This is a genomic window from Achromobacter sp. DH1f, assembly GCF_000633435.1.
Taxonomy (GTDB): domain Bacteria; phylum Pseudomonadota; class Gammaproteobacteria; order Burkholderiales; family Burkholderiaceae_B; genus Achromobacter; species Achromobacter deleyi.
The window spans coordinates 1-57,671 of sequence record NZ_AYMF01000040.1 but is presented as its reverse complement, the minus strand read 5'-3'; the positions used below and the strand labels follow the sequence as shown (position 1 = coordinate 57,671).

General features: G+C 59.6%; 48 protein-coding genes and 2 pseudogenes (1 of these 50 running past the window's edge). 24 read left to right on the top strand and 26 right to left on the bottom strand.

The window, feature by feature from the left end; translation table 11 throughout:
* The 3 genes in view from U858_RS0130575 to U858_RS35250 are tightly spaced (at most 11 nt apart) and all read right to left on the bottom strand, a layout consistent with a single transcriptional unit that may run on beyond the window.
* A protein-coding gene (locus tag U858_RS0130575) for a lytic transglycosylase domain-containing protein (protein ID WP_025140911.1) crosses the window boundary here: on the bottom strand, positions 1–136 show its start. The gene continues 449 nt to the left of window position 1, outside the view; 136 of the gene's 585 nt are visible here — the first part of the coding sequence; the start codon lies at positions 134–136; its stop codon lies beyond the left edge, outside the window.
* An 11-nt stretch (positions 137–147) separates the two neighbouring features.
* A complete protein-coding gene (locus U858_RS0130570; protein WP_157838882.1) occupies positions 148–732 on the bottom strand; it encodes a hypothetical protein in 585 nt (194 codons plus the stop codon).
* Entirely contained in the window at positions 722–1,012 is a 291-nt protein-coding gene (locus U858_RS35250; protein ID WP_198529770.1) for a hypothetical protein, read from the bottom strand. The genes U858_RS0130570 and U858_RS35250 overlap by 11 nt, the downstream gene beginning before the upstream one ends.
* 251 nt (positions 1,013–1,263) lie before the next feature.
* On the opposite strand from U858_RS35250, the gene dnaG reads away from it, so the two are divergent.
* Positions 1,264–3,030 carry a DNA primase gene (dnaG, locus tag U858_RS34505; RefSeq protein WP_025140908.1) on the top strand — a complete coding sequence of 589 codons (1,767 nt, stop codon included), beginning with the start codon at positions 1,264–1,266 and terminating at the stop codon, positions 3,028–3,030.
* A 40-nt stretch (positions 3,031–3,070) separates the two neighbouring features.
* Positions 3,071–3,490: an H-NS family nucleoid-associated regulatory protein gene (locus U858_RS0130555; protein ID WP_025140907.1), complete on the top strand. Its 420-nt coding sequence runs from the start codon at positions 3,071–3,073 to the stop codon at positions 3,488–3,490.
* A 4-nt stretch (positions 3,491–3,494) separates the two neighbouring features.
* Here the strand turns inward: U858_RS0130555 and U858_RS0130550 are convergent, their stop codons facing one another.
* Genes U858_RS0130550 through U858_RS34500 form a run of 5 tightly spaced genes read right to left on the bottom strand, consistent with a single transcriptional unit; the run spans position 3,495 to position 8,571 of the window.
* Positions 3,495–5,369 carry a hypothetical protein gene (locus tag U858_RS0130550; RefSeq protein ID WP_081821786.1) on the bottom strand — a complete coding sequence of 625 codons (1,875 nt, stop codon included), beginning with the start codon at positions 5,367–5,369 and terminating at the stop codon, positions 3,495–3,497.
* A gap of 31 nt (positions 5,370–5,400) precedes the next feature.
* The gene (locus U858_RS0130545; protein WP_025140905.1) at positions 5,401–6,117 is read right to left on the bottom strand and encodes a hypothetical protein; all 717 of its coding nucleotides are present in this window, start codon (positions 6,115–6,117) and stop codon (positions 5,401–5,403) included.
* Positions 6,118–6,119: 2 nt separating this feature from the next.
* Positions 6,120–7,541, bottom strand: coding sequence for a hypothetical protein (locus tag U858_RS0130540; RefSeq protein ID WP_025140904.1), 1,422 nt, complete (start codon positions 7,539–7,541; stop codon positions 6,120–6,122).
* Positions 7,541–7,885: a hypothetical protein gene (locus U858_RS0130535; RefSeq protein ID WP_157838881.1), complete on the bottom strand. Its 345-nt coding sequence runs from the start codon at positions 7,883–7,885 to the stop codon at positions 7,541–7,543. Before U858_RS0130535 ends, U858_RS0130540 begins: the two co-directional genes overlap by 1 nt.
* Positions 7,886–7,941: 56 nt before the next feature.
* Complete coding sequence (locus tag U858_RS34500; protein ID WP_025140902.1) at positions 7,942–8,571, bottom strand: hypothetical protein; 630 nt, start codon at positions 8,569–8,571, stop codon at positions 7,942–7,944.
* A 724-nt stretch (positions 8,572–9,295) separates the two neighbouring features.
* Here U858_RS34500 and U858_RS0130525 point away from each other — a divergent pair.
* From U858_RS0130525 to U858_RS0130510, 4 genes are all read left to right on the top strand, one after another.
* Complete coding sequence (locus U858_RS0130525) at positions 9,296–11,047, top strand: hypothetical protein (RefSeq protein WP_025140901.1); 1,752 nt, start codon at positions 9,296–9,298, stop codon at positions 11,045–11,047.
* Positions 11,048–12,083: 1,036 nt separating this feature from the next.
* On the top strand, positions 12,084–13,490 hold the full coding sequence (locus U858_RS0130520) for a replication initiation protein (RefSeq protein WP_025140900.1): 1,407 nt from the start codon (positions 12,084–12,086) through the stop codon (positions 13,488–13,490).
* A gap of 153 nt (positions 13,491–13,643) precedes the next feature.
* Complete coding sequence (locus U858_RS0130515; RefSeq protein WP_025140899.1) at positions 13,644–14,843, top strand: ParA family protein; 1,200 nt, start codon at positions 13,644–13,646, stop codon at positions 14,841–14,843.
* On the top strand, positions 14,840–15,877 hold the full coding sequence (locus U858_RS0130510; RefSeq protein WP_081821781.1) for a ParB/RepB/Spo0J family partition protein: 1,038 nt from the start codon (positions 14,840–14,842) through the stop codon (positions 15,875–15,877). The genes U858_RS0130515 and U858_RS0130510 overlap by 4 nt, the downstream gene beginning before the upstream one ends.
* A gap of 1,109 nt (positions 15,878–16,986) precedes the next feature.
* On the opposite strand, the gene U858_RS0130505 is transcribed toward U858_RS0130510, so the two are convergent.
* On the bottom strand, positions 16,987–17,823 hold the full coding sequence (locus tag U858_RS0130505; RefSeq protein WP_025140897.1) for a hypothetical protein: 837 nt from the start codon (positions 17,821–17,823) through the stop codon (positions 16,987–16,989).
* Between the two features lie 1,056 nt (positions 17,824–18,879).
* The gene (locus U858_RS35815; protein ID WP_156333525.1) at positions 18,880–19,047 is read right to left on the bottom strand and encodes a hypothetical protein; all 168 of its coding nucleotides are present in this window, start codon (positions 19,045–19,047) and stop codon (positions 18,880–18,882) included.
* Between the two features lie 102 nt (positions 19,048–19,149).
* Between U858_RS35815 and U858_RS0130485 the strand changes: the two genes are divergently transcribed.
* From U858_RS0130485 to U858_RS0130460, 6 genes are all read left to right on the top strand, one after another.
* Positions 19,150–19,539 carry a hypothetical protein gene (locus tag U858_RS0130485; protein ID WP_157838880.1) on the top strand — a complete coding sequence of 130 codons (390 nt, stop codon included), beginning with the start codon at positions 19,150–19,152 and terminating at the stop codon, positions 19,537–19,539.
* Positions 19,540–20,460: 921 nt separating this feature from the next.
* Positions 20,461–20,757: a hypothetical protein gene (locus tag U858_RS0130480; RefSeq protein ID WP_025140893.1), complete on the top strand. Its 297-nt coding sequence runs from the start codon at positions 20,461–20,463 to the stop codon at positions 20,755–20,757.
* 25 nt (positions 20,758–20,782) lie between these two features.
* The gene (locus U858_RS0130475; RefSeq protein WP_025140892.1) at positions 20,783–21,424 is read left to right on the top strand and encodes a hypothetical protein; all 642 of its coding nucleotides are present in this window, start codon (positions 20,783–20,785) and stop codon (positions 21,422–21,424) included.
* Positions 21,421–21,810: a hypothetical protein gene (locus U858_RS34045; RefSeq protein ID WP_025140891.1), complete on the top strand. Its 390-nt coding sequence runs from the start codon at positions 21,421–21,423 to the stop codon at positions 21,808–21,810. The genes U858_RS0130475 and U858_RS34045 overlap by 4 nt, the downstream gene beginning before the upstream one ends.
* 134 nt (positions 21,811–21,944) lie before the next feature.
* Positions 21,945–22,763 (top strand): hypothetical protein, encoded by an 819-nt coding sequence (locus tag U858_RS34495; RefSeq protein WP_025140890.1) that lies wholly within the window; start codon positions 21,945–21,947, stop codon positions 22,761–22,763.
* Positions 22,756–23,946, top strand: a complete 1,191-nt coding sequence (locus tag U858_RS0130460) for a site-specific integrase (protein WP_025140889.1) — start codon at positions 22,756–22,758, stop codon at positions 23,944–23,946. The genes U858_RS34495 and U858_RS0130460 overlap by 8 nt, the downstream gene beginning before the upstream one ends.
* A 421-nt stretch (positions 23,947–24,367) precedes the next feature.
* Here the strand turns inward: U858_RS0130460 and U858_RS0130450 are convergent, their stop codons facing one another.
* From U858_RS0130450 to U858_RS0130435, 4 genes are all read right to left on the bottom strand, one after another.
* Positions 24,368–24,739, bottom strand: a complete 372-nt coding sequence (locus tag U858_RS0130450) for a hypothetical protein (protein WP_025140887.1) — start codon at positions 24,737–24,739, stop codon at positions 24,368–24,370.
* 27 nt (positions 24,740–24,766) lie between these two features.
* A complete protein-coding gene (locus U858_RS0130445) occupies positions 24,767–24,991 on the bottom strand; it encodes a hypothetical protein (RefSeq protein WP_025140886.1) in 225 nt (74 codons plus the stop codon).
* A gap of 400 nt (positions 24,992–25,391) precedes the next feature.
* Positions 25,392–25,700, bottom strand: a complete 309-nt coding sequence (locus tag U858_RS35810) for a hypothetical protein (protein WP_157838879.1) — start codon at positions 25,698–25,700, stop codon at positions 25,392–25,394.
* Between the two features lie 94 nt (positions 25,701–25,794).
* On the bottom strand, positions 25,795–26,433 hold the full coding sequence (locus U858_RS0130435; RefSeq protein WP_157838878.1) for a hypothetical protein: 639 nt from the start codon (positions 26,431–26,433) through the stop codon (positions 25,795–25,797).
* Positions 26,434–27,463: 1,030 nt separating this feature from the next.
* Between U858_RS0130435 and U858_RS0130430 the strand changes: the two genes are divergently transcribed.
* The 5 genes from U858_RS0130430 (at position 27,464) to U858_RS0130410 (ending at position 32,442) form a co-directional block, all read left to right on the top strand.
* On the top strand, positions 27,464–28,762 hold the full coding sequence (locus tag U858_RS0130430; RefSeq protein WP_025140884.1) for an MFS transporter: 1,299 nt from the start codon (positions 27,464–27,466) through the stop codon (positions 28,760–28,762).
* 165 nt (positions 28,763–28,927) lie between these two features.
* Positions 28,928–29,743, top strand: coding sequence for a fumarylacetoacetate hydrolase family protein (locus tag U858_RS0130425; protein WP_029954562.1), 816 nt, complete (start codon positions 28,928–28,930; stop codon positions 29,741–29,743).
* A gap of 2 nt (positions 29,744–29,745) precedes the next feature.
* Positions 29,746–30,159 (top strand): nuclear transport factor 2 family protein, encoded by a 414-nt coding sequence (locus U858_RS34490; RefSeq protein WP_025140882.1) that lies wholly within the window; start codon positions 29,746–29,748, stop codon positions 30,157–30,159.
* A gap of 52 nt (positions 30,160–30,211) precedes the next feature.
* Positions 30,212–31,216 carry an ornithine cyclodeaminase family protein gene (locus U858_RS0130415; protein ID WP_025140881.1) on the top strand — a complete coding sequence of 335 codons (1,005 nt, stop codon included), beginning with the start codon at positions 30,212–30,214 and terminating at the stop codon, positions 31,214–31,216.
* A gap of 122 nt (positions 31,217–31,338) precedes the next feature.
* Positions 31,339–32,442, top strand: a complete 1,104-nt coding sequence (locus U858_RS0130410; RefSeq protein ID WP_029954561.1) for a hypothetical protein — start codon at positions 31,339–31,341, stop codon at positions 32,440–32,442.
* A 31-nt stretch (positions 32,443–32,473) separates the two neighbouring features.
* On the opposite strand, the gene U858_RS0130405 is transcribed toward U858_RS0130410, so the two are convergent.
* Positions 32,474–33,460 (bottom strand): LysR family transcriptional regulator, encoded by a 987-nt coding sequence (locus U858_RS0130405; RefSeq protein WP_025140879.1) that lies wholly within the window; start codon positions 33,458–33,460, stop codon positions 32,474–32,476.
* Here U858_RS0130405 and U858_RS0130400 point away from each other — a divergent pair, their 5' ends adjacent.
* Positions 33,461–34,231, top strand: a complete 771-nt coding sequence (locus U858_RS0130400) for an SDR family oxidoreductase (RefSeq protein ID WP_025140878.1) — start codon at positions 33,461–33,463, stop codon at positions 34,229–34,231.
* On the opposite strand, the gene U858_RS35235 is transcribed toward U858_RS0130400, so the two are convergent.
* The 3 genes and pseudogenes from U858_RS35235 to U858_RS35230 all read right to left on the bottom strand — a co-directional run bounded on the left by U858_RS35235 (position 34,228) and on the right by U858_RS35230 (position 40,266).
* On the bottom strand, positions 34,228–35,379 hold the full coding sequence (locus U858_RS35235) for an IS3 family transposase (RefSeq protein WP_115597047.1): 1,152 nt from the start codon (positions 35,377–35,379) through the stop codon (positions 34,228–34,230). The genes U858_RS0130400 and U858_RS35235 overlap by 4 nt on opposite strands.
* A 254-nt stretch (positions 35,380–35,633) precedes the next feature.
* A pseudogene (locus U858_RS34030) lies at positions 35,634–37,037 on the bottom strand (IS1182 family transposase).
* Between the two features lie 331 nt (positions 37,038–37,368).
* On the bottom strand, positions 37,369–40,266 hold the full coding sequence (locus tag U858_RS35230; protein ID WP_081821778.1) for an autotransporter outer membrane beta-barrel domain-containing protein: 2,898 nt from the start codon (positions 40,264–40,266) through the stop codon (positions 37,369–37,371).
* Between the two features lie 620 nt (positions 40,267–40,886).
* On the opposite strand from U858_RS35230, the gene U858_RS0130380 reads away from it, so the two are divergent.
* Positions 40,887–41,300: a hypothetical protein gene (locus U858_RS0130380; RefSeq protein ID WP_025140876.1), complete on the top strand. Its 414-nt coding sequence runs from the start codon at positions 40,887–40,889 to the stop codon at positions 41,298–41,300.
* 208 nt (positions 41,301–41,508) lie between these two features.
* Here the strand turns inward: U858_RS0130380 and U858_RS0130375 are convergent.
* The 3 genes and pseudogenes from U858_RS0130375 to U858_RS35225 form a co-directional block, all read right to left on the bottom strand.
* Positions 41,509–42,650: pseudogene (locus tag U858_RS0130375) on the bottom strand (IS3 family transposase).
* 295 nt (positions 42,651–42,945) lie between these two features.
* Complete coding sequence (locus U858_RS35805; protein WP_157838876.1) at positions 42,946–43,761, bottom strand: helix-turn-helix domain-containing protein; 816 nt, start codon at positions 43,759–43,761, stop codon at positions 42,946–42,948.
* Between the two features lie 61 nt (positions 43,762–43,822).
* A complete protein-coding gene (locus tag U858_RS35225) occupies positions 43,823–44,932 on the bottom strand; it encodes an EAL domain-containing protein (protein WP_081821776.1) in 1,110 nt (369 codons plus the stop codon).
* Positions 44,933–45,153: 221 nt separating this feature from the next.
* Here U858_RS35225 and U858_RS0130365 point away from each other — a divergent pair, with 221 nt between their 5' ends.
* A complete protein-coding gene (locus tag U858_RS0130365; protein ID WP_255358831.1) occupies positions 45,154–45,720 on the top strand; it encodes a recombinase family protein in 567 nt (188 codons plus the stop codon).
* Between the two features lie 1,042 nt (positions 45,721–46,762).
* Here the strand turns inward: U858_RS0130365 and U858_RS0130360 are convergent.
* The 5 genes from U858_RS0130360 to U858_RS0130340 are packed head-to-tail and all read right to left on the bottom strand — an operon-like array spanning position 46,763 to position 50,946.
* On the bottom strand, positions 46,763–47,800 hold the full coding sequence (locus U858_RS0130360; protein ID WP_025140873.1) for a tripartite tricarboxylate transporter substrate binding protein: 1,038 nt from the start codon (positions 47,798–47,800) through the stop codon (positions 46,763–46,765).
* A 46-nt stretch (positions 47,801–47,846) separates the two neighbouring features.
* Entirely contained in the window at positions 47,847–48,605 is a 759-nt protein-coding gene (locus tag U858_RS34020) for an SDR family NAD(P)-dependent oxidoreductase (RefSeq protein WP_029954553.1), read from the bottom strand.
* Entirely contained in the window at positions 48,602–49,309 is a 708-nt protein-coding gene (locus tag U858_RS0130350; RefSeq protein ID WP_025140871.1) for an SDR family NAD(P)-dependent oxidoreductase, read from the bottom strand. Before U858_RS0130350 ends, U858_RS34020 begins: the two co-directional genes overlap by 4 nt.
* 9 nt (positions 49,310–49,318) lie before the next feature.
* Positions 49,319–50,212: an oxaloacetate decarboxylase gene (locus tag U858_RS0130345; RefSeq protein WP_025140870.1), complete on the bottom strand. Its 894-nt coding sequence runs from the start codon at positions 50,210–50,212 to the stop codon at positions 49,319–49,321.
* Positions 50,213–50,232: 20 nt separating this feature from the next.
* Complete coding sequence (locus U858_RS0130340) at positions 50,233–50,946, bottom strand: GntR family transcriptional regulator (protein WP_025140869.1); 714 nt, start codon at positions 50,944–50,946, stop codon at positions 50,233–50,235.
* A 298-nt stretch (positions 50,947–51,244) separates the two neighbouring features.
* Between U858_RS0130340 and acnA the strand changes: the two genes are divergently transcribed.
* The 4 genes from acnA to U858_RS0130320 are packed head-to-tail and all read left to right on the top strand — an operon-like array spanning position 51,245 to position 57,046.
* Positions 51,245–53,929 carry an aconitate hydratase AcnA gene (acnA, locus tag U858_RS0130335; RefSeq protein WP_025140868.1) on the top strand — a complete coding sequence of 895 codons (2,685 nt, stop codon included), beginning with the start codon at positions 51,245–51,247 and terminating at the stop codon, positions 53,927–53,929.
* 16 nt (positions 53,930–53,945) lie between these two features.
* Positions 53,946–55,307 carry a dihydroorotase family protein gene (locus U858_RS0130330; protein WP_025140867.1) on the top strand — a complete coding sequence of 454 codons (1,362 nt, stop codon included), beginning with the start codon at positions 53,946–53,948 and terminating at the stop codon, positions 55,305–55,307.
* A gap of 20 nt (positions 55,308–55,327) precedes the next feature.
* Positions 55,328–56,050: an isochorismatase family protein gene (locus tag U858_RS0130325; protein ID WP_025140866.1), complete on the top strand. Its 723-nt coding sequence runs from the start codon at positions 55,328–55,330 to the stop codon at positions 56,048–56,050.
* 3 nt (positions 56,051–56,053) lie between these two features.
* Positions 56,054–57,046 (top strand): GTP-binding protein, encoded by a 993-nt coding sequence (locus tag U858_RS0130320; RefSeq protein ID WP_029954551.1) that lies wholly within the window; start codon positions 56,054–56,056, stop codon positions 57,044–57,046.
* Positions 57,047–57,671 lie beyond the last annotated feature (625 nt).

Genomic DNA, 57,671 nt, shown 5'->3' with positions numbered 1-57,671 from the left:
GGATTCGGGCAGGCAAGGCTATCCGGGTAATGGCTTCTTTGCTGGATTGCGCGTCCGCGCCCGCCGCCGACAAAGCCAAGCCGCAGATGGCTAGGTAGCCGGCAATCCGGGCAGGAGAAATGCAATTTCTGGTCATCTGCTTCGCTCTCATGACGAGAAGAGGTACGCCCAGCGGTCCGGGTGTGAGAAGAATTCACGCGCGGAAAGCAGCCGCCTCTCGTCGATCTGTGTTTGCCATATCGCGTGATGAACGAACAAGCTCAGTCCGAGTGTCGTGATGGCCAGCCCGACCAGCGCCATTGCAACCGCTACGTAGTGGTGATGGCCGAGGGTCAGCACTCCAAAGACAGTCACAGCGAAGAAGAGAATCGCGAGCAATAGCGCGACGAATTTCGCCCGAACGACTGCCGTTCTCTGCTGTTGAAGGCCGGCCTTAGACCAACCATTGAGTTTGTATAGACGTTCAAACGCTGCCGCAGCGTCCGGCGCATCGACGTAGTTCGCGTCGCCGCCCGGGTCGGCACCTCCAGCGACGGATCTACCCAAGCGCCGTAAAGTGTCTTTCAGGCGCTTTGCGGACTTTCCTGCCTCCAGGTAGGGACGCCCGACCGTTCGGGCAGACCAAACGACGGACCGAGTAAAGCGGCCTCGCCGCTTCGTCCGCGCTGCCGTCGATGGCGCCGTCTCTGCTTCTGCACCTGTGACGTCGGTCTGTTGGCCTTCAGTCGTCATTGCGCTCGGCCTCCAGGGCTGTAGCCAGACGCATCAGAGCCGACGGCTTGCACAGGTCGGAATATGTCATGGCCTGGTCCAACCGAGACTGCCAGGCGCTGGACAAAGACAAGGCGGGAAGGAGCCGTGGGCGCCGGGCCTCGACGAGCTGCAGCACCTGCAGGATCGCCAGGCCGGAGAGCTTAGGCAGAAGCCAGCTGTCGACTTTCTTCAGATAGGCGGCCAGCCGCACGTCCGACATGGCATCTTTGGACGCCAGCCATTCGGCGAAGCGCTCCACTGCCCTCGCTTCGATACCTGTTCGACCCAGCGGAGGCGCGGTTCCGAAGAGGATCGACGCCAGTTGACCGCTAAAGCCACCCGGGTCTGCAGAATGTGTCGTACGAGGGCGGCTGGCGCTCGAGGATCCGGTCGTCATTCTTTTATTGCCTCCGGCTCATGATATTTCAGTATGGTTGATTATACTTATTCATTCTTTAGGAGCCGGGCAAATTGGCAATAATCAAGAGTCAGACTAACGCCGAGAGTCGATTGATCCCCAAAGCTGTCATCGACCAGGTCACCCAGCGGGCCAATGAAAATCTCGACCAGGTCATCGGCGAAGTGGTCGCCCTGCGCAAGGCTGGGAGCACCTCCGTAGGCCTATGCCCGTTCCACAACGAGAAGTCTCCGTCCTTCAACGTCATGCCGGGCAAGGGATTCTTCTTCTGCCACGGGTGCGGGGCCAGCGGCGACGCGGTGGGATTTCTCAAGGACTACTTCGGTACACGATTCCCAGACGCCATACGTGAACTGGCTGCAAGATTCGGCATATCAATCCAAGGTGGATCTCAAGCCTACAGCGTGAGTGGGCGCACCTCCGGGCCGCAAAGGCCTCTATCCCAAGGCGCCCCGCAGGATGCACCGCCTGTTGTCTCCCCGGAACGCCGCCAGACGCTGACTGCAGCTTTGGACGCCGCCCTGGCGTTCTACCGGGCGCCCGCTCAGCGCCAGCTACCGCTATCCAAAACGCTCGAAGCCTGGGCAGCGAAACGCCAGTTGACGGCTGAGTCCATTGACCGTTTCGAGTTGGGCGTCGCGCCGGCCAGCTGGAATGGCTTGCTGGCAGTGTTCGGCGATGCATATCGCTCGGATCAGGCGCTACTGGACGTCGACCTACTTCGGGAGCGGGAGGGCAAGCCAGGCCAGCGGTACGACACGTTTCGAGATCGGATCATCTTCCCGGTCCGAGATAGCGACGGAAATCTCGTTGGCTTCGGCGGGAGACGCCTGGCCGAAGGCGAGAAGGACACGCGTAGCCCCAAATATCTGAACACCGGCACCACCGACATCTTCCACAAAGGGCACCTGCTGTATGGCCTGCATCAGGCCCGTGCAGCCATCAAAGAGCGGGAACACGCCATCGTTGTCGAGGGCTACATGGACGTGGTCATGCTCGCCCAGTGGGGCTTTCCGAATACTGTTGCCAGTATGGGCACAGCTTTCCGCGGCAGCCATTTGAATCTGTTGCGCCAACACACATCCGAGGTGGTCTATCTGTTTGACGGGGACCACGCTGGCCAACGCGCGATGTGGACTGCAGTGAAGGAGTCGCTGCCTTTCGCAGACCGCGTCAACTTCCGCTTCATCACACTAAATGGACAAGATCCTGACGAATGGGTCCGGGCGGTTGGTCCCGAAGCCGTGCACCAGGCGGTGTTGCAGGCCGAATCCCTCGGAGCCTACTTTCTCAGACGTGCCCGGGAAATACTCGAAGAGGATGCCGCCGGCGACGAGTCTCCCCCTATCGCAGTCGAGGGGCTCAAGCGCTCCGTTGGTCAGGCCAGCGTCGATCGCAAGCGCGAGTTGACGGCACTCGTCACGCTGGTGCCCGAGGGGTCGAGCTTGCGTCGATACTTGGATCGGGAGCTGCGCCAAATATTCTCACCGGGTACCGGCCGCCCCCAGGAGGAAAGCGAAGCAGGAAGCGAACTCGACACGCTACCGCCGGAGAAGCGGCTGGCGGTGGCGGCGATGCTCCGGCCCGATCTGGCGCTCAAGGCCCGGCCAGCTCTTATTGCGCTGCTGCCTCAAGGACACCCGAAAACACCTGGTGTGCTAGCCCTTTATGACCGGGGCATCGCCCGCGGCAATAGCGACGCTGAGTTGCTGACGTCTCGTTCGACGTCAGACCTATCCTGGGCGCGTGTTACGCTAGTGAAGACACCAGAACTTTTAACCGAGTTGCTCGCGCCCGCGGTGGACACCGATCAGGTCGTGCAGAATAGACAGCAGGACCGCTCTACTCCCAGCAGTTGACACACGGGTCGCGCGGCACCTCTATTCAAGCTCAACTGCAATGATTAAGCGCGCCCTCTCCCTCGATAAAGTAGCCAAAGAGCTGGCGACCCTGGATGCTCAACGCGAAAAGCTGATCCGTGAGCAGCACGCCGCCATTCTTCAACACATCCGGGTCTACGCAGCGAAAGCGCTCAGCTCTGGCATTACCGCCCAGCAACTCATCGACGAGATAGGCTCTCTCGCCCGCAAAGACAAGCAATCGGCCGATGGCAAGCCTCGTCGCGGCCGCCGTCCTCTGGGCATGACCAAGGTCATGCGGCAATCGATCTCCAAGCGCCCCGTACCGAATAAGTATGCTTCCCCCACCGGCGAAACCTGGAGCGGCTTGGGCCGGCCTCCGGCTTGGATCGCCGGTTACAGCAAGGAGGAGCGCGGCCAATTCCTCATCAAATCGACCGGCGACTCCTCACCCGAGTAGAGAATCAGCCACGCTCTCGGCCATACGTTTCTGGCGCCGCGGGGGCGTCAGGGCGGCCGGCTTGCAGATCATCGTCTGTATCCAGCAGTGCCAATTGCGCCATAGCTTCGTCTCGCGACATCCCCGCCTTGGATGCGTGACTGGCATCGCCATCCCCCGCGACGGCCTGCTCCGAAACCGCGCCAATGCCTTCCGCCTCCTCCCCACTACCCTGCGAGGGGAAACTGCCAGGCTCGGGATCCGGATCCGACAACACTTGCGTGAACAGCTCTGATGGGGCCGTTCGTTCCTGGGCCGGCGCTGGCGCCGATGCTTGCCGCGACGGGACCGGCGGGGGCGAGTCCGTCTCGTTTCGTACATCGACGCGTGGCGCCTGACCTGAGCTGGCCGGCGCCTCCGGAACACCCTCAGCCTGACGAGGCTCAGCGGCGATGGGGCCGGTTGGCGACTCGACGGCGCCACCGCTTTGGTGTTGCTGCTCATGCATCGAGCGGATGGCCGCGTCGACCTCATCGTCGTCGGGTGCCGATCCCATACGCTCCAGCGCAAGAGCCTGCCGCCAATCCTTGCCCAATAAGTCAGTCAGCGCACCGTCCATCTCACGCAACAGCTGTTCCTGCAGAGGCGAGTCCGTCGAGCACTGGTAAACCTCGCGGGCCGACTCGGTCACAGCGGTTCGAAGCAGGTTCAACTCATCCAGGTGCGGCTGGTAGCGCGCAGTGATATCACGGACTTCTTGCGCAAAGGCGGGCGAGATGTCCTGCGGTTGGATAACCCCATTCTGCAGCAGGAGGGCTGCGGCCGTATGGCCACCAAACGAAGCACATTGGCCCGCGTGGCGCGCGAGTCGCAGATTCAAAGCTCCACCGTACGCGGACAGGTGGTCCTGAACGAGGCGGGCGCGATCACGCAAGCAATTCACCACCGCAGACATGAACACCGCAGTTTGAAGCGCCGAATTGTCTCCCACGGCCTGCATTCGGTGGCGGACGTGCTCGTCCTCGGCCAGGCGGATCATCGCGGCAGAGACCACGTCAGCCGTGGTCTTCTCCGCTTCCCAATGCGCCGCCATGCCTTGAGCATCCACAGCACCAGCAGCCTGATGTCGCTCTCCAAAGCCATCGGCATAGGACGGCTGAGCAACCCCGTCGGCCGCGTCAGCCACGCCGTCGGGCATGGCGGCATGGGCCTGTTGCGCTTTGGCGGTCTGATTCTGGGGACGCTGATCAGCGGCCGGCGCCGCGGCTGCTTGGGCCCCGCTCGGTGCAGACGAATTGAAACGCACTCCCCCGCCAGCAAAGCGACTTTCGTCGCGCTGCGGATCCTCGTTATCGGGGCCTCCCGGCCGGTTGTGAATTCCCAGCTTCTCGAACAGCAGGCGAAGTATCCGCATGAGCGCCTGCATCAAGCGCATGATCACGTTCGGATGCACCGCACCCAGCTGCGGCGTCGCGGCGATGGAGCTCTCGACCTTGCGCGCTACTGCCTCCGCTTGCTTTGCTGCCCAGAATTCTGCAAGTCGACGCGCTGTGGCTGCGTCGCTCGGTCGCTTGATACGTTCGCCCAGCGGCGGCTTACCAGGTTGCGCCCAGGAGGAGCCGCCGGCGGCTTGACGCGACGCATCTTCAGGGCGCGGTGATTCGCTACCGATCCCGGCCGTTGAGGGACCCGAGCTATGAGCGCTCTCGGATTGCCGGGCCTGGTCGGCATTACCTCCAGCAGGGCGCCGGCGTGGTGGCACCTGCCAACGTACGCCCGAGTCCGTCGAGCTGTTGCTTGCCCTACCCTGCGTTCCACCCGCATCGCGATCGGGTCCGTCCTCTCTGACGATGTCCGTCTCGTCGGGCACGCCCTGCGCCCCTTGGTTGTTCAACAACATCATTGGCTCCGTGTAAAAGCCGGACAGCAGCCTAGGCGTCCGGTGTGTGTTCCCGCAGAAGATTGGCGACGATCTCGCGTGCGGCCGCACGGCTCACCGGATCGATCATGTCAAGAAGTCGGCACAGCTCAGCATCCCCCCGTCCCAGCCCGTTCGGGGAGGGGTGGCCAGCGACAGCCGTAAACGACGGTTCGGCACGTGAACGGTGCCCCTGCTGCTCACCCGCATTAGGGCGCATGAGTTTCTGCTTCGCATCTCCGAACCGTAGTGCGCTCTCCGCCAGTCGGCTGTTCAGGACTGCATTCAGTTCCACCCTCCACGTGTGCATGCACAATGCAAAGCAATTCTGGATTGGGTACAAGATGCAGCCGCTGCTGGCGGTGGTCGGGAAGTGGCTTGCCATCCATGCCTCTGCGCTGTCACCGTCGTCAAACGGTCCGTAAATCACGTAGGGACTGTGACTGTCTCCCGAGGGCATGGCACATACAGCAATGGTTCTGCCCAAGATTGCGCGTTCATCGCCGACCCACTGGACCTCGGTGATTGAGTGCTGTTTGCGATCGAACTGCTCGTCAAGTGCAGCCCAACCTCGTACGTGATGCACCGTCGTGCCCGGCACAGCCACGAGCAGCGCGTCGCTCACCAGGTCAAACGGACTCGGCAAGCGATTGCCGTCGATCATCGCCCGACTGTTCTTCTGAACGAGGTACAGGCGCACGAAAAAAGGGCTGTCAAAGGGGATATGCACGTTCAGCCCCCCCGAGAGCCGTCACCAGGCCGCAAGGAGCGTTGACCACCCTGCTCCCGATCGCGTACAGCGTCGGCCAGGCGCCCATACTCGTCATACATCGAGTCGAATCGAACGTTCATGCCGCTGGCCTGCGCATATTCGTGCAGGCGCGCCACTTCGGCCAGGTTGCGCTGCGCCTCCTGTCGGGCGATTACGGGATCCTGGCTGTAGGTAGCCTTGACGGTCGGGTGGTCCGCGGGGATCGGTTCCCCAGTTAGCGGAACAAGGCTCACGCGGAAGCCCATTCTGCGAGCCGCATCGCCCAGTCGCGCCATATCGCTTGCGTCCAGGGAGAGCCCATCCCGCGAATAGCCGGGACCGCTCCTAACGCCTGAGTGTCGCTGAGCACCGTCAGGCCTGCGCGCCGAGGGACCTTTCGGACCATCCAATAAGCGTTCAGCGCTGCGGCCCAGGCGCGCAAGGTCAGAGATTGACCTGCCTACCTGGTCAACCCTGCGAGGAGCGCCATACCCCTCCCCGATGCGCTCCATGCCGCGGGCTACAGATGAGCCTGCGTTCAGCAGGCCCGTTGCCCCACGCACCGCTGCCTGGGTTCTGGAGTCACCAGTGGCATCTGCCACCACGCGCGCCACTGAACCAATTGCCGAAACCCAGCCGCGATAGTCGCCCCCCACCTTTAACAAGAGGCCGCTGTCCACGAGCGACGAAGCGATACTATGATTGGCCAGATACTCCCATTGAGCCTGGACGACGTTGCTATAGAGGCTTTTCCTGTGCTCCTGCACGACGCCGCTGTAGAACTCTCGCGGGTCATCCCGCTGCGCTGCCGCGGCGTCCCATCTCACAATTTGGTCTCGCCATCCGTCGCGGGCCTGGCAATAGGCAGCAACGCCCAGTTCCAGACTTCTACCCGACTCGGCCGCCCATACCGTTACCTCGGCATAGGCTTGAGCGAGCCCACGAAGTGCTTCCGCCCGCATGGCGGTCGTCGAGCTTTGCCACCCCGAGGTGTAGCGGTACGCGCTGAGCAGCAGTTTGTGGTCAATATCGCTTAGACCTGGGGAGCAGAGCGCAAGCGCTTCGACCAGCTGCTGATCGGGTTCATCCGCCTTCGCCCCGGAGACCGGCGTCGGCGCTGCGTCAGTCAAGCTCCCAATATACGGGTCGGCGTGAACGGATTGGCCATTGAGGCTCACCTGCAAAACGGCAATGTCGCCCGCGCCCTGCCCTGCACTGTCGACGCTGATTGAAGCGGCGACCGCGGATAGGCCGAGCACCATTAGGCGACGGCCAAGTGCTGATCCGTCTCGTACAACCTCGCCCTTGCTCTCAATACGCAGTTCATGTCCGCCTTGCGTCGCGTGCTGCAAAAATGCCCTCGTTCGCGCCCCCAGGCCGGCAGCAACGTCATTGATGTCCATCAGATGCCCCCTGCAGTTTGGTGAACCAGAACGCCTTCCCCGACAGGTGCGTTCGACTCAGGATCGAGGTAGACCACCAGAAGCCCTGCGCCGAGATAGGACGCTACATCGCTGTCTACGTCCTGCGTTGTCTCCGTCAGGCCATCTTCAGCAGTCCAGAACAGTGCCCTCCCGTCGTAGCTACCAACGAGGTTTTCGCCACGGCCAGGCCGATACGCGATCGCGACAGCAATTTCGTCTGCAGCCCGCCATATCTGAATGTCTATAGGGCCGGTCTCTACTGCGGTTCGCGCTGCGCGCAGATCTGCGAGCGCGCGTTCGAAGTCGGCGGGGAGTCGGTTCAAAGATGAGTCCATATCTGCCTTAGATTGGTCGGAGCTCGGGTTACTTGATCGGCCGCTCAACCTGAGCAGGACTCACGAGGGTAGGCGGCCGCGGCTGTCGGAGCGGCTTCGGCCCGTGGCGCATCATGGCGAGGCTGCATGACGAGTGCGTCGTGATAGGTTCTAACGCCTCGGTCTCTCAGACGTTCGAGATGCGTCGGATAGAGTTCATTGAACCGCTCCATGAAGCGGTCATATGACTGCTTTGGCGTCCAGAATTCGAAGGTCCGCTCGCCATGAAATATCGCCCGTTCCTCGAGCGCCTGGAGCTCGGTGTCGACAACTTTTATCTGTGGGGAGTGATGATGGGGTGGTAGGTCGAATCGAGTCCGAATGGCAAGCGTAATGCCGGCCGCCAGTTCCACGTACTGGGGCAACAGCGCCTTTACAGGCGATGCAAGGTCTCTGACGTACGCTTCCTCCCCGTCGTGCAACAGCCCTTCGAACTGCAGCTCCGCCGGGAGCAATTCGCTCGCCATTACGCAGTGTTGAGCGACGCTGAGGAACTCATCGGCCGGTAACTGTCCGTTCCAACGACATTCCTTCGATAGGCCGAGGGCAATGTCCACGATGTCGACGTGTCGTGGATCAGGATTGGCGAAGTCTAGTGGGTAACGACTTCGAGTTCTCGCAATTGCCTTTGCCATAGCAGCCCTTTCCGATAGGCAACGCCTGGTTAGCCCCGGGGCCGCTCTCGCGGAATGTCGAGGCGAGTCTCTCGCGCTGCCTGCGCTTGATTCTGTTGTTGGTGCAAGGCTTCGGCGGCCTGCACGGCCGCAGCCAGGAACAACCGGCCACGCATGAAGGGGCTGTCCTGGCGAATAAGCGTCGCAATAGGCGGACATGCTTCGGGCGCCGGAGGATTGTCTAAGGCCCCGCTCATGGCTACCTCCTGAAACAGGCGTGTCGTAGAGAATGGACTCGCGACCACCGGAGCCAATAGCAGTCGATCGAGCAACGCGCGCAAGCTCTCCGCTTGTTCGCGCGAAGTCACTACGGGGCTACCGCCAGTACGCATCAATGTCCGTCCTCGTCCAGCAAGGGGGCGCGCCGGCCTGCTGTGCCGCCCACCCAGTCGTAAGTCCTGCACAGCGCGCTGACTCTGACAAGCCGGAGTCAAGACCGAGCGAGAACCCGTTTGGGGTGAACTCTAAGTGGCGCTTCCCTTGCATCAGTGTGGCCTGCCCCTCTCTGCCGCCGAGCACACGACAGCCGAGGAAAAGGCGACTTTTGTCTAAATTTCAGTATGAATTGCAATTATAGTTCATCCTGAAAGTTAAACGCGGTCGCCGGACTGAATTCGCGACTGCACCGAGCGCCGCGCGGTGAAGCCCCTTGCTTCCGCGATCGCCTTAAATGGAGCCATAGGGAATGACCGCCCCACACTACCGCTATCTGAATTCCGATGTCCACCCGCGCTTGACGAGCGTCTTGGCCGACAAGATCCGCGATCTGCAGCCGCGAGCGCCGGCAAGCCAATGGATCAGCACTCTCCGGGGCCTAACGCAGAAGGGGGTCAAGCAGCGGGAAATTGAGGAGGCCGGTGTCTTGGAGTGGCTGGCCTCCCAAGGCAACCATCCCATCGGCCGTGATGCCTTGCTCAACAAGCTGGCGCTGCGTCCAACCATCAAGGAAATTGACCTCCGAGCGGCACATTTCCGCAGCTACGTTGTGCCAGGCTACGACGAGTACCAGGAAACGCTCTACTGCTTAAACTCGCCGCGTAACAACATCGAAGACCGGTTGGACGAGATTCGGTACGAGCTCGAGGATCTGGACTTCAACCATGAACGACTCATCCAGGACCCTCAGCTGGTTTTTCAGCTCGACCACGAGCGACGCGCTTTGTTGGCCAGCAGGGAATCCGTGCCCGACTTCGACCACCACCATTTTTCGGGCGTGATCGATCCTACAACCGGTACCAAGATCAAGAATCTGCTGGCCCACGCCCGGACGTCGCGCCGGGACGATCTCTTCTTCATTGATGAGATCCAATCAGACTGGGCGCAACGCCGACGGCTGTCGGGTCCGTCGGGAAGAATTCCAGACGGACCGTTCATCAAACACACTGACAGCTGGGCCGGCCTGGTGATACGTCGCTTGATGCAGCGTGCGGCGGATGACCCCCGGATCCAAGGTGTTGCTTGGATCAATGCGAGCCTTCGCAACGGAGGAAGAGTCGGAGCCAACATAGATGATGGACTTGATGATTTCTATCTGGGAGTGCTTCCCACGCTCGCCAACAAGGCGCTCAAGGGTACTGGCGTTTCAGTACGTGCCGCTGACGTCCAGTTCAAGAACGGTGCCATACATTCCCTGCCCTACTTCCCCATGACCACCGAAGTGCGGGCGAAGCTCCAAGCGGCACAGCCTATGTATAGCTTGGACCTGCTTCCCAGGTCGACGTTGGCACTTGGCCAGGATATGTCCCACAGCGAGATGATCCGCGAGGCCCGGGAGATGCTGGGCAGCACCGTTTCTGTGCGGTTGGTCGGAAAAATCATTCGCGCAGCTAATGGCGAGGAAGAGGAAGCAGCTGCTCGCCAGCTCTCGAATCTCATCGAGATATCGACCCGGACCCGAAGCGCCGCTAGAGCGTTCAGCCATGAGGCCTTCCACTATGCTTCGAAGCAGTTGATGTCAGCCCATGAGGCGGCATCCATCCGCGATGCGTTCGAAGATGGGAGTCCGCTGAACAGTCGGGTGCGCACGGCCATGGTCGCCGCGCGCATGTCGCCGCAGGCGATCTCGCAGTGCTCGGATGCTGATGAAGCCGCGGCGCACGCATTCTCTCTTTGGCGAGAGCAACGCTTCCATTTCGATGAGCGAGCACATGAGTTCGAGGGGCGGACCGGTCTGGACAAGACCGTCGGTCGCCTATTCAAAAAAATCGAGAATGCATTTCAGGCGCTTGGACAGTGGGCCCGACGCGTTGTCGGTGAGGCACCGCGCAACCAGAGCGCCAGAATTAGCGAACGGCTGTTCGAAGCCTTACGCGACGGGACATTGCAGCGCCGGCGAGCGCAAACGGAGATCCACGCTGACGTTCGGTCGGCCACCTTTGACAAGGTCATCGCCCAGACGAGTAAGTCGGCGCGTGAAGACCGCACGCGGCCACGCTGAAGCTTCTGGCTGTTGGTTTCTGTTCAGAGAACATGGCGCCGCGAAAGCGGCGCCTTTTTTTGGCGCGGCAACTAGGATCACGCCACGACTCGCTTCGGTGCTACGAGTCGGTTCGACGACATCGAACAAAGTACCCAGAATTGTTATTGGCTTCCATCGACTGCCATTCAGCGTCATTCATTGGCCGTGTATGCCCGTGAAAGGTACCCAGTTTTGTGCGGATCCTGGGATGGACTGGTTGGGCAAGAGGATAGAACCCCAATTTTGAGTTTGGCTCACTGCCGTTCTGGTCCTTTTACCCACGGCCGTCTTCAATGGTCTGGAAAGGTACCCAGATTTGTTCGATGTTTGGCTCCGAAATGCTCAGCCCATCGCAGGTCGCAGAGTGATTCCAGCCACTTGCCAGTCGTCACGATCCAAAGTGACTAAAAGTGCCCGATATGCAAATGTGTCCCGACTCGGTACACCGATCTGACTTGTCGCTTTGGGTACAAATCTGGGCACCTTCGTTCCACAGGCACGATATGCAGTACAAATCCGGGCACTTTTGGTGTGCAAGACCGGTTGATAGCAGGGGCGAAAGAGCGTAGATGTTATCCCCATCAAAAAAGGGTACCTTGGCTCGCCAATACAACAATAAAGGGCACTTTTCTGGAGGAAGAAAAGGCTCTATCTCCTTTATCCATGCGGCTTTGCGGGCAGTTTGAACAAAATCGGGTACCTTGAATCCGTCTTCGGACATATTCAGGCACCTTGCCGGGACAAAGCCATGGACCTAGACACATTTTTAGGTACCTTTCCCAACAATACAGGGCGCTTTGAGTACGGTGTGAGGCACCTTCGCCAACTAAGTGTTTGAAAAACAAGAGATCTTGCATCCCTGTTTGTTGGTGGGTCTGTATATATTAAAAACCTACTGACGGAGAAAAACCCACCCAAAGCTCCGTGCTACGCCTAGCGAAAAGTACCCAGAATTGTTTTGACTCGATACCTTAGAGCTACGATACTCGCAGCAATCCGCAAACCCCCACCGACCATGATCACCCCAGTCGACAAGTCTGACCAGGCGCCAGACACGCAACCGAAAAATGACGGCAAAGCTATGCAGCTTGCCATCTCGTTGTTCAGTGAGCTTGAACAGCATGGTGCTACTGCGGAGAGCCTGCCTGCCTCGGTGGGGTTCCACAAGAACAATCTGTTCATCAACATCGTTGACCTTAGCCTGGCCGCTCGCCGTGCAATAGACGTCCTTTACTTCATCACAGCTCAAGATCCAGAGTACAAGTCGACCTACCGGATTGAGTTGGACGTTTTCAAGTGGCTGATGGGCTATAGCAGCAACAATCGAAAGCACCTGCAGTCTGTCTTGCGCGAAGGTCAAAAGGCTGCTGTACAAATCGAGGCACCATCGTCATCGGGAAAAAATGACGACCCTTGGGCCTCAATACCCATGCTAGGCCCCGTGGGCATTGCTGGAGGCAAGGTCTATTTCGAGATCAACCATCGTCTCCAGGCAGAAATAAAAAGCCCCGCTGCCAGTCACTTTTTAAGCCTGCGCTACATCTTCAAGTCGATACACGCCAAAGTGCTGTTCGACCGACTCCAATTGCACATTTCCAAGGGGATGACCAGCTGGATCCCTCTGGAGGAACTCAGAACGTGGTGGGGCTTTGCCTCGGACGAATACGCCGAATTTAAGAAGATGCGCCAGCGGGTGATCGAAAAGGCGGTTTCGCAGATCAACGAGGTGACTGGGCTGAATGTGTCCTACGACACAAAAAATGTTCCCGGATCCAAACGGGTCGGAAGTATCCGATTTCACATCAAAAAGACAGACGATTTCGACGCACCTCAGGCGTCGATGATTGCCCTCAAGGCCCAGTACGAAGTCCTGCGCAACGAATTCGGCCTCAATGGCGCACAACTGGACGAAATCGTCAGCAACCGAGATAAATGGGACGATAAGCGGATCGACAATGCGATCGCCTACACCAGGCACCAGCTCCAGCAGGGCAAAGTCAAGCGCAACGTCGCCGGCTATCTCATGAAGGCGATTCGCGATGAGTACACGCTAGGCACTGCGCAGATATTTCTTGAGAAAAAAGGATCAACCGACACCCAGCTCCCGGTCCCGGACCTTTCGCCACTCGCCCAATCCCTTGCAGAACAAGACAAGCATCGGGAGGAGGAAGCCGCGCGTTTGACAGCCCTAGCGAAGGTTGGCTTTGAGGCATATCTGGGGATGCCAGCCAATCTGCAAGCCGACATGTTCGATCAGTTTGCCAGGTCCTTGCCCGCCAAGACTCTATCACTCCAGCTACGCATCGAACCTCTGGCCATGGTGGGCTTGCTCGACAGCAATCCCGACGTACGAATGCAATTCGGGAATTTCGTAGCGTCTCGCCTCGCCACACCTGCTCGCCGGCGGCGACTCATACCGTAGGCAACCTCACGCTTGCTCGGTCGCACCTCCGAGCAATTGTCCCGTTGGCATCGCCGATCGCGTTTGCCTCCTAGTGACGCAATATCGCCTTTTCAGAAATTCGACACCGCGTATAATCTTCGCGGAAAAGTGTCTAATTTTATGGAGAATGCGATGGCAACTGGCCCGCAGGTGAAAATTGACCGCAGAGTGAATTTGGTCCAGATCGCCGATTTCGCGCGGCGTATCGAAACCGTTACCAAGGAGTTGCGAGAGCAAATCCTGGCGCCGCGGCCGCGAAAAAAACCACCAACTTTCACCTCCGCGCAGGTCGCCGACCTGTGCGGTATCGATCGGGCTCGGCTCAACTACTTGCTAAGCAGGGAGGGCACCACCCTTCCCCAAGGAGAGGTCAGGGGCAATCGAAGCCGAATCTTCACCCTGGCCGAAACTCGCCAATGCGTTCAGCAGTTGTCGGCTATCGAAGCATCTCCTCTTCTCGCTGGGAAGCCTGGTGCCGCGAAAGTCGCCGTTGTGGCGAATTTCAAAGGCGGGTCCACTAAGACCACGACAGCAATGAATATTGCGCAGGGCCTTAGCCTGTTGGGCAGGAAGACGCTCTTGGTCGACCTAGATCCTCAAGCATCGGCTACTGAGTTGTGTGGGTTGTACGCGGAGAAAGACGTTCGCGAAGAGCACACGATCTTGCCGTTCATTTATGAGCGCAACGTCGCAGACCTTGAGGCTGTTATTCAGACGACCTACTGGGATGGCCTCGACCTCATTCCGGCACATACCGCGCTGTTTTCTGCTGAGTTCCACTTGCCAGCAATGACGGCCCGCGACAGCACCTTCAGGTTTTGGAATGTTCTTCGCGAGGGCTTTGACCATATCCGCGACCGATACGACTACATCATCCTCGACTCAGCACCATCCCTTTCCTACATGACGATCAACGCGTTGATGGCCGCAGACGCCATGATCATGCCGCTTGTACCGGAGAGCCTAGATTTTATGAGCTCTGTGTCTTTTTGGAGTTTGTTCTCCGATATGGGCACTACCTTCGTCGAACGCGGCGAAGACAAGACATTCGATTTCATTTCAGTTCTACTTTCTCGAGTAGATCGGGGAGCTACTTCTGCAGCTCCAGTGGTGCGCTCTTGGGCGCAACGCGCATATGCCGATTGGATGCATACGATTGAAGTGCCGGCGAGCTCAGTTGCGAGCAGCATTGGCTTGGGGCTTGGCACAGTCCATGATCTGTCGAAAGGCGATGTTGACGACCGTGCGCTGGCCCGCGCGAAAGAGCCGCTGACTGCGTATTGCCAGTGGATCGACGAACAATACACAGACCATTGGAGGGCATCCAAATGAAGCGCAACCTTCGACAAGAGATGCTGGACAAAACTGCCAGCATGCGATCGACAACCGATGTTCAGGGGGCCGCGGCCACGCCTGTGGCGCAATCACCCGAAGTACCTAGAGTGCCTCGCACCGGCCCTGGGCAACTCGCTGCCTTGAGCACTGCCCAACAAGCATTGGCCATCGCGCAGGAGCGGATTAAGGAGCTGGAGGCTGCGGCCACAGCTGGGGCCCCGCGGCACGTTCTGTCCGTTTCCGTGATTGAACCTAATCCCTGGCAACCTCGGAGATACTTCGAGCAAGAGGCATTGGACGATCTCGCGGATAACATTGACGCGAATGGGCAATTGCAGCCAATTGTCGTTCGTCCTCACCCGTCGATCTCTGGGCACTATCAAATCGCGATGGGCGAACGGCGTTGGTTGTCGCGGAAGCAGCGCGACAGGCCGACGGTCGATGCAGTGATCGTTGATTACTCGGATCAGCAAATGGCCATCACTGCTCTGAGTGAGAATATCCACCGCGAAGATCTATCCGACTATGAGATCAGTCGATCGCTCTTGAATATCCAAGAGGTTTTTCCAACAAGGAAGGACGTCGCTGAAGCAGTCGGGATATCTCGCTCGCAGTTGTACCGGCTGATGGCCTTCCAGAAATTGCCCAAGTTCATTCAGAATGACCTCGAAGAGCGCCCGAAATTGCTGGGTGCTACGGCCGCAGAGGACATTGCGGCTGCGATGAAGCGTGGTGGTGACGGCACGACTGAGATTCTGCAGGAGTTGTGGACTTCGCTGAAGCAAGGGGAGCTTGACCAGGCCGATGTCGCACGGAAGATCGACCTCAATGCGGCAGCACGGAATGCTGTTTCGACAACGCGGACTGGACGGGCGGCTCATGTGCGAATGTTCTACCGTGAGGGAAGCAAGGCCGGAGATATTCGTCGTGATGAACGCCACTTGATGATTCGCCTGCGAAACGACGTCGTGGACGAAGAAATGGAGAAGCGAATTGCTGACTTCATGGAAGGGCTTTTCCCGAAGGACTAGACCCCAGCTCTGCATTTGTGCCGAAACCCCGCCCATGCGGGGTTTTTTTGTGGCTGTCTATCGCATCTGCTGCTTTGGTCCTGCTGTTGGTTTACCCGCTTTGCTGCAAGGCTGTCCCGACTCGGGACATTTAGCACCACACACCGTTGGCGAAGCGCTGGAAGCGATCGGTTTACTCCGATGGGGCGTTCTGCTTCATCAGAACGCTCAAGGCATTGGGCCGATGATGCGAGGAGAATGGGTGTCCCGAGTCGGGACACAGGGGCCGAGCATCCCCATGCATCCACTGAACCTATTGAGGCGGTTGACTCCAATATGGAGTGTCCCGAGTCGGGACACTCAACGATGATTCCATCAGGTCAAACAGTCGATGCTTATGGCTTTAAGTAGGACCAGACGAACAACAATCACCTACGTTCGTTGCCGGTTAACGCCCTCGAATGTCATTGGCTAGCATTAAGAGCCGCTGAGACGTCGCAATGGCGTTGGGTGAAGGCTTTCTCAAACTCGACGGCGCGCGATCCCCCAACACCTACTGTCGCCCCGCATCGCGCGCCTCGAGCGGCCGAAGCATCTGATCGCAAAAGCTCTTCATTGACTCCGCGAGAAGCGGCTTCGAAAAGACAACAGACACGGCCTGGTTGGCGCGAGTTTGGCGGAGTTTCAGTGTCCCGCTGCCCGCTGCCTGGTAATAGCCTCCCAGCTAGGCCGGCGACGCACATTGGACCATTGCGCACATACTCTACGGCTTGTACTGAGCCAACCCTCCTCGGGATTCCTCGGGATGGAGCTGCGACCCAGGTGCTGGAGCGGAGGACCCCAGGGGGAGGGCGGCATGTCGAGATGGAGCAATGGCACCCCATAACTGAAGACCAGTATGGCTAAACTGCGCAAGCGCCAAATGTAGACCGCCGCCTGCCTGAACGCGATTTACGCCCTCTCCACGCTATTGCCGGCAGGCGCCCGACCGAGCGCTGGCCAGCGCGCATTTGCTGATGGCCACGCAGTCTCAAGCAGTTCACGAAGCAGCCGGACTTGAACAGGCCTTCCAGTCCCAACGCGCCGGCGCAGCGCCGTAGAGCCGCCACGGGAGATATGGCCAAATCTACTCAGTAGGAGGAGCAGGAGTCCCCGACGCTGCGGGGCGCTTTGGCAGCTGCCTGCTGCTGACGGATGCCCTGTCGGAGCCGTTTCACGTACGGTCCGTCCACCGAGTCGTCAGGCGAAAAGTCCAAAGCGCAGTTAACCAGTGCAGCGAGCGTAGCGTCGGATAAATTGACATGTAGGGGTAACACGCGATTCCTTTCAAGGCCTGTGAACCACGCCTTGAAGAAATCGACTAGCGAGGACCGGCGTGCCGCGGTGGCGGCGGCCGTCACCGGATCTGGGGCGCGGGCAGCTGCGTACTGGGCGTCGCACGCGATTGCTTCTATGATGTCCGCCAGGCATGGCCAGTACTTCAGATCAAAACTACCCCGCAATGCGTCCAGGGGTTTCTGAACGTGTGATTGAAATAGATGGTTCCTCTCGCCGGCGGCAGCAACGATGTCCATCACGTGATAGTAGGTGTCGCTGATGAAACCGGATGTGTTGTGCAGGTGCTCGCGCTGTCGTAGCAATTTCGACAACTCAGCGGCTTTGAGCGCAATGTCGGCATTAGTCGCGATCAATTCGTTCCTAGCAGCCCGCGCCCCAGCGATTTTCTCAGGGTTCCAGAGCGCGGCCGCACCCAGCAATACGTCGAAGAATGCCCTAAGAGCCCTTGGATCGCGGTGTAGTTTTATATGCAGCTCTTCGTAGGCTTTCAGCAACTCGTAGCGTCGGCTTAGAAGCCGGTCCACCACGATCACCTGACTCGGCCAAATATTGTGCTCGATGTTGTAGCGCCGATCCTCTATCAGGATCTGTTCACAAGCATGTTGTGCGATTTGCGACGGACTGGCCATGGGGGCACCAATAGGAATATCGATAGCGACAGTCTAAGCAATCAATTCAGTCCTGGCGGTACCGCAACGGCGCTCCGCTGGGTAGCGTTCAGGTACCTGACGCGCGGTGAACCCCGCGATCGCCCACTGACTGGCTGCGCCTGGGGCCTGGGGGCGCGGGCCGAGCGCGTTCGCGGGTGGAGCGAGTGCCAGCAGCACTGTCATCATCAACAAGGGGGCGCCAGACCAAGCAAATGGGTGGAGCAGGAAAAAGGCATGAGCAATAGTCTCCCTTTTCGCCTCAGAGGCGGTAGGGGAGAGCGGCCAAGTGGTCAACAGCGGGCTAGCTAACCGCGTCTTTGAGGCGGCCGCGGCACCAACGCGTCGCCGGATGAGCGCAAGCACCTGGCCCAGAAGCTGCAACAAGCGATAAAGGCGCTGCAGGATGCCCTGGACGCCAGCGCCGACCGATGGCGCCGGTCGGCGCAGGCGAGCTGCCGTCGCCGGCCGGCATCCAGACTGGGACCCCACCAGGTGGCCAAGCAGGCCCATCCAGCTACGTCGCCAAGAAGCCCCCGAAAGGAGGATTTTTGTTGGGCGGGCCCGGCGCGCGCTCAGCGCCCAGGTGTCCGTCCAGTTTGCGGGATAGCGCGGCGACGGGCGCCACAACCGGGGGCCGTAGGCCAGGTGCGCCAGCGGGTGGCATGACCGTCAGCTGCACGGCCAAAAGCAGCATGGCCGCCAGGGCGGACAGGCGGAGGATGTCGACGTTCAGCATGCGAGGGGACGGCATCACCGTCAAATCAATACCCTGTGAAAAGTGCGTCATTGACGTTGGTCTCGTCGAGTCACTCAAGTTGGGATTTTGCGAGGAAAACTTCATCTAAATCGGGATTTTGCGATGTTGCCGCATTCGCGAAGCCACAGGCCGGTTGATGTGAGACGCATGTACACCATGACGGCGCCGACATTCCTACACTGGGCAGAGGAAGCGTTGCAGGGCAGCACCAGGTAGCCCGCGCTGGGCGCGGGCGTGGGTTGCAAAGGGCGGGTGCGCCGACCAAGCCGGCGCCGGCGTCATTCAGGCGCCATGTGGGCCGGTGACGCCGCCTGCACGCGCGGCAGCGGATAGTCTTCGTGCCGCGTCGGCGGCAAGTTAATGGTGCAGGCTACGGCCAGCGCCAGCAGCACGGCGCCAGCAGCGGCTACCAGGCGTTGAACAACAGTTTGAGGTTGGAGGGGCATTGATGTGGTCCTTTTGGTTGCGGCGCAGGAGAAGTTCCTTTGCCTTGCTCGTGTAGCCCCAACCTTTAAACGCCCCACTTCGGGGTGGTGGACCTGTGCCTGATGCGGTTGGCCAAGCTGTTGATGGACGCGGGCTTGGACTTTGCCTCGGCGAACAGCATTGCCTCGAACTTGGAAGTGCGCCGAATTTTTCAGGGCCGTCGACCGTCTGATGAACTGGTTCTGACCTGGCACCCCTTTCAGGAATTCATGGTGTTCGACAAGGAAGACCTGGTGCACTTGAAGGACCGGCTGGAGGACCTGCAGCAGCGGCACGCAGTCAACACGATCATCCATCTCGCGCCCATTTGGGCTGAGGTGTATAGCCAAATGCGGGCGCTCGAGGTGACGGCCTCCGCGGATGTGGCCACGGTGCAGAACGCTTCGCCGGAGCTGGCGGCCGCGGTCGTCGCCAATTGCTCGACCCAATTCTTGTCGAAAGAAGATGCGTGAATTTTCGAGGCGACGCCGGCGGCCGCCGCGGCACTAGCAGGAAGCCCGCCAGGGCGAGCAGACGGTCGTCGACAGCGGCGCGGCCGGCACGTGCAGGGAGGCCGCCAGGGCGTGCTGGTGGAAGTCGCGCGCCAGTCGCAAACCTCGGCGGTGAAATCTATCGATGGCCGCTTGACGGAAGCGCATCTCCAAGGAAAAATAAGGCCACCTCTACGGTGGGTTTCCCCCGCTGTGCGACGCCGACCAGCTTTCGAGCTGATCGGCGTTTTTATTTGGTCGCTCCCGCGGTCGTGACTGCACGATGAGTCCTCCTTTCATTTGGAGTTACCTCGATGTTTCATATCAATAGCAGCCCTGAAAAGCGTCGCCTGCGCTGTTCGCTGGCAGGCGACCAGGCCGTTGTGGTGTGGTTGCAGCGCCACCAGGTCGGAGGCATCGGTAGCGGATCGACTGTCCAAGTTGACGCGCAACGTGAACGGGAAGACGCGTGCCCGCACCGGACCGGCGCGGCGTGCCCGGCCAGGCGCCTCGAGTAGCCAGCGACTGGCGCAGGCTTCGTTCTGTAAAGAAGGGCGGGTCACCCTGCGATCAACACCCAAAATCGGACCTTTAGAGGCAAAACCTGGTCAGAGGCCGCGCCAGTGCTTGTATATCGGAAATTCTCGATTCCCAAACTGGATGACGTAAATCCCAACTTGGGTGGCGTTCGACACTGGCCTCGGGGCCACCTGATTGCCAGGCGGCCACTGTCCAAAATCCACCCTTTTGGAGGCCTCTCGCTTAGCAAAAGGGTAGGCCATTGAAACTTGACATATTGCGCCATATGTCAATAACCAATATTGACACGTTATAAAAATAACGATTAAAGTAATGATCGTGCATTGCCGCCCGGCAAGACGCGCCACCGAAAAGAGGTGCAGGATGGCCAACATCAAATACTTCAGCGATGTGGCCGGCGACGCGGTGGCGCTCACGGCGCCGCACGGCATGCCAAACAAGGCGTTTGCAGCGCGCTGGCCAGGCGTCAAGGTGATTCCCTACGATGTCTACCAGACGCTGGTCGGCCATGCGGGTGGCAACCTTGGCGGCGCAACCTTGCCGGTAATGCGTAAGATCGAATACAAGTCGCTTCCCTCACGCCAAGAGGGCAACGCCAAGTGCGTCAATGGCAAGGCCAATGGCGCCTGCCTGTTCAGCTCAATCTTGAACGCGGCGTGATGCGCCCGCCCACATAGGAAAGCCCATGCCCGCAAGCAATCCAGGCCCCGATCTCCAGACCTTGCCGCAAGGCTGGGGCAACCTATGGCGAGCCCAGGTTGAGCCGTTGCCTGCAGGCGTAGGCGGCGAGCCATTCACAATCTTCGTGAGCGCGGACGGCCGAGACGCTGCGCATCTTGCGATCAAAGGCGCCCTGCATGCGATGTTCCCTGCCGCATACCAGGAGCTGGATGAAGCCTTCGATAGCCCGAGTTCGGCGCGGGACCTGGTGGGCGAAGGGTTCTCTGAGCGTCAGGTGGACCGCCTCTTTGAAAGCGCCTGGGTGAGTAGCAAGGTAGACGGCTGGGTAAGAGCCCCTGTGTTCGTCGTGCCCGAGGCGCCGGCGCTCTACGCTGCCTGGATGAACGCCCAGCTGGGCAGGGCTGTGTCCGGGCATGGCGAAGCCTTCAGCGGCGTGGCCGACGAGAATCCAGTCAAGGCGCTTCTGCAGCGCGTGGCAGACCTGAATTGCGACGCAGGCGAGATTGGCGCCGGAATGTTGGCCCAGCTCGTCGACGAGGCGCGGTTCCTGCTCGCCCAGCCGCAGGCAGGCGCGCCCCACGCGCAAACGCGCATTGAAGAGCCTGCTTTCGGCGTTGATCTTGATTCAAAGGAGTTAGTGGTATGAAAGAACAACTGTGGACGGTTGTGCGGTTCCCGGACGGTAGTTGGAGCTATGGCGGGAAAGCAGATGATTCGGCATACGAGCTCTGCGAAAAGTGGCGCTTGCTTTCTCGCACTGGACAACACGCGGTGAAGCTGGCCCAAGGCCGCCGCCGGCGCGGACACTCCGGCCGGCTGGTCGAAATCTACGACCCGCTGTGCCCGGACGACCCGCGTCGAGGGGCGATCCTTGGCGAGATGCGGTTGGTGGTGGAGGCCGCGACGGACGATGACGCTACCCGAGCGATCAAGTGGTGGGGCGCGTGGCCCAACCCACAGCATGAGAGCGCGCTAGAGTTCGTTCGATCCGCGCGCACCATGTTCAGGCAAGTGCAATCGCCGTCAAGTTGAGAGATGCGTATCTTGTCGCCCAACTCTGCCCTTGCTTTGCTGCAGGAGTGGCTGCGCCTCGCCCAACGCCTGCTCGCCGAAGGCCCACGAGCTTTTCGGGCTCGGGTCTATCCGCTCTACGTTGAATAGTCAGCATGGCTCGTCCCTCAGTTCTGCCCCTGCCTGACGATCAGGCCAAGCGGCTCTTGGTGCAGTTGGGTGCGATTGACCAAGCGCATCCAGCTGGTACGAATAGGGCCTTTCTACGCGATTTCTTCGAACTGGTGCGCCAAATAACAGGCGGGGTCTACGGAGCAAGGACGTACATCCAACTGCTGAAGCAGTTCGCAGCTCACCGAGGGCCTTCGGCAACGACGGTCAATGACGAGCTCCAGGGCTATAAGGCGCGCATTCTGGTGGCCGGCGGCGCAGCACCCGCGCCGTCGCCTGAAATCCCCGTTCGCGGCGTTCGCAGCGAAACGCCTTCCGGCACCCCGACTAGTACTAGCGAGCCATCTCGCTTTGCACTCGAGGCCATGGGGCGCGTCGGAGAGCTGGCGCAGTTGCAGCAGGTCGAGGTCGACCGGTTGCGCCAACGCGCCGAGCGCGTAGAGCGCCAGGCGGAAATCGCCTTTCGTGAGCGGGAAGAAGCGGAACGCGTGGCTACCGCGGCCAAAGCTGAACTGGCGGGCGTGCTTAGCAGTCGGGACCAGCTGCAGGCCACGGTGCAGCAGCTGACGGCGGCGCTGCAGCTGGCCAACGACCGAGCTGCCGCGGAAAATCGGGAAAACATGATGCGCATCGATCGAGCGCGCCAGGAGGTTCGAGAGGAAGTCCAGGGGCTGCGCGAGCAGGTCGTCGAGGCGCGAAAGCGTATTGCCCAACTTGAGACCGATAAGCGACAAACCGAGACCATTGTCGACGGTCTGCGCCGGCTGGTTAACGAATTGAAGGCTACTCCCCGCCATGAATGAGCTCACCAGGGCGGATGGCTCCGATCGGACCTTGCATGCACTCGGCACCGTTGCCAGCGATTGGGAGGCGGCCGATGTCTGGTTGCAGGTACTCAAGGAGACCGGCGTATCGCCGAATACTCTCCTCACCTACACCCGTGAAGTTAGGCGTTTACGCTGGTACGTGGAGTCGTTTTCCTTGCCTTTGCCTCGCCAATGGCGCTTTGACGACGTGCGCAGGTTTAGGGACTTCCTGACCGACGGGGCTGGTGACTACGCGGCGCGGCCTGGTGCAAGGATTGGACAAGACGGGTGGACGCCGTTTCGAGGGAGGATGGCGCCCTCGTCGGTGGCTCAGGCCTGCGGGATCATCGGAGAGCTCTACCGTTTTTGGGTCAAGGCGCGGTACGTTGAATTTGACCCTACCCTGGGCCAGGCGCGTCGGAGCAGTCGCGGGGCAGGGCGCCGCGGTGATCCTAAGTCCCTTGCCCCCGAACTGGTGGCGCTTGTGCTCGAAGCGCTGGAGCGACGCGAGCGGCGCCTGGCGGTGCACCATCTGCGCTACTACCGGGACCGCTTCCTGTTTCTGCTCTTTGTGCGCACAGCGATCCGGACAACGGAGGCGGCCTTGGCTGACATGGCCGATGTGTTTCGGGTTGAGGATATAGCGGACGTGTTTTGGGGGCTGGAAGTCAGGCATCAAAAGGGGGGCGGCTCGCGCAGCGTGCCATTGGACCCAGACGTCCTGGATGCGTTTCACCTCTATCGTCGGGCCTTCAACTTGAAAGACGCGCCCGAGCCGGGCGAAGAACTGGGTTTGGTCCTTTCGTTCAGGACCAGCACGGGGCGGGGCGGCAGCGCCCGCGGCAGGCGCTATCGCGCCAGGTGGCACGCTGTTCGCACGCGCCAAGGTGTCTACGAGATCATCAAGGGGTTACTGAAGGAGGCTGCGGCGCTGGCAGAAGAGCAGGGGGAGACGCAAGCCGCCGATCGCCTATCCGATGCTTCAACACATTGGCTTCGACACACCCGAGCTAAGGAAGTTGTATACAAAACCAAGAACCTGCGGGCTGCAGCCGAGTTGCTTGGCCACAAAGACCTTCGAACAACGATGGCCTACTCTCGCGCGCATTTTGTGGATCTTGCTCGTGAACTGAAAGAATCTGATAGTCCCAACTACAGTAAATCTAAATCGGCTTATTGACAGATTGCGCCTCGCGGTTGCGAGGCTCTGTTCTGGATAACGACGAGGAGATCTGGCGGTGAGCCTGAATGAGTATTTCTGTTTGGTGGGTGCCTTGGCGGCATTGATTGGGCTCTTCGCGATGGGCCACCTCAAGATTGAGGATGGCTGGGGTGCGCTTGAGCCGTCTTCATTCTGTGCTCATCCGTTCCTAGCTCAAGACGGCAGATACTCATGCTTGAATGAGCATTTCTTATATGGAAGAAAGCGGCTCGAGATGCGATTAAAGGTCTCTTGTCGGCTGCCCCTCCGGACGTGCGCTTTCACCTTTTTGACGGACTGCACGCAACTGGGCTCGATTGACAAAGCCACCTCGGTTTTGGCTAAACTCCGAGAGGTAACGTTCGACCCTGGCCTGGTCCTTACTGCCTAGACAAGCCTGTCAATAGAATTGGGCCAGTGTGCGAGCCAGGAGCTTCTCGGCGTAGAACGCTTGCATGCTTGTTAGCTTAGCCACCGCCAGCCGAAGGTCACCCGTGGCCAGCAATGCTTGGTAGAACTGCAAGGTCTCCTGACGAATTGCATCCGATCCAATTGGTTTATCCGGGCCGGCTAGGAAGTGGAAGGGAGAGGATTTCTCAATTGAGATCTCACTAATGGCATATAGGCCAAAACAAGCGCCCACAATCACAGCCAAGTCCCCTCGGCAGGCCTTATTGATCTTGCCGAGTGCGCGCTCGATCGTCTTCCACGACATCATCTGCGTGCCAACCTTGATGCCCTGGATATCGTCGCCGTGGCTCTCGATATGCACGAGAGGTTTTATCCCACTGAACTTGCACTACCGGCGGATGGACTCAAGCGCGGCGAGCATTTGGTCTGGCGTGGTTACGCAAATCCGTTGGACGATCGGTTGGTGGTGCTGAGGCACCTGGACCATGATCTGCATCGCGTGGTGAATGGCTTCGCCCGTTTGGCTATCGTCAGGCGAAAGCGCGTCGATGATGAAGATCGCATTGTTATAGAAATGCGATGTGATCTGGAAATCTTGTGGTCCGGCGGTCATGTGCAGTTTGCTAAGTGGCCAGTCCTGGCCGGGGAGGGCTGTTATACCCCGAGTTTGGCCTTACATTCACCATCGGACGAGACCTTGTTCAACCCGCCTCTCTGTTACGCAGTCGCCGCGCTAGCAAGTGAACCATTCGGGCGAATATCAACTTGAATGGTTCCAACTTTAATGAACTTCGACAGCCGATGGTGAAGATAAGCGCAGTTGCCGCTTAGGTGGCGGTCCGTGGCTCGTGGGTCGTTGCCTGGCTCGAAAAAGATGACATCTGATGTTGAAGTCAACTTACTGTTGGTCTCGGTGGGTCAAGCGGTGGCCGGCAACGGTAGAGTGATACCGGGGAGCTTAGGCCGAACCCGGTCGATAAGAGCGTCGAATTGACGCTGCGCCAGGTAGTGGTTCAGGCCTTGCCTACCGCGGAACAGTTCGGCGGTACCCAGATGCAGGGTGCAGCACCTGAGGCGAGCAGGGCCGGAGATGCAATGCGCATGTGGCCGGATGGGTAGGGGTCTGCATCGCTCTTATGGACCTGCCAGACTTCACCTCCGACGCGATAGTCGGCCAAAAGGATCGTCCGCCCAGCACCGTTGACCCACGTGGTTTGGCGCAAGCCCAGTTCGAGTACGAGCTCCGTTTCATTCAGGAGTATTGGCCTCAATTCTTGGGAGGCGTTTAGCTTCGTCGTGTTCTCGGCATCGGCAGGATTCATGGCATGGTCTCAGCGAAAAGGGGGGCATGCAAGCCTATTGGGGCATGATCTGTGGTGTGACGGTCGAAGGATCTGGTGCGGTCTCGGCCGACTGTTATGCAGTAGATGTGGCGGTCAGAACAGCGCTTACGCTTCGTCCGTCTCGGACGACATCCACCTTGCTCGGGACTGCAACTCGGAGCAGGCGCTCCACTGTCGCGTCGAGAGCTTCAAGCACGGCCGGATCATCGACTGAGACTGCGTAGCGATGTGCGTCCGGCAGCTGATGCATTACGGTCATGATGTTGTGCAGGGAGAACCTTACCGGCTCACCGCGGCGGTAGGGGCAACCGATCCGTTCAGCGTCATCCAGGTCAGGAAAGCCGACGACGACACCACGCGCCCGCCCCTGTGGCGTGCCAGGCGTCAAATCGTCGCAACTGGCGCCGTCGTCAGCGAGCAGTTGTGCGATAAGCCGAGGACCTCGGCGCGGCTGCAACATTACGAACGAACCGATTTTCACTACCAGAGGCTCTTCATGCGCAATGACGAACTGAAAATGGGTGGCGTCGCGCTCGGGCGCGACGCGGTTGAACAAAGCCCATGCGGCGAGCGGCATGGCCCCACCGTTCCTTGCCTCCCATTTCTGCCACGTGCGTTGTGCGGCAAACACTTTGGCCGCCGCTTCTTCCTGCGTGAAGCCCCAATACTCGCGTGCTGTACGTACGATAGATGCATTGGGATGCTTGCCCATGGGAACAGTGGCAGCGGCAGGCGCCGTTGGCCACGCCGACGATTTGGGCGGGTGAGCGTGCCGAAGCCGTGCAGCAGCCGGACGCAAGGGGAGGGGGGCGGGCATGTTACCGAGCATGGCGGTTTCCTATACAGCTAATGGGCGTTTAATAAACACTATGCGCCCATAATGCGTATAGCGAAATCTCCACTTTAGGCTGACGTGGGCGTCGCTGCTATCGGCCACCGGGCCACACCCCCTACTGCAGTTAACGCTCCATAGTGTATGCGGGCGGGATGTTGAACACGAACTGGACCGGTCTGTCTCGCAGGTCGTTGGCCTTGTTTCTGGTGTTCTGTCGTTAGGGTATCGAGGTGGAGGCTGTGCCGCGGAGTGGGCAGTCACAACGCGAACAGTCGGCTGGTTGATCGCTTTCAATGGCCGTATCTCTATCTCACTCGATCGCCCAGCTGAAAGAGCGCAGCCTCAACCTCGCGGAGTGTCGCGAATTCACGCACCGGGCAGTGTCGAATCGATGCTCCGGCGCAATCTTTCCCCGAGAATGCCGCCGCCACCTCCTCCATGTCTGGCGTCAACACGCTGAGGGAAAACCGACGTGAATGCTGGATGCGTTCGCATGCACTCGCGTTGCAATGACGCAGATCAGGACGGTGGGTGGGTCGGTGCAAACAGAACAGAACGCTGTCGCGGTCCGCCTACAGTGCGCGTCTTCATATCGGCACGTGATGATATTGACGGCGTGGCCAACTTTCGCATGGACCGTTTGAGCTCTTCGAAATTGACGATAGTCATGTGTCGAACGATTGATGCCACTGTCGCCTCCTTTTTTTGATCGCCCACCTTTATCGCCAGCGCTGCGCGAGTTCCACTGAAAATTCCGAAATTTGCTTATTCATGCCATGCATATAAATAGACTGAACGCTATTCATTTGCTGCATTTTGCTGATGCAGAAGTTTCAGTTTTTTCGCTAAGGACGCTCTGCTAAATTGGCCGCCACGCTATCCAAAAGAGAATGGCGAGGAGACATATGTGGACAATTCCATCAAGAACTTCGCGGGGACCAGTGTGCCCGGCGGTATGACCAAGCGCGCTCAGAGTCGGCGCAGCATCGCCTTGTTGACGGCGACCTCACTCGGGCTTGCGGGAGGGTATACGGCCCTCTTTGCGGGTACAACAGGCGTCTTTCTGCTGCCTATCGCGCAGTCGCTGGAGGTGGGACGAGGCACAGCCGCCAGTTGTATGGCGTTGGCTTCGCTGGGCCTGGCCGTAAGCTCGCCAGTAGCCGGAAGGCTGATGGATCGCTACGGTTATCAGCGCATTATCGGGATTTCCATTATCTGCTTCGTGCTTGCTCTGCTGCTGATGGGTGCGGGGCCGCTGACGACGACGGCGCTGGGCAGCAAGACTTTCCTGCTTGGCTTGCTTGGCGTAGCGACCTCACCCGTGGGATATCTACCTATTCTCGCCTACGCATTCGAACGCCGCGTCGGGCTGGCTTTCGGCATCGCCTCGATCGGCGCAGGTATCGGCGCGGCTCTGGCTCCGCTCATTACCGGCTTGATGATCCGTCACTACGACTGGCAGACGGCATATCTGCTTCTGGCTGCCATTGCGGCCTTCATTGGCTATATTACCCATGCAATGCTGCGTCGCATTCCCGCCCAGGAGCAAGCCGTGCAGGCGTCGACTGATGCGAAGCCGGCCGCCAGTCTGACCGGCGATGCGCCGAAGATTGCCTTCGCCAATCCGCGTTTCTGGCTGATCGGTTTGTGCGTCGCTTTGATTGCGGCGGTCGGCCTGGGCAGCATCGTGCATGTTCCGGCATTGCTGTCGGATAACGGCGTGTCGCCTGAAATGGCGGCGGCTGGAGCCGCATTCTCCGCAATCGGCTTGGCCACGGGTCGCTTCCTGGTCGGCCTGCTGCTGGACCTTGTCGCGGCGCGCGTGCTAGCCGCAGCGGTATTCCTGCTCGGCGGTTTCGGCGTGGCTCTGCTGGGAACCGCCACCCATGACACCCCATATCTGCAACTTGCGCTGGGAGCGATGCTGACAGGCATGTTAATAGGTGCCGAGGGCGATCTGGTGCCATTCTTCGTGAAGCGTTACTTCGGTCTGAAGAACTTTGGTGCCATATATGGCGTGCTGATTTCGCTGTTCTGCCTCGGCACGATGCTTGGGCCCGCCTTGTACGGCCTGGCCTTCGACCGCTTTCATAGCTACGACATGGTGATGCTGACTGCAGGCATCGTGTGCGCCGTCTGCGCGTTCGGAATTCTCATGATTGGCGCCTATCGCTACCCCGATCCGCATCTGGGTGCCCGCGCCTGAGACGCAATAGACGCGCTCGCCCTACGCGCTCGCCCTACGCGCTCGCCCTACGGGCGCGCCTCCCGAACTCTGCATAAGTGCCCGCCGGCACAGGCTGACGGGGCCGACGTCTGCACTCAGGTCAAGATTTTTTCGAAATATCCGTTTTCCGTACTGGAGCTAATAATGAAGATCGCAAGGTTGGAGCATGATGGCCATGCTGTCTGGGGAGTTGTCGGCAGTGAATCCGTTGAACTGCTGCCGGGAGCGCGCGATTATGGTCAGGCCTTGGCCGAGGCTGCCGCGGTAGCTAAGCGGGCCACCGTGCCGATCACAGAGGTGCGCTGGCTGGCTCCCGTCATGCCTGATACCAAGATCATCTGCGCCGGCCTCAACTATGGCAAGCACGTGCGGGAGATGGATCGTGGCGCCAGCGCTCATCCCTCGGTTTTTCCGCGCTTCGCCGATTCGTTCGTGGGGCATGGAGCAACGGTCATTTGTCCGCGCAACTCTGAGCAACTGGACTACGAGGCCGAATTGGCCGTGGTGATTGGAAAGCAGGCGCGCCATGTGCCTGTGGAGCGCGCTCTGGATTACGTGGCTGGCTACACTTGCATGGCCGAAAACTCGGTGCGCGATTATCAGATGCACAACCGGCAGGCGACGCCTGGCAAGAACTTCGAGTGTTCCGGAGCGCTCGGCCCATGGATTGTTTCCGCCGATTCGCTGAACGGTCCGCGCGAGGTGCGCGTGATTGGGCGCTTGAATGGCGTCGAAGTGCAGAACGGCGGTCTGGATGACCTGATCTTCTCCATTCCCACGCTGATTGCCTACCTGAGCACCTTCACCACGCTGAGAGCGGGTGACATTATCGCCACCGGTACGCCAGAGGGTGTGGGCATGACTCGCAAGCCACCCCGCTACCTGCGTCCCGGCGATCAGTTCGAGGTCGAGGTTTTAGGGGTAGGTGTATTGCGCCACGGCACGCGGCAGGAGGATTGATCATGGCAGCTACAGAACTCCTCGAATGCCTGCAAGTTGTGTACCGATTCTTCGATGCGCTCGATATCCACGCCCACGACTGCGCGCTCGCCCAGTTCGCCAAGGAGGGCGTATGGGAGCGGCAAGGCCGCGCCTTGGCGGGCCACGCCGAGATTGGCGCCGCGTTGGCAGCACGCTCGCCGCAGCGCCGCACTTTTCATGCCGTCTGTAACCCGGTGGTTAGCCTGGATGGCGAAAACCAGGCCACCGTGCGCTTTTTTTTGATGGCCTACGAAGCGCAGCTGGACCAGGAGGCCTCGGCGCCGCTCACGCCCGTCGGCATACGCCGTTGCGTAGACCGCCTGATACATGACGGCCATGCCTGGTGTATCGCGCACAAATCCAGCTGGGCACACCTGCCGCCAGCTAACCACTGACTCTCCCGTCGCGGGCCGCAGCCCGTCGATTTTTTTACCTGTGATGATACTGATGAAGAATACCGCTCTCTGGCTGACCGAAGCCGAAGTCGCCGGCCATGTCCCCATGGTTGACGCGATCGATGCGTTGGAACGCAATCTGATCGAGATTGCCGACGGCGCCGCCTTTAATGTACCCAAGGCCCTGGGATCTCTGGGCGACGGCGGCGCGATGCATGCGCTGGCCTCCGCCTCGCCGCGATTGGGCGTGTGCGGGTTCAAGACCTGGGTACACACGCCCAATGGCGCCAAGGCCGTGTTTGCGCTGTTCGACTCGAACAACGGCAGCCTGCTGGCCATGATGGAGGCGAACACGTTGGGCCAGATCCGCACTGCGGCTATGACGGCGCTGGGCACGCGGTGGATTGCACCGGCCGAGGCGGACGATCTGGCGATCGTGGGAACCGGCCGCCAGGCCATTGCTCAGGTGTATGCGATCAATGCGGTGCGGCCTCTCCGGCGTGTGCGCGTCTGGAGTCGCGACGCCGCGCGTCGTCAAGCATTCGCCGATAAGGTGCGCGTCGACCTGCCGCAAGCCGATGTGACCGTGGCCGGGAGTCTGGAAGCCGCCACTGACGGCGCCTCGCTGGTAACAGTAGTGACGCGCGCAACAGAGCCGTTCTTCCGGGCGGGCCTGCTTGCCCCCCATGCGCACTTGAACGCCGTGGGCGCCATTCTCCCGGCCAACGCGGAGGTCTTCCCCGATGTCTTCGATCGCGCCTGGGCTGTGGTCGTGGACGACCTGGACAACGCTCGCCGCGGGTCGCGTGAAATGCGGGAGAGATATGGCGTGGATGCGCCGCAGTGGCCCAAAGTGCAGACGTTGCCAGACGTCATCAAGCGCGGCGGCCTGGCCAACGGAAACAGCGGCGACGTTACCGTATTCAAGGCTATGGGTATGGGCCTGTCCGATTTGGCCGTCGCGGCGCTGACTTACGAGCGCGCGTTGGCCGCGCCGGGCACTGCACTCACCGTGCCGCTGACGGCGGCTGCCCCGATCCAGTGGACCAGGGACTGAGCCGGGACGTGGCGCAATGCTTACCGAGACCCAGGTTGTCGCCTCGTCAGCCATCAATCGCCCGCCGGTCTAAGCCGGCCATGCCTTCTCAAGAAATCCATATCTGTACAGCGGAGAAAACAATGTCCGAGACTACCTATCGCCTGGTTAACATCAGCGGCACCGCGCCGGCTCCTATCAACCACTGGGCTCCCGTGCTGGTGCCACGCGAGGCCATCGAAGCCGAGATCCGGCGTCTAGCCGATGAACCGGCGCCCACGGATGGTTATCGCGCCGCCGCCGTCATCCATCCCGAGTGTGTTGACGGTACTCAGGGCTTCGCCCCTGGCGTTGACGTCACCATCGAAGTGCTCAAGCCCGGAGAACAGACCCGCCCGATGCTGCGCAATTCGAACCAGATTCACTTCTGTATCCTAGGTTCGGGCACCATCCAGGTCGGTAACGAGACCCTGGCGAGTGACAAGTGGGATGTCGCCTCCATTCCTTCGATGCAGCCCTATAGCTGCAAGAACACAGGCAAGGAGTTGTGGGTGCGCTTGGTCTACTCGAATGCCCCACTGTTGCGCAAGCTGGGTGTTCACTGGTCCGCTTACGCGCAGGCCGGGTGGGAGAGGAGGGCCATCGCCTCGACGGCGGGGGTCAACATCGACATCAATCGCGGCAATGCCCCCGATATCCAGATTTCGGCAGAGGGTGCGCGTCTGCGCGGGTACGAATTCCTCACCGACATTGAAGTGGTCGAAAACCGGCCGCTGGTCTGGCCTTGGGAGTCGGCCGCGCCGCTGCTCTCGCAAGAGCGGGATGATGGCCTGCGCAACATAATCCTGCTCTACAACCCCGCAACCGAGCGGCGCAACGGCACCACTCATTCATTCTTTGCTACGCTATTCTCGCTGCCCAAGGGCGTGCCGCCCCGGACTGTGACCCGCGGCCACAAGCACAGTTCCGTGGCAATCAACTACCACTTCCTGGGCCAGGGAAAGAGTGTGGTCGACGACGAGACGATTTACTGGAAGGCTGGCGATCTGTTGCTATCCGGCCCCTCCTGGTCCGAGCACGCCCACTATTACGACGAGCACGGCGCCCAGGTGCTGACGATCCAGGACCATCCGTTGCATATCGGCATGGAGTCGCTGATCTGGCAGGAGCGCATGGACGGCCCGATCCTGAACCTCGGTTCGGAGGCAGGTCAAAAGGGCTATGTCGGTCCTCGACAGGCAGGTTGAAGCTGCAGGGGGTGGAATGAAGGTCGGTTTCCTAGGTCGGTGATTGGAACAGTTCCAGGAAAATCTCGCGCAGCCACGTATGCGCCTGATCGTCGTCATGGCGCATATGCCAGTACATGTGGACATCGAACACGGGCTCGGGAAAGGGTACGGGGTAGATGTCCAGCGAGGCCCGTCCTCCGAGGTACCGGCCGATGCGCGAAGGCACCGTGGCGAGGAGATCGGACGTGCCAATTACCTCCGGCAAGGCAAAATAGTTGGGGATGCGAAGCGTGACGTTGCGCGAAACATTGAGGTTGGCCAAGCCTTCTTCCACCGGATCGTCGGGTGGCATGATCATCACGTGATAGCTCTGTTCGAATACTTCCCGTGTCAGAGGCTTGCTGCGTCCGACCTGCTCGCGCCGCAGGACCACGCAGCCGTCTTGGAACAGCGATTGCTTGCGCATCGTCTGCCTAAGCATATTTAGGTGGCCCACGGCAATGTCCACTTTGCGGTCTTGCAGCATCTGCTCGTAATTGACTCGTGGCGCCTGGAAGATGGCCAGCTTGACTCGGGGGGCTATCTCGCGCAGCCGGCTCATCAGCGCCGGAACAAGCAGCATTTCGCCTACATCCGAAAGCAACAGGCGGAATTCCCGGTTGCAGTCCTCGGGCCGGAAGTTCGACGAGTCCATAAGCGAATCCTTAATTGTCTCCAGCGCGGCCCGCACGGGTGGGGCCAGCCGCTCGCACCGCTCGGTAGGTTCGAAACCGCCAGGGGAGCGTACGAACAATCTGTCGTTGAGCGCTTCGCGCAGACGTCCTAGCGCGTGACTTACCGCCGGCTGGCTCAGATTTACCTCTTTGGCCACTTCGCTGAGATTCCTCAGTCGGTACACCGAATCAAAAATTTTTAGGAGATTCAGATCCAGTCTATTGATGTCCATCGGTAAGCCCCCTTTTGTCTCTTCCTTTGCTTCATCGCCGTGTCTGCCGAGACCGCTCGGCAAGGATACCGCGGGGCCTTCAACTCGCATATGGAATTCATCATGTCCGCAATCCTCTCACAACAGCGAAATCTCTTCGTAATCACCGGCGGAAGCCGCGGAATTGGCGCGCAGATCGCGCGCATGGCCGCGCGCACGCACCCTGTGGTCATACTTTACCGGCACGACGTTGAAGCCGCCGATACTCTTTTGCATGAAATCGGTGTCAGCGGCGGTCAGGCCTGGGCCTTCCAGGCAGACGTTGGTGACGAAGCAGCACTTTGCAACGCATTCCGGCGTATCGACGCATTGGGTCGAGTCGAGGTACTGGTCAACAACGCCGGTCTGACAGGCGGCGCTTCGCGAGTGGGGGACCTGCGGGGCGAAGCGCTGGCGCAGGTGCTTCAGGTGAATGTGTTCGGCGCATTCATCGCTGCGCGTGAGGCCGTGCGGCGTATGTCCACGCGGCGAGGCGGCGCTGGCGGTGTTATTGTCAACCTATCGTCGGGAGCCTCGGTGCTCGGCGCGCCTGGAACTTGGGTGCACTACGCCGCATCTAAGGGGGCGATCGACACGCTGACGATCGGACTGGCCAAGGAAGTCGCGGAGGAAGGGATCCGAGTGAACGCGGTACGGCCGGGCGTGATCAACACGGAAATCCATCAGCAGCGCACACCACAAGCACTGGCCATGATAGTCAACTCTATTCCCATCGGACGCATGGGCACGGTAAACGAGGTGGCTGAGGCCGTTTTATGGCTGGCGTCGCCCGCAGCGTCTTATGTCACCGGTTGCTTGATGGACGTGCGCGGAGGATTCTAACACTTGGGCAGGCGACAAATATCGGCACGTTTGTTGGGTCGATGTCGGCGCTGTTTGTGGGCAATGCGACCTGCTTGCCGCTCTGTAAAACGGCGACATTTATGCGCCTTGCCTACACCGCGGAGTACGCGGCGTTTACGGTCATGCTCACGGCTATGGAAGACCAGATGATGAGTTAACTCGTTCTTCAGGTTGCTAAAGAAACTCTCCGCTACCGCTTTGTCGTAGGGATCACCTTTGGCGCTCATGCTGCGGGCAATGTCGTGCTCGGCTAGCAGTCCTCGATACTCTGATGAACTGTACTGTGCACCGCGGTCACTGTGCTGCATCAAGCCTTGCCCCGGATTGCGCCTGGCAAGAGCCATTTGCAGAGCACCGATCAGCAGATTTCGATCAGCCTTTTCCGCCATGCTCCAACCGACGACCGAGCGTGAGTAAAGGTTAAGCAGCACTGCATATAGCCAGACTGCCCGCGTCGGAACGACCGTGATATCCTCCACCCATACTTTGTTGGGGCATTGCACGGTGAACTGGCGCCGCAGGCGATTGGGTGCGGGTCCGAGCAGCGAGTGTTTATCCAGTCGACGAAACCGCTGCTTGCGCAGTGCCTCGATCCTCGCCTGGCGCCTTAGTCGCGCAACGCGATGTTTGCCGCAGGCTATTCCTCTGGCATTGAGCGCACACCACGTTTTGTCAGCCCCATAGGCCTGCCGGTTAGCGTGGTGTGTGCGCTCAATGGCAACCAACAAACTGGCGTCCTCTTGAACACGCTCGCATGGCGTTCGGCCAAGCCAATCGTAATATCCGCTACGGCTCACCCGCAGCGCGTTACAACCGGGCCACCGGGAACTGCTGCTTGATAAGCTTGCACAAAGGCGTACCTCACGGCAGTTCCCGCGCAAAGTACGCCGCCGTTTTTTTTTTAAGATGTCGCGTTCTTGCGTAACCTGCTCAAACTCGCGCTTGAGGCGCTGGCTCTCGGTCTGTTCGTCAGTGCGTGCTCGACCTTTGTCTGGGAAAGAGATATCCGGCCCATGCGTGGCCAGCTCCTTCTTCCATCGGTAAATAATCGTGCGCTTCACACCCAGCATTATCGCCAGTGGGGTGCCGGTAACCTGGCCTTGCTCCAACTGGCGAACCGCCTCGATCTTGAACTAGCGGCTATGGTGCTGGCGCTTGGTGCCGTTCGCATTGCTATCGGGCTTGGGTTTATCCATGGGACACCTCCTTCAAGTATTGTCTACTTTTACGAGTGTCCGGAAAACCCGGGCTAGCTCAGTCTGACCGCTACTGGCCGATTCTGTTGCAAGACTCGCCCCGCATCTTCCATGCGCGGGTGACCTGCGCAGAGTTTGAGATCAAGAATTCAGGCTAAGCGGGAGAGGCGCCCCGTCGGGCCTCATCAAGCCATCTTCAATGCCGAATCTTCTGCACGTTGCACCAACCACTTCGCCATTCTTCGCAGATTCTGGGCTGTTGCAGCCAGCAGGAACTCGTCCCGTGCACCGGTGAGCCCACGAAATCTAAGTCGATCCAGTTTCATGATGCGCTTGAGATGCGCGAACAGCATCTCCACTTCTTTTCGCTGCCTGCGCGATTGACTGTATGCCGGTGTCTGCGCGAGGGATCGCGCCACCTCACGGGCACCGTCATGGATGCTGCGTGCGATTTTGCGGGAAGGTTTTTTAGGACAGCAGCGCTCCTTGAGTACACAGTTGGCGCAGTCCCCCTGGCTCGCACGAAAGATCAAAGTGTCGTCCTTGGTGATCCGTGTGCGCGGTAGCGTGAACTGGCGTCGGTCACTACGCAGTGCATGGCCTTCTGGGCAGACATACTCATTGCGCTCAGGTACCCATTGGAACTCGCAGATCGACACGATGCCGTCCTTGCGATGAGCCTTGTCCCAAACGGGTACATGAGGTTCGATCTGCTTATCTTGGACCATCCGACCCAGCATCTAGGCGGTACCGTACGCGGTATCTCCTACCAGGCGCCGAGGCTTGATATTGAAGCGCTTTTCGACTCGCTCGATCATATTCCGGGTCGACTCAACCTCCGGTGTGCGATGAGCCGGCGTCGCTTCAACGTCCATGATGATCCCGGCTGCGAGGTCGATCAGGTAGTTGGTAGAGTAGCCGTAGAACGCTGGACCGCCAGATGCGGCCGTCCAGCGTGCAGCAGGATCCGTCGGGGAAATGTTCCGGGAGGCTGCGTCTGCTTCATGCGTCGACGCGGTTGCATCATCGGCAATCGGGTTGTTTGCTTCCAAGGCTTCGAGGTACTCGCGCACAGCGCGACTGCATTGAGAGCCATGGCGCCAATGGTTGACCTCGGAGCTTGGAACCTTGTTCGCCCGGTTGGCGTCGGCCTTAATGATGCTGGCATCAACGGCGAAACCCTCTCCTTGAACCAGCCCTTCACTCATGCACCGGCGCAAAAAGGCCTCAAAGACGAAGCGAAACGCATCGCTCTGGCGGAGACGGCCGTGGCGGTTCTTGGAGAAGGTGGAGTGGTCGGGAACTCTGTCCTCAAGGGCAAGACAACAGAACCAGCGATAGGCCAGGTTGAAATGGACCTCTTCGGACAGCCGCCGTTCGGATCGGATACCCATGCAGTAGCCGATCACGAGTATGCGAATCATGAGTTCGGGGTCGATCGAAGGGCGACCGGTGTGGTTGTAGAACAGCGCAAGATTTTGGCGCAGTTCGCCAAGATCTAGGAATCGGGCAACGCCTCGAAGAAGGTGGTCACGCGGGACGTGGTCTTCGAGGTTGAAGGCGTAGCTGATCCTGAACCGTGGCCTGATCCATCATGACAGGCATCTCCATCAATGAAGATGTGACACCAGAACGACGTGGCAGTTCTGTGTTCAGGGAGAGTTTTTCAACAGAATCGGCCGATGGCAGTTGTCGGAGTTCATCATGAGTGGAAATGACGGCCCCACTAAATCAATCACCTAGGAAAATTAAGCCATCGGCGATGGGATCCTCGTGCCACTTAAGTTGGTATTGCGCGGACAAAACTTCACTTAACTTGGAGTTTTGCGGGGCGCGTCGCTCGGGCCCTACACTACACAAGCAAAGCAGCCTGGCGCTCTGGGCTTCCTCCGCCCCGTACTTCGCGGCCCTCTTTCGAAACTACCAAGCAATCTTCACGCCTACATGTCCGGCAATACTGTGTCCCGAATCCGGTGAAATAGGCATCTCATAGTCGAGAGAGACGGACAAACTGGTGCGCTTTGAGAGTTCACCCGACACTCCTCCTCCCAATCGAATCCAATTGCCACCGAGCTCGGTCTTGAAGATGGCTGGATTGGTACCATCAAGGTCTGTGAAAGTGGTTTTCGCCCTGGCGCCGAAGGCCGACAAGAGGTCACCGCGCAACCAGACAGTCAGGGGCTTGTCGTCGGCCACTGTAATCTGCTTCGACAGCCGTCCTCCGAGGCGTCCATAGATCGCATCGCTGTCGTTGAAGGAGATCAGGCCAAAGCGGTCCTTACTTTTGTCAAAGGAAATACGCTGATAGATCAATTGACCTTGCGGCTCGAAGTTCCAACTTCCCCCCAGGTCGATGGAATAACCGGCTTCCAGCGACGCGACGGACCCCAAGCCGTTAGTTGACAGCGACTGCGGCTCGGAACTGTTCGAAGTCGCACGGGTCCGGCTGTAGCGCGTCCCTTGAGCAACCGCATCAAGATACCAGCCTTGAGCACCGCGATAGGTATAGTAGGCACCCATCGTGTAGCCGTCCATGGTAACGGTACCGGCTTTTTTTCCCGGGCCGAGATCAACTGGGGAAAAGGCCTTAGCACGCGCAGTGCCGGCGCCTATATAGAGGCCCCCAACAGCGAAATCGCCCGCGGCATTGCGTTGGCGCAGTAGATCTGCACCGGTCTGGAATCCGGAGAAGCTATAGTCGTAGCTTGGACCGCGCGAGGCCAACTGACCGGTGACGCTGTCACCATCGAAGCGGCGCGTTCCGGTCTCGCCGATCAGGCGACCCCAAACGCGGTTGCCATGACCGCCCCCTTGAGGGGGCGTGGCCTCATTGCCGGTACGGTCGCGCCATGTTCCCAGCATGCCGAGACCAAAGCGGCTGGCGAGTGCTGGGATCGTGGAATTGACGAATACCTCCGGCCGATAGAGCGGCGCTTGGTCCCCACCAAGCGCGCAGGCCGGAACCGTGGAATCAAGCGAACAGTCTAGAGATGAGCGCAGATACCAGTTACCGTTATCGCTCGAATCCCCAAGACCTCCCTGATACAGGCGATAATCGTAAGCACTAGCAGCCACGCGGTTGCCGAGCCGGAAAGCATCTGGAGCAGACTCGGCCATACCTCCGGTCACCGTGACAAGCTCAATGCCGTTGCCAGTGGTCAATCCGCCCAGGCCGCCGATATTTTGCACGAAAATAATGGTCGCGCTATTGCGCATCACTACGCTGTTGGCGACAAGATGATCCGTCATCGAATCGTCTGCTCCCAGCACCGTATTCATAAACAGGTTACCACCATTGCTGGTATAGGTACCGCTGACCGTTAAGACTGTTCCGGGCGCTCCATTAAGGAGCACGCTTCCTGCATTGCTCAGCCCAGCGACCGTTTGGTCGAAACCGTTGAGATCAAGCGTCCCGTCCGTCGAGAGCGTCGTCTGAGACAATGGGCTAAATGTATGCGTTGCTCCAGCCCGCAAAACGCCCGCCAACACCTGAGTATCACCAGAATGAATATTGGCGCCGTTTAGGATCGTCACGCCCGTGCCGATCTGCTCAACGGATCCTGCTCCAGAGATTGAGCCAGCGAAGGTCAGCTCATTCGAGCGCTTGAAAACCAGAGTCCCGTTGTTCAGCACATCGCCAGCGACGCTGCCTGTCGTACCGCCATCGCCAAGTTGCAGTGTGCCGGCATCGATTGTCGTGCCGCCTGAATAGGTGCTGACGCCAGTCAGCGTCAAAACGCCTAGCCCATTTTTAGTAAGCGAGCCCTTTCCATCGATCACGCCACCATAAGTCGTATTTGTGCTTTGAGCGACCGTCAAAGCCGCAGTCCCAAGCGCCACATTACCTCCTGCACCGGAAAGCGATGACATTGTCAACTCATAATTGTTCAGATCAAGCGTACCATTATTTATGGTATAAGAAGTATATTGCGGAAGGGCCTGAGGAGCTCTCGCGCTCAGGATGCCACCATTAATAATGGTTCCGCCGTTATAGGTGTTAGTGCCGCCCAGAAACAATGTTCCCTCGCCGCTTTTAGTAAGGCTGAGTGTCCCCGCCCCCCCATCCCGGATCGAGCCGTTAAAGCTCGAATCACCTAGGACCGATGAGTCGACGGTAAGCATGCTATTATTCAAAGCAGTGTTTTCAACTACCCCCCCAAGCCCTACACTTTTTAATGATCCGACGGTTGTACTATATCCATTGAGGCGCAAAGCACCTGCGTCTGGCGAAGAATACAGATAAAACTGTACCAAAGTTGAAGCGCTAAGAGCGTCATTTGCTAGTACATTGAGCGCCGCACGATCATATAGCCGGATATTGGCTTGACCAATGGCTCCGGAGGCAAGCGCATTCAACGTGCTATCTTCGGAAAATTCTATCAGACTGCTGGCTCCATCAAGACCGTTGGCCACCGAGACATTGAAAACACTAGAGTCATAAAAACTTATTCGGGCCAATCCAGCCATAGCTTGGGCCGCCGACGCGTTCAGCACACTATTGTCAAAGAATTTCTGCGTTCCATCGGTGACAGCTTTTTCGCCGGCAGCATTGAGGGTACTGCTATTATAGAAAAACTGACTGCCTCCGCTGACGGAATTTTCAGCGACAGCATTTAACGTACTGCCGTCATAGAAATCCTGCTGCCCGCTTGAAAATGGTCCATTGGTCGTTTGGGTACCGTTGTAGGACTGAGCCATCGTCATGCCGGGTGCGGCGCATATTGTAAAAAAATTGATTAATAGATCTCGTACGAGAAAATGTGGGAGTATTTTTCCGGAATTTGAGAAAAAACGATGGTGATTTTGGAATGATTGCATAGATGCACTGACAGCTTGATAAGATGAAGAAGTTTTTATACGTGATAAGCTAAAGCTGGGAGTTGATTTGCGGTCGCCTCAATTCACGCTCGATCATGAAACCGCACTGGTCTAGCCGATTTTTTCAAATCTATGATCGTATGCCCCCGTCCTGACTGCCATAAGAAAATTCTTAGATCGCGCCCTGCCCTAACAATTATTTGTAATTGAGCGTGATGCGGAGTGGTAGGTCGGAACATCTCTGTTGACCGGCACACGGCTAGCGGTATGTAAGGCTATCTTGAAGAAGAAGTGTATCGCTACAGTTCAGGTAGCGGTCTGAGTTGACTCGGCCTGAGTTTTTTTCTTATGACGCTGTGGGCAGCATGTTTTATTTATCCAGCATGAGCCTATCTCCGCTTAAGTTGAGCGGGCGGTTTCATTTGGCCGCTAGGTAATAGGAATCTCATTGCGTCCGTCCGGCGCTAGCGCTGAGCGATGTCAGATTGATGACGCGTTTTAAGAATATTCTTATATTATTAGTGAAGACTGGAAGCTACGATGAATAGACGAACGTATATTTTCGGTCCCGCGATGCTTTGATAGCATCAGCCCGCAGGCATGGCCAGCATCTGTTATATATGCTGGCGGTGGTTTTCGCAGCCTGTATCTTGGCGTTAACCGTGCTCTATATCTATTGGTCGTTTATCGGCGAGGTCTCGAAATACCGCCGCCTTATGAACGCTAGCGCCTACAACGCCCAACTGTATTTCGATCAGCGTGAGGCACTGCTGCGGTCGGTCGCGGCCTCCGCGATACGCGACACTGATCACATGCGAGTCGCCCGCCCCCGGGACCTTCGGCGCTATTGCCCAGATCAGCGTGACGCCTCTGACCGATGCCACCTGCGCTTATGGATGGGTGGTGCTGTCCTCACGCTGCGCAACCGTGCCAACGTGGCGCAACTGCACGCTCGTGTCGTGTATATAACGCCCGGCGACATTGTCGTCCCACACCTACCGATCCGTCCGGCTGGCGGCGCCGAGTCCATGTGACGGAAGCGACCGTTGGCAGGTGCAGACCTTGCGCCTGTACAGCGCGTGGCCCGGTGTCGATGGCCGCACGCCAACCGTCTGTTCCTTTACACCCCGGCCGACATCGCAGGCGAGGAACCTATCTGGATCCGCCTCGAGGTGGGCTGTCCGGGCATCGTGGTCGAAAATGAAAGCACTGATAAAGACATTAGCTGACTCTGACCCCGAATTAGTCCGGATCAGAAGTAGAGATTTCCGGCTCATTGAGGTTAGTACTTTGGCCGCTGGCCAAGTGCTGGCGAGCATATTCGGCAGGTGCCGGCCACTTCAGCGCAGAGTGGGGACGAACCTCGTTATAGTACGTCCGCCAGGCGTCGATTTTCTCCTTGGCGTCGGCAAATGACAAGAACCAGTGGCTGTTCAGGCATTCCTGACGGAAGCGGCCGTTGAAGGATTCGCACTGCGCATTGTCCGTCGGCTTGCCGGGCCGGCTGAAGTCGATTTCCACCCCGTTTTCGTATGCCCATTTGTCCATGGCTTTGGAGATGAACTCACTGCCATTATCGGTTTTGATGACGCGCGGCAAGCCGCTCAGTGCGCATACGCGCCCGAGCGTCGCCACCACAGCGTCACCCCGCAGGCTTTGCCCAATGTCGATGGCAAGACACTCTCTGATGTAATAGTCGACCAAAGTCAACGCACGCAGGCGGCGACCATCGAACAATTGGTCCATGACGAAGTCCATGCTCCAGATGTCATTGATGGCTTGCGCGACCGCTTTGGGTTGGCGACGTTGCGCCGACTTATTGCGCTTGGGGCGCTTGTGCCGCAACGACAAGCCTTGTTCTCGATACAAACGGTAGACCCGTTTGTGATTGTCTCGATAGCCTTCACGGCGCAGCATCTCGTGTACACGCCGGTATCCGTAGTGAACGCGCGTATGCGCTATCTCGTGGATTCGCATGACCAGCGCGCCACTGTCGCGTCGGCACGATTCGTAGCGATACAACGACCGGGAAATCATGACTGCGGGGCATGCCTTGGTCACGCCGACGCCGTAGCGCTTCATCAGATCATCCACGAGTACGCGGCGCCGCGAAGGCTTCAGAGCTTTTTTGCCAAAACGTCCTGCAACATTGCCTTGTCCAGCGACAGGTCAGCGACCAGGCGCTTGAGACGATTGCACTCCTCTTCAAGCTGGCGCAGCCGTCGCAACTCCTAGGGGCCAAGCCCGCCGAATTTCTTCTTCCAGTTGTAGAAGGTGGCTTCGCTCACGCCCATCTTGCGGCAGACCTCGGGTACGGCCGTTCCCAGTTCGGCCTGCTTCAGCGCAAAGGCGATTTGCTCTTCGGTGTATTCCGGTCTCTTCACGGCATGGCTCCTATTCCATATGGTGAAATCATGCCGAATTTCTCTAATTTAGATCGGTACTAAAAACTGGGTTAGGGTCAAAATCCTAAACGTTGCTGACGGATCATTATTAACCCGTTGCTGACATTGTACGATATTCTCAAGTATAGCTGGGCAGCAGAGCGTTGTTCCGAGACGTAGGCACGCTCGCTTACACGTCGAACTCGGTTTGTAATATTATGCCCACTCGCGAAGGTACTGTTTATCACGTATCCCTCTGCAGGGTGCCGCTGATGCGATAGTCACCGGACTTGGCCTAGCTAGCGCGCTTTATAAGCGCATAAAAGTGGTAGCCCACGTTTCGAACAGATCTAACAGGCAATTCAGTACCGCAAACATTTTTGACTTTTGATTTTAAACGGCTTATGTGGGTCGCAAGATTTTTAGTTCGGGCAAGGCTAGAGCTTACAACGGAAAAATTATCAGTACGATTGTTAATCTGGTTCTTTTGTTTAGTTGACGGCGCGGCTGTAATTGTATTATCCTTTGAATCAATAAACGCTTCTACAAGAGCAGACTGATAATGGGAGAGCAGCACTGGCGTACCGTTCTTGGGAGCAAGCATTGCCCGTTTTGAGAAAAAATTCCATTCTGCGACGTCGATATCAGATTGCGACCCGGCGAGATTTTTGTCGGCCCGCCTGGATGCTATTTCAGAGGGGGTAACAATATCGCTTATCAATGATATGCTGCCGCTAGCGCTGAATAGCAGGTGAACTAGAGCTCGGAGTGCTTGAGGGCTGCCTATAGTTTGTATAACCAGGTCAACTCCTACCAGGTACATTGCACAGCGCAAATTCGCATCACCTCCTACCGCAACAATATAACATCGACAGGTCGACTGTTTTAATTGTGATATTTCTCGTAACAATTGGTGGGGGTGTGGTCGATTGGCGTTCACAAATATGAGGACGTCATTCACTGCTCCAATGCTTCCCAGCAGGGATGCTAGTTTAAAGAATCGAATGTCAGAAAGAGTCTCCAGCGCCTTTCTGAAGCACTCCTCGTCGGAATCTTTAAAATCCATGCAAATTACTTGGGGATCCTTATCCCCGCGCAAGTCTTCGCTCATGGCATCATTATTAGAATTATATAGATAAATGCTAGGGTTATCAGCGGCCCGAATATAAGAGTCATGGCCTTCCATAAAGATAACCCTGCAGCACATTTGTCCAAACGTGAGCAACGGCTTGGTCCTCAAGTGTTTCCACGCCCTCCACGACAACCACCGGCGACAGCACTTTTGCCAAGCGCATTAAGTGCTCGAATCGCTCGGTACCAGAGTAACCTGCCCTAGCGCGCTGAAGAATAGAGCGATCTATTTTTATAATGTCCACAGGGTGGCACATCGCAAATCCCAAGCTACTACACCCAGCCCCGAAATCGTCCAAACTTATACGGACTCCAAGTTCTTTCAAGGTGGCGCAAAAGTTCTGGGCGGCTGCAATATCCAAAATTGGCTGCTGCTCTGTAATTTCTATTATAAGACGCTGAGCTAATTCTGGTGCTTCACGTAGTCTGAGTAGCGTACATTCCCACCACGCATCCAGCACGGCACTTTGTGCGGAAATATTGCAGCTTAGAATAACTTCGAGATTTTTATCCAACAGATCTAGTACTGCAGATATTACACTCTGGTCTAGCCAGTGCATTAATCCGCAGCTGGCCACATCACCTAGAATCTGCTCAATACGCTGATCAGCGCGGGATGTACCCCGCCGAAGCAGAGCCTCGTAATACAATACTCTTTTGCCTACTGGAGGACTCCCTATAAGCTCCACGATGGGCTGAAGTGCAAATGAGAAATCCCCTTTTCTAATTGACTTTATAAATGCGATTAGTTCGTTCGCCAATGACGAATTTATTTCTTTGAAATCGCTGCTTATCAGGCTGCTCAGAACCGTGTTCTCTCTTACGCTAGGAGGGAAAATTGGGTTCATGTAATCATCAAAAAAGCTAACAGCTACCATAAGAGTTTTCATCTCTACATTATTTTCCTCAAGATCAAGGAAATTCATGCACAGTTGCATCTGAACTTGGTGCCTCAAGAGTATTGCCGATTTGCTTGTTGGATGATCTTCACAGGGGATTGACGCGATAAAATAATCGAAGTAGTGGCCAACCAGATGTCCGCCAAAGAGGCCTACCCGACGTTCTAGAAAGTCCGCTGCTGCGGCAAGAGCGTGTCCTCCAAGTGCAGCACCGTCCCCAGATTCAGCGGCAATACGAAGCAGAACTTTCATTATTCCCCCGGCCGGCCCTAGTAGTTGAAATCTATTACACTAGACAAAAAGCGTGCGTTATGCTGCTCGCTGGCTTCGCCTAAAAGGCTTAGAAAATACCTGCAAGTTCCTTTAAAGGTATCGTAAAATCTTCCGCGTTTGTGCGCGACTAAAAGGACCCTTTGTGCCGCGTCAAGGGGTTGGTACGACTATAGGATTGCTGTATTTTTGAGGAGTTTCACTTGAACCTAAAGCCTAGATTGGTTGGATATGCAAGAGTATCCACCGACACCCAGAATCTTGCGCCACAATTAATGGCGCTTAAGGCTCTGGGGTGCGATCCAATTTTTACCGACCACGGTGTCTCAGGTGCACAACGTGATCGACCGGGTTTAAAAAAGGCACTTCGCGCGTTGAATACAGGCGATAAGTTAGTGGTATGGCGGCTTGATCGATTGGGCCGATCTTTATCTCATTTGATCGTGTTACTAGACGATTTGAATGCGCGTAATGTCATGTTCCAATCGCTGACGGAATTGATTGATACCAATAGCTCGAGCGGGCGATTGGTCTTTCATATGATGGCTGCTCTGGCCGAATTCGAACGCTCGCTCATAAGTGAACGCACGAAGATCGGAATGGCAGCAGCAAAGTCTCAGGGATTCAGGTTGGGACGTAGGCCGAAAATCGATGAGGAGTGCAGTCTTAAAATGCGGCAACTTCGGCAGCAAGGTTGGTCCATTGCCGAACTAGCCATTCATTATGGAGTTCACAAGCGAACCGTGGAGAGGTCCCTGCAGCGGAAGTAGCTTGTTATAAATGAGCCGCTTCGTAATTCTGCATGTGGTTTTTTAATTGTGTTTCTACTGCTTCAAGTAATGCATAGATCTCGCTGTGTGCTTAGCCGACCCGCAGCGCCGATGCAGTTACGAGCGTGCTGCGCTAATCCCTTCGATGCCATATCCTTTGTAAATCTGCGGCATCGTCCCCGTCATTTAGCGGTGATTTTTATCAAACATTAAGATGAACACATCTTCCCGAGGGCTACGGTCGTAGATCCTCTGCATGCTAGGGAAAGATGCAATCGAACCGACCTGTCGACGCTTCCTGAAGGACCGGGGGAGTTCAATATGGTGGTGATGTAGTATATATTCACTCAAAGGACTAGTAGCTATTTAGGGAGCGCGTCTTATATATATCATCCCAAGCTAGCCAGGACAAACTACTACCGAATACGGTGGCGTCCGCTAATTTTTTGGCTGCTAGAAATGTAAGCCCTATTTGGTAAGTGCCAGCCAATATTTCGCTAGAACCTAGTCTGAAAGCTTGATTTTTAACTATGCGTCATATCCGCTGCTTCGGGTGATGCTTAAAATTTCCAGGATCTCCTGATAATGCTGCACGGTCATTCGTTGCACTGTCCTGTGCAGCCGCCAATCGGCGTCGGATTTCTGCTTAGGCTGGCGGTGTGCAGGGCATTCTATATCTATGCCCCAAACCGCAGCTCACCCAATGATAACCATTGTCGGAAATTTCTGGCCATCACTGTGCTTGATGCCTTTTTTCACTTTAAAATTCCCGACTGCCTCTAACTAGCTTGAATCAATGATATGGTTATAAAAGCAGATTTTGATGGGAAAGGAGCTTTTCTCTAATAGTTCGAGCTTTTTCTACATCGCTTTTGGGGCGGCGGAGGGGAGACTTTCACCATTGTAAGCGGTATGGCATAGTGAAATCGGCCTGGGATTGCTTAGAGACTATTCTAGTGATTAGCTATGGCATATCTTTGCATGCGTTTGACATGTATATGTGAATAGCGGACGTCCGTTTGGATTTCCGCTTTTAGGGAAGTTAGTCGACGCTAGCGCCAGTTATCTTCACCGCTTCGGCCCATTTGGCAACCTCCTGCTTTACAAAGGCCCTGAAGTCTTTTGGTGTGGACGTTGTGAATTCGCTGCCGGCGGCTTCTATCTTCTTCTGTGCAATCGGATCGGCCATCACCGCGCGCATGTCGGCCGAGATCTTGTCGATCAGAGGCTTGGGCGTGCCCTTGGGCGCAAAGAAGCCCGACCAGGGCGGCGCGTCATAGCCAGGAAATCCCTGCTCGGCCACCGTGGGGTAGTCGGGCGCAATCGGGAAGCGCTGCGCGGTGGTGACGGCAATCACCTTGAGCTTGCCGCTCTTGGCATACGGCTGCACGGCGGGCAGACCCGTGATGCCGACCTGGATCTGGCCGCCCAGCAGGTCGGTGATCATCGGCGCGCTGCCGCGGTAGGGCACGTGGGCCAGCGTGAAGCCGCCCTGATTCTTCAGCAGTTCCATGCCCAGGTGCGAGGCGGTGCCATTGCCGTCGGACCCATACGAATACTGGTTGCCGTCTTTCTTGATCAAGGCGATCAGTTCGGTCAGGTTCTTGGCCGGCACGTCGTTGCCCACGACGATGGCGTTGGGGTAGAGCGTGGCCTGGGTGATGGGCTCGAAGTCCTTGCGAGGATCAAAGCGCATGTTCTTGTACAGCGACGTGTTGATGCCGTGCGAACCCGTGACGCCGAGCACCAGGGTGTAGCCGTCGGGCTTGGCCCGCGCCACGTATTCAGAGCCCAGGTTGCCGCCCGCGCCGGGCCGGTTCTCGACGATGACGGATTGCCCCCATTTCCTGGACAGCCCTTCGGCCACGAGCCGTGCGGTGATGTCGGTGGCGCCGCCCGCCGGGAAGGGCACGATCAGGGTGACCGGGCGGCTCGGGAACTTGGCGATGTCTTCGTCGGCCATGGCGCTGGCGCCGAGCGTCAGCCCCAGCGCGCCCGCCACCAAGGGCAGGGCGCCCGCGGCCTTGAGCAGGGCGCGGCGCGTGCCCGCGACGGCCAGGTGTGTTTTCCCCGTGTTCATTTTTTAAATCCTCTGTGCTTGATTCACTACAGAAAAATGGGCCCCGCTATATTGCGGTGTACCCGCCGTCCACGCGCACGTCCGTGCCCGTGATGAAGGAAGCGTCCTTGCCGATCAGGAACAAGGCCGTTTGCGCGACTTCGTCGACTTCGCCCAGGCGGCCGGCCGGATATCGGCGCGCCAGGGCCGCGCTGGCGGCTTCGGCGTCGCCGTAGCGGCGCAGCACCCGGCTGGTCAGCACCGCGCCGGGCGACAGGCTGACCGAGCGGATGCCTTCGGCCGCGTGGTCGATGGCGATGGCGCGCGTCAGGGCGTGCAGGCCGGCCTTGGTGGTGCTGTAGGCGCCGCGTCCGGGCGCGGCCACGCTGCCCAGTTGGGAGGAAATGTTCAGGATGACGCCGCTGCGCGCACGGCGCATGGGGGCCAGGGCCCACTTGCTCATCAGCCATGCGCCGGTCAGGTTGATGTCCAGCGCCTGCTGCCAGTCGGCCAGAGCCAGGTCGCCGATCTTGTCGCCGGGCGTGACGACCGCGGCGTTGTTGACCAGCACGTCCAGGCGCTGCCAGCGGGCCAGCACGGCGTCGATGGCCGCGCGGGTCTGGCCGGCATCGGCGACGTCGCAGGCCAGGGGCATCACGCGGTCGGACGCGGCGCCCGCCCGTTCGGCCAGGGCGGCGGCGTCGCGATCGAGCAGAGCCACGCAGGCGCCGGCGTCCAGGCAGCGTTGGCCGATGGCCCAGCCGATGTCGCCGGCCGCGCCGGTGATGGCCACGACCTGTCCGGCGAGATCATGGATTTGGCTCATAGGGCGGCGGCTCCCAGCGAGGCGCCGCCGCAGACGTACAGCGTCTGTCCGGTAATGGCGCCCGCTTCTTCGGACAGAAAGAAGGCGATGGCGGCGGCGGCCTCGGTGGCCGTGACGAGCCGCCCCAGCGGCAGGTCGACGCGCGGCGGCGCGCCGCGGGCGGGGTCATGCAGCATGGGCGTGTCCACCGCTGCCGGCGCCACCACGTTGACCGTGATGCCGCGGCCGATCAGTTCGGCGGCCAGGCTGCGCGCCAGGCCCACCTGTGCCGACTTGGTGGCGGCGTAGGCGGCGCGATGGCTGCGCCCCAGCATTGCGCGGCTGGCCACCAGCACGATGCGGCCCGTGCGGTCGAGCAGACTGGCGCCCAGCCCGTTGACAAGGGCAAGCGGCGCATTGACGTGCAACTGCCACATCAGCTGGGTATCGCCCGGATGAGAGTCGAACGCGCCGCCGCTGCGCACGATGCCGGCGCAATGGACGAACGCGCGCACCCGCTGCGGCAGGCGCGGGCGCAGTGCCGCCAGCGCGGCCGTATCGGCCAGGTCGCAGCGCAGGTGGGTGTAGGCCGGGTGGGCCGCGCCGGGCCAGTCCTGGCGGTCGATGCCGCAGACGGGCCAACCGGCGGCCAGCAGGCGTTCGGCCAGCGCCCGGCCTATGCCGGACGCCGTGCCGGTGATGATCGCAACCCCATCGGTAGCCATCGCGACACCCTATTCGTCCAGGGTCGTGAGTTGCTTTTCCAGCGCACGCATCGACTCGTAGCCCATCAGTTCCATGATGTCGTCGATGCCAGCCAGCAGGTCGGGCCGGTCGGCGGGCACGCCGGTGGCAATCACGTCCTGCATGACGGCCAGCGCCTGGCGCATGCCGTGGATGGCGGCGGCCGGCAGCATGCGCGGCAGGCTGATGCGCTTGACGCCGATCTCTTTCAGGCGCGGCAGCGGGATCAGCGGCGTGGTGGGGCGGTTGCGGATGCCAAAGCCCATGTTGATGCTGATCGGAATGCCCGCGGCATCGACCAGGCGCTTGATGTCGTCCTCGTTGCGCACGGCATCGGGGAAGATCATGTCGGCGCCGGCGGCGGCATAGGCGCGCGCCCGCTTGACCGCGCCGTCGATGCCTTCCACGGCGATGGCATCGGTGCGCGCGATGATGACGAAGTCGTCGTCGCGGCGCGCCAGGCAGGCTGCCTCGATCTTCTTGACCATCTCGGCCTGGCTGATGACGTCCTTGCCCGGCATGTGGCCGCAGCGCTTGGGGCTGACCTGGTCTTCGAGGTTGACGCCGGCCACGCCGGCTTCTTCAAAGAGCTGCACGGTGTGAAAGACGTTCACGGGGTTGCCATAGCCGGTGTCGGCGTCGGCGGTCAGCGGAATGGAGACCGAGCGTGCAAGGTGGCGGCAGTGCGTGACGTTTTCCGCCAGGCCCATCACGCCGATGTCGGGAATGCCCAGCAAGGCGTTGGAAACGGCGGCGCCGCTGGTGCAGGCAGTCTTGAATCCGGCCGCTTCGGCCAGGCGGATGCTGTATCCGTCGTACACGCCAGGCGAGACGATGAAGGGTTCGTTCTTCAACAGTTGCCGAAATCTATTGCGCGGATTCATGTCTTGCTGCTCCAGGGCTGTCAGGCGGCCGGCACGGAGAATCCCGATAAGGTCGGGGCCCGTTCGGCCAGGTGTTCGAAAAGGTGTTGGGCGGCGCGTTCGATATGCGAGCGCATGAGCGATTCGGCCAGTTCGGGATCGCGTGCGCGGATGGCGCGCAGGATCTGCCAGTGTTCGGCGTAGGCGTCGTCCTTGCGTTCCAGCACGGTGCCGGAATGCCGGCGATAGACGCGCAGCAGGTGATACAGGTCGCCGCACAGGCTGTTGATGATGCGCTGGTTGCCGGAGGCCAGCACGATGCGTTCGTGGAAGTCGAAGACGCGCGGCGCCGCACCGCCTTCCTGGCGGCGGGCCACGCGGTCGTCTTCGAGTTCGCGCAGCAATTGGGCGATTTCCTCGTCGGACATGCGGCGGGTGGCCAGGTTGCACGCCACTCCTTCCAGCGCCATGCGCATCTGGAACAGTTCCAGCGCTGATTCGGCCGACAGCGTGACCACGCGCGCCTTGATGTAGGGCTCGCGGGTGATCAGCTGGATGCCTTGCAGGCGCCGCGCGGCTTCGCGCACGGGGCCGCGGCTGACGCCGAATTCCTGGGCCAGCGAGACCTCGTTGATGACACTTCCCGGCGCCAGGCGGCCCTGATAGATGGCGTCCAGCATCTTGTCGAAAACGGCGTCGGCCAGGGGGCCGGAGGCGTCTTCCTTGATGGTCTGAGCGGGGGTTGGCGTGTTCATAGTGTTAACAGATTAGAGGGTTTGATTGGAAAGTGTCAACTCTTTTTGGGTCTGGGCAGCAATGAGAGTTGGCGGGAAAAAGTGAATATCTGTCGTCCTTTCGGGTGACATTACTCCTGATTTATAGGGAAAACCCGGGTAATAACGGGCCTTTAGGGCAAATGTCAGGCAGCTGCATGCGGAGCCGGAACTGTTGACTTGGTCGCGTCCGGCGTTTCGTTGGATCAGGTCATAGTGTTGACACTATGGAGAATGTGGTCTTAAGATTATTGCAGCTTGAATTTTCTCATCCGCCATCATGATTCAGATTCTTTCCAGCGCCGGCCGCCCGTTGCGCTACGTGGACCTGGGCGCCGCGGCGCGCCAGGGCAACTACGATCTGCACGCGCAGCCTTATGTGATCCGCATCCTGCTGGAAAACCTGTATCGCCATCGCCATTGGGGCGACGCGGTGTCCACCGGCGAAATCGATCGCCTCTGGCAGTGGCAAGACCACGTTGGGGCCGACCTGGCCCTGCACGTGGCCCGGGTGATCCTGCCCGATTCCAGCGGCCTGCCGGTATTGCAGGACCTGGCCGCGCTGCGCGATGCGGTGGCGCGCGCCGGGGGCGATGCGGCGCGCGTCGATACGCGCGTTCCGGTGGACCTGATCGTCGACCATTCGCTGCAGGTCGATCATTGGGGCGATGCGTCTGCCGTGGGTCGCAACCTGCGGCGTGAGTTTGAGCGCAACGACGAACGCTACCGCTTCCTGAAATGGGCCCAGCAGGCCTTCAAGGGCCTGCGCGTGGTGCCGCCGGGCCTGGGCATCATCCACCAGATCAATCTGGAATACCTGGCCAGCGTGGTGGCCACGCGCCAGCGCGATGACGGCGCGTGGGCCTACCCGGACTTCGTGATCGGCGGCGACTCGCACACTCCCATGGTCAATGCGCTGGGCGTGCTGGGCTGGGGCGTGGGCGGCATCGACGCCGAAGCGGCGTTGCTGGGGCAGGCCTACACCTTTCCCATTCCCGACGTGGTCGGTGTGCGCCTGGCCGGCAAGATCGCGCCGCCCGCGCTCACCACCGACGCCGCCCTGCTCATCACGCAGCGGCTGCGCCAGGCCGGCGTCACTGGCTGCATGGTCGAATTCTTCGGCCCCGCGGTGGCGGACCTGGGCATCGCCGAACGCGCCACGATCTCGAATATGGCGCCGGAATACGGCGCAACCTGCGGCTTTTTCCCAATCGACGCGCAAGTCCTGGCCTACGCCCGCATGACGGGCCGCGCGCCGCAGCAGGTGCGGCTGATCGAAGACTACGCGCGGGCCAACCAGCTGTGGCGCGATGCCGACAGCCCGGTGCCGGCCTACCGCCGGGTCATCGAGATCGACCTGTCGCAGGCCTGCCCCAGCGTGGCGGGACCGCGCCGCCCGCAAGACCGCCTGGCCTGGCCGGATGTCCCCGCCGATTTTCGCGGCCGCCTGACGCAGCCCTTGAACGCAGGCGGCTTCGGCCTGGCGCAGGCGCCCGCCCGCGCATCGCGCGACCAGCCCGGCCATGGCTCGGTGGTGCTGGCGGCCATCACGTCGTGCACCAATACGTCCAACCCGGCCGTGATGCTGGCGGCCGGCCTGGTGGCCCAGAAGGCCTGGCAGCAGGGGCTGACCCCGCCGGCCTGGGTCAAGCGTTCGCTGGCGCCGGGCTCGCGTGCCGTCACCCGATATCTGCAGGACGCCGGTCTGCTCGAGGCCTTGCAGGCCCAGGGCTTTGACGTGATCGGCTATGGCTGTACCACCTGCGGCGGCAAGTCCGGGCCCTTGACCGAGCAAGCCTCTGCCGCCATCACCGAGCACGGGCTGGTCACGGCCGCAGTGCTGTCCGGCAACCGCAATTTCGAGGGGCGCATCCACAAGCTGGTGCGCGCCAACTACATCGGCTCGCCTGCCATGGTGGTGCTGTATGCACTGGCCGGACGCATCGACATCGATTTCGCGCGCGAGCCGCTGGGCACCGGCCACGATGGTTGCGAGGTCTACCTGGCAGACGTCTGGCCGACGCCGCAGGAAATCGAAGACCTGCTGCCGCATGCCGCCAATCCGCGCCTGTACGCCAAGGTGTATTCGGACGAGAGCATGGACAGCGCCATCTGGCGCGAGCTGCCGGCGCCGAGCGGCCTGCGCTTTCCGTGGGACCCGGACTCGCGCTACCTGGTCGAGCCGCCGTTCTTCCAGCCGGGCAGCGGCGATGCGCTGCAGGACCTGGCGCGCGGGCTGCGGTCGGCCTACGCGCTGGCCGCGTTCGGCGATTCGCTGACCACCGACCACATCTCGCCCAGCGGCGAGATTCCCGCCGATACGCCGGCCGGCCAATACCTGACGCAGGCGGGCATTGCACCGCGCGACTTCAATACCTATGTGGCCCGGCGCTGCAATCATCATGTGATGGTGCGGGCCACGTTCGGCAATATCCGCATCAAGAATGAACTGGTGCCTGGCGTGGAGGGCGGCCATACCCGTCACTTTCCCGACGGTGCGCCCATGACGATCTTCGATGCGGCGCAGGCCTATCGCACTGCCGGCCATGCGGCCATTGTGCTGGGCGGCAAGGACTACGGCATGGGCAGCAGCCGCGATTGGGCCGCCAAGGGGTCGGCCCTGCTGGGCGTGAAGGCCGTGATCGCGGAATCGTTCGAACGTATTCATCGCGCCAACCTGGTCGGCATGGGCGTGCTGCCGCTGGCCTTCGAGGCCGGCCAGGGTTGGCGCGCGCTGGGGCTGGACGGCAGCGAACGCTTCGAGCTGGGCAATGTGCAGGCCGGCATCCTGGCGGGGCAAGCCATCGACGTGACGGCACACGGCGCGGACGGCCGGGTGATCTCCTTTCATGTGCGCGCCCAGGTCCTGACCGATGCGGAACGCCAACTCATCAGCGCCGGCGGCATCCCCGCCAGCGTGTTGCACCATTTCTTAAATGCGCCGGCCGCAACCGCCGGGGCCTGAGCAGGAAACGCCAACCATGCTGGATCTCGTACTTATCAACGCAAGACTGATGCTGCCGGGGCAGGGCCTGACCGACGGCGTGCTGGGCGTGCGCGACGGGCGCATCGTCCTGATCGCGGCGCCCGGCGATGCGCCGCCCGCCCGCGAAACCATCGATTGCCAGGGCCTGTGGGTGTTGCCGGGCCTGATCGACCCGCACGTGCATTTCGGCTTCGGGTCGCCTGAAACCGATTTCGAGACCGAGTCGCGCTTTGCGGCACTGGGCGGCACCACGTCGGTGCTGTCGTTTCACCGGTCGGCCGACATCCGCCAGTCATTCGATGCCGTGCGCGATCGCGCGCTGGCGCAAAGCTGCGTGGACTTCGGTTTTCATTTCGGCATCACCAGCCACCTGCACGTGCAGACGCTGGAAGAGATCTCGCGACGGTTCGGCGTGTCCTCGTACAAGCTCTACATGATGTACAAGGGCGCGGCGGGCCTGTCCAAGGGGTTCACCGATATCGACGACGGCCTGTTGTATTCGGCGTTGAAGGCCACCGCCGCGATTCCGGGCGCCATCATGGGCGTGCACTGCGAGAACGTGGAAGTGATCCCGGTGCTGCGCGACCCACTGCGCGAGGCCGGCCGCGACGACCTGAAGGCCTGGAACGAGCAGAGCCCTGATTTCCTGGAGGCCGAGAACGTGCACCGCGTGTGCTATTTCGCCAACAAGCTGGGCGCCGCGGTCAACATCGTGCACCTGAGCAGCCGCGAAGCGCTGGACGAGGCCCGGCGCCACCGCCGTACGCCAGGCGCGCCGCCTATCTACGTCGAGACCTGCCCGCAATACCTCTTCTTGAACGACGAGTCGCCGGCCGGCACGTATGCCAAGGTCAACCCGCCGGTGCGTGGCCAGGCGGATGTGGAAGCCATGTGGGAAGGCGTGCTGGAGGGCTCCATCACCACCATCGGCACCGACCACGTGCCGCGCAAGCGCGCCACCAAGGACACGGACATCTGGGCCGCCAGCAATGGTTTCCCAGGAACGGGGCTGATGCTGCCGATCCTGCTGCACGAAGGCTATCACCGCCGCGGCGTGCCCCTGGATACGCTGATGAAGGTAGCCGTCGAGAACAGCGCCCGCATCTATCGGCTGCCGTCCAAGGGCAGCATCGAGATCGGCAAGGACGCCGACCTGGTGGTGGTGGACCCCGACCTGGAACGGGTGGTGGACCCGGCCACGCTCGAATCGAATTCGGACTATTCGCCTTACGAGGGCATGACGCTCAAGGGCTGGCCGGTACGCACGCTGGTGCGCGGCCGCACCGTCGCCCTGGATGGACGCATCACCGACCAGGCGCGCGCCGCGCCTGGCGGCCGTTATCTCAATCGCCTTTGACCTTTGACGCAGGAACCGACATGAGTGAATCCACCAAACGCATCTGGGACGACTTTCTGACCGAGCGCGACAAGCAGGTGCTGGCGCAGGCCGGCTACGGCAAGCGCGGCGGCTTCGGCAAGCGCCCGGCGCTGTTCATCATCGACGTGCAGTACAACTTCTGCGGCGACAAGCCCGAGGACATCCTGGAAGGCCTGAAGCAGTACCGCACCCATTGCGGCCGCGAGGCCTGGGAAGCTGTGCAGCACATCGTGCCCCTGCTGGAACTGGCTCGCGACAGGAACATTCCGGTCTTCTACACCGAGAGCGGTCGCCGCGCCGACCTGCTGGACAGCGGCGTCCAGGTGGGCAAGAACCACCGCGGCGGCGAAAAGACCGTGCTGGCCGAAACGCACGCCACGCAAACGGTGGAACCCCTGGCGCCGCGGCCGCAGGACATCCGCATCACCAAGCAGAAGCCGTCGTGCTTTTTCGGCACGATCTTCATGAGCCACCTGAACTTCCTGGACGTGGATACGCTGATCCTGGTGGGCTGCACCTCGTCGGGCTGCCTGCGCGCGACCACGGTGGACGCCTATTCCTACAACTTCAAGGTCATCATTCCCGAAGAGTGCGCGTTCGACCGCTTCCAGGCCAGCCATGCCATAAGCCTGTTCGACCTGAACTGCAAGTACGCCGACGTCATCCCCAGCGGCGAAGTGCAGGACTACCTGCGCGCGCTGCCCGCACCCGCGGCGGCTTGAGCCATGAGCCTGGCCGACACATCCGCCTTGCCGGTGTACCTGCTGACCGGGTTCCTGGGCAGCGGCAAGACCACCTTGCTGTCGCGCCTGGTGCGCAGCGCCGCGTTTCAGGACACGGCGGTGGTCATCAACGAGTTTGGCGAGGTCGGCCTGGACCACCTGCTGGTCGGGCAGGCCAACGATAGCGACGTCGTGCTGCTCGACTCCGGTTGCCTGTGCTGCGCGGGCAGCGGCTCGTTGGCCGAGACGCTGGAATCGCTGTATTACCGCCGCAAGCGCGGAGAACTGCCGGCGTTTGCGCGGGTGGTGGTGGAAACCTCGGGCCTGGCGGACCCGGGGCCGGTGATCAACACGCTGGCGTCGGACACGCTGATTGCCCGGCACTACCGCTTCGGCGGCGCCGTCGCGACACTGGATGCGGTGCATGGCGTCGAGTCGGTGCAGGCCTACCGGGAGGCGGCTACGCAGATCGCCATCGCCGACCGCATTGCCCTCACCAAGACCGACATCGCCGGTCCCGCGGCGATCGACACCGCCCGGCAATTGCTCGCGTCGCGCAATCCCACGGCGCGGGTGTTGGAAACCACGCCCACCGCGCTGGACCACCAGGCGCACGATCTGTTCGACGGACTGACGGCCGGCCACCTTGAGGCCGTGCCCGCGCAGGCGGCAGGCCTGTCCACGCCCATTGCTCATGTGCTGCGCTACGGCATTGCCTCATATCTATGGCGCCAGCAGGGCCCGCTGGGCTGGGACCGCTACGCCGCCTGGGTCCGGGCGATGCAACGGGATTTCGGTGACCGCCTGCTGCGGGCCAAGGGCCTGCTGCGCTGGACCGACGGCACGATCCGCGCGGTGCATGGCGTGCATCACCTGTTCAATGCCCCCGAGCCCCTGCGCGTCGATGAGGGCGCGCGGCAGGTGGGGGCGATGGTTATAATTATGGGCGACGTTTCCGCAGAGGAAATGAGAGATGCGATGAGCGTGCTGGAATAGCTTTCAAGCTTCGAGTCTGTGAATAAAAATTCACTCTGCCCAAGTATGATGTATCCCAAATTTTTCGATTGAGCCTCAAACATATCTCACTTGTGATTACGCCCGCGTCTAGAGAATTCGTGCTCGATGCGTTGGAGCACACCGTGTGCGCCCTTCAAGCCTGGCATCGATGGTTATCTGATTCAACACTACGATAGAGGGTCGCACTAGGTCAGCATCCGCTATGGCGATCGTCTGGCCAAGGGCGGTATTGAACCGCCTGTGGGCAGCCGCGGAGACAGTACGTCACAGCCCTGACCGGGACCAGCAAAGGCCTATGCAAGGCTGAACCGATCTATTGCTGCGCACCTGGAAAACTAGGGAACGGAAGAAAAAGTACCACGCTGCAAGCTCAGCCTGAGGGATCTGGCCCAGGAGCTGCGCAACTTCAGCAAGGCGTACAAAGTAATCGGCTACAGTCGGTCCACAGCTTTATGAGATAACTTGCAACTTTCAGACCTATGGTGAGCCTCACCCCGAATTAGTCCGGATCAGAAGTAGAGTTCCGGCTCATTTGACCCTAACCCCGAATTAGTCCGGATCAGAAGTAGAGATTTCCGGCTCATGACCCTAACCCCGAATTAGT

Coding starts and splice junctions, on each gene's coding strand:
- U858_RS0130435 (WP_157838878.1), bottom strand. CDS start 26,433: ATGGGCAAGCATCCCAATGCATCTATCGTACGTACAGCACGCGAGTAT.
- U858_RS34045 (WP_025140891.1), top strand. CDS start 21,421: ATGAAAGAACAACTGTGGACGGTTGTGCGGTTCCCGGACGGTAGTTGG.
- U858_RS0130505 (WP_025140897.1), bottom strand. CDS start 17,823: ATGGCCAGTCCGTCGCAAATCGCACAACATGCTTGTGAACAGATCCTG.
- U858_RS0130405 (WP_025140879.1), bottom strand. CDS start 33,460: ATGCGAGTTGAAGGCCCCGCGGTATCCTTGCCGAGCGGTCTCGGCAGA.
- U858_RS34500 (WP_025140902.1), bottom strand. CDS start 8,571: ATGGCAAAGGCAATTGCGAGAACTCGAAGTCGTTACCCACTAGACTTC.
- U858_RS0130460 (WP_025140889.1), top strand. CDS start 22,756: ATGAATGAGCTCACCAGGGCGGATGGCTCCGATCGGACCTTGCATGCA.
- U858_RS0130555 (WP_025140907.1), top strand. CDS start 3,071: ATGATTAAGCGCGCCCTCTCCCTCGATAAAGTAGCCAAAGAGCTGGCG.
- U858_RS0130330 (WP_025140867.1), top strand. CDS start 53,946: ATGCTGGATCTCGTACTTATCAACGCAAGACTGATGCTGCCGGGGCAG.
- U858_RS0130400 (WP_025140878.1), top strand. CDS start 33,461: ATGGAATTCATCATGTCCGCAATCCTCTCACAACAGCGAAATCTCTTC.
- U858_RS0130415 (WP_025140881.1), top strand. CDS start 30,212: ATGAAGAATACCGCTCTCTGGCTGACCGAAGCCGAAGTCGCCGGCCAT.
- U858_RS34490 (WP_025140882.1), top strand. CDS start 29,746: ATGGCAGCTACAGAACTCCTCGAATGCCTGCAAGTTGTGTACCGATTC.
- U858_RS35810 (WP_157838879.1), bottom strand. CDS start 25,700: ATGAATCCTGCCGATGCCGAGAACACGACGAAGCTAAACGCCTCCCAA.
- U858_RS0130445 (WP_025140886.1), bottom strand. CDS start 24,991: ATGACCGCCGGACCACAAGATTTCCAGATCACATCGCATTTCTATAAC.
- U858_RS0130525 (WP_025140901.1), top strand. CDS start 9,296: ATGACCGCCCCACACTACCGCTATCTGAATTCCGATGTCCACCCGCGC.
- U858_RS0130410 (WP_029954561.1), top strand. CDS start 31,339: ATGTCCGAGACTACCTATCGCCTGGTTAACATCAGCGGCACCGCGCCG.
- U858_RS35815 (WP_156333525.1), bottom strand. CDS start 19,047: ATGCCCCTCCAACCTCAAACTGTTGTTCAACGCCTGGTAGCCGCTGCT.
- U858_RS0130325 (WP_025140866.1), top strand. CDS start 55,328: ATGAGTGAATCCACCAAACGCATCTGGGACGACTTTCTGACCGAGCGC.
- U858_RS0130515 (WP_025140899.1), top strand. CDS start 13,644: ATGGCAACTGGCCCGCAGGTGAAAATTGACCGCAGAGTGAATTTGGTC.
- U858_RS0130520 (WP_025140900.1), top strand. CDS start 12,084: ATGATCACCCCAGTCGACAAGTCTGACCAGGCGCCAGACACGCAACCG.
- U858_RS0130475 (WP_025140892.1), top strand. CDS start 20,783: ATGCCCGCAAGCAATCCAGGCCCCGATCTCCAGACCTTGCCGCAAGGC.
- acnA (WP_025140868.1), top strand. CDS start 51,245: ATGATTCAGATTCTTTCCAGCGCCGGCCGCCCGTTGCGCTACGTGGAC.
- U858_RS0130340 (WP_025140869.1), bottom strand. CDS start 50,946: ATGAACACGCCAACCCCCGCTCAGACCATCAAGGAAGACGCCTCCGGC.
- U858_RS34020 (WP_029954553.1), bottom strand. CDS start 48,605: ATGAGCCAAATCCATGATCTCGCCGGACAGGTCGTGGCCATCACCGGC.
- U858_RS0130320 (WP_029954551.1), top strand. CDS start 56,054: ATGAGCCTGGCCGACACATCCGCCTTGCCGGTGTACCTGCTGACCGGG.
- U858_RS35230 (WP_081821778.1), bottom strand. CDS start 40,266: ATGCAATCATTCCAAAATCACCATCGTTTTTTCTCAAATTCCGGAAAA.
- U858_RS0130485 (WP_157838880.1), top strand. CDS start 19,150: ATGCGGTTGGCCAAGCTGTTGATGGACGCGGGCTTGGACTTTGCCTCG.
- U858_RS0130510 (WP_081821781.1), top strand. CDS start 14,840: ATGAAGCGCAACCTTCGACAAGAGATGCTGGACAAAACTGCCAGCATG.
- U858_RS0130380 (WP_025140876.1), top strand. CDS start 40,887: ATGCTGGCGGTGGTTTTCGCAGCCTGTATCTTGGCGTTAACCGTGCTC.
- U858_RS0130480 (WP_025140893.1), top strand. CDS start 20,461: ATGGCCAACATCAAATACTTCAGCGATGTGGCCGGCGACGCGGTGGCG.
- U858_RS0130425 (WP_029954562.1), top strand. CDS start 28,928: ATGAAGATCGCAAGGTTGGAGCATGATGGCCATGCTGTCTGGGGAGTT.
- U858_RS0130570 (WP_157838882.1), bottom strand. CDS start 732: ATGACGACTGAAGGCCAACAGACCGACGTCACAGGTGCAGAAGCAGAG.
- U858_RS0130540 (WP_025140904.1), bottom strand. CDS start 7,541: ATGGACATCAATGACGTTGCTGCCGGCCTGGGGGCGCGAACGAGGGCA.
- U858_RS35805 (WP_157838876.1), bottom strand. CDS start 43,761: ATGAGCGAAGACTTGCGCGGGGATAAGGATCCCCAAGTAATTTGCATG.
- U858_RS0130345 (WP_025140870.1), bottom strand. CDS start 50,212: ATGAATCCGCGCAATAGATTTCGGCAACTGTTGAAGAACGAACCCTTC.
- U858_RS0130360 (WP_025140873.1), bottom strand. CDS start 47,800: ATGAACACGGGGAAAACACACCTGGCCGTCGCGGGCACGCGCCGCGCC.
- U858_RS35225 (WP_081821776.1), bottom strand. CDS start 44,932: ATGAAAGTTCTGCTTCGTATTGCCGCTGAATCTGGGGACGGTGCTGCA.
- U858_RS0130550 (WP_081821786.1), bottom strand. CDS start 5,369: ATGTTGTTGAACAACCAAGGGGCGCAGGGCGTGCCCGACGAGACGGAC.
- U858_RS34495 (WP_025140890.1), top strand. CDS start 21,945: ATGGCTCGTCCCTCAGTTCTGCCCCTGCCTGACGATCAGGCCAAGCGG.
- U858_RS0130350 (WP_025140871.1), bottom strand. CDS start 49,309: ATGGCTACCGATGGGGTTGCGATCATCACCGGCACGGCGTCCGGCATA.